Below are 57,671 nucleotides of genomic sequence, written 5' to 3' on the forward strand. Positions count from 1 at the left end.
GTGTCCGTACCCGCCGTGCCCGAACTGGACGCCATGTGGGAGCGGATCGTCGGCGACATGCCTGTCTCCTCCAGGGCCTGGTTGCGTCGCACCAAACCCATCGCCATGCACAGCAACACCATGATGCTGGCGGTCTCCGACGAGACCACCCGCGAACGCATCGAGACCAAGCTGCGCACCGAGATCGAAACGAAACTCAGCGCGGTAACGAAAACCAGGACCTACCTGGCCTTCGTGATCGATCCATCGCTGCACGTTGAGACCCCGGACCTGGAGATTGCCCCACCTCTTCCCCTCATTGACGAGAAGGTCCGACACCATCGTTCCGCGAATCCCAACTCCGATCTGAAACTGAACCCGCGCTACACCTTCGAATCCTTCGTCGCGGGTTCCTCGAACCGATTCGCGCACGCCGCTGCGGCTGCCGTGGCGGAACAACCCGGCAAGTCGTACAACCCGCTGATGATCTACGGCCCCTCCGGACTGGGAAAAACCCACCTCCTGCACGCCATCGGGCACTATGTGCGCAGCTACTACGAGAACCTGCGGGTGCGCTACGTCTCCACCGAGGAACTCACCAACGACTTCATCAACGCCATCTCTGACAACCGGACCGCTGAGTTCCGACGCGCCTACCGCGATGTGGACGTGCTGCTGGTCGACGACATCCAGTTCCTGGAAGCGAAAATCCAAACCCAGGAGGAGTTCTTCCACACCTTCAACACCCTCCACAACGCGCAGAAACAGATCGTGATGTCCTCCGACCGGCCCCCGAGGCTGCTGGAGGCGCTCGAACCACGACTCAGATCCAGATTCGAGTGGGGTTTGATGACCGACATCCAACCCCCCGACCTGGAAACCCGCATCGCCATCCTCCGCAAGAAGGCGGCATCACAGCGGCTGACCGCTGGCACGGAGGTTCTGGAGCACATCGCATCACACATCACCACCAACATCCGCGAGATCGAGGGCGCACTGACCCGCGTCGCCGCCCTCGCGAGCCTCAACCAGCAAGAGATCACCCTCGAACTGACCGAACGGGTGCTGCGCGACCTGATTCCGGAGGGCAACGACACCCACGTCGACGCCGACTCCATCATCGCCGCCACGTGCGCCTATTTCGGGATCTCCGCCGACGAGCTAGCAGGAGCCAGTCGCGTTGCTGCCCTAGCCCGGGCCCGTCAGATAGCCATGTACCTGTGCAGGGAACTCACCGACCTGTCGCTGCCGAAAATCGGATCCCGCTTCGGGGGTCGCGACCACACCACCGTCATGCATTCAGTGAAGAAGATTGACACGAAGATGGGCGAGGACCGCCAACTCTTCGACCAGGTGACCGAGCTCACCAACCGCATCAAACAGAGCTGAGACCACGACATACCAAGCGTATCGACTCGGGTCGCTCGTCCTAACACTCCGCCTCAACCGCATCCACAGAAAGAGCGCTGCCCTGTGGAAAGTTATCCACAGGTCTGTGGATTATACGGTGGACATCGCGGTGAACAGGTCACCGACGGCGAACAATCCACAAATCCTCCCCGTGTAATTCTGGGTTCATCCACAGCTCATACACACCCTCAAACCCAGTCTGACAAGGGATTTTAGGTGTTTTCCACAGGTTCCACAGGCGTTACTATGAATACTAAGATGTAATTACAGAAAATTTCTTCAAAGTCACAGCGGTGGAAACGTGGAAACCTCCGTCAGAAGCCTGCGTCCAAACGGCTGACGCGGAATCACCAGGTTTCGGGGGCCTCAAACCCACGTCAAACAGGCCGGCTACCGGTATGCTGACGGAATACCACACCATGGTGGCTGCTGGTACGACTACCTAAAGGGGACGATGTGAAGATTCGAGTGGAGCGCGACGCACTGGCCGATGCCGTTGCCTGGGTGGCTCGCAGCCTGCCGAATCGTCCCACAGCTCCTATCCTCGCGGGTCTGTTGATGAACGCATCCGGTGATGAAGTGACCCTCTCCAGCTTCGACTCCACCACGTCCGCTCAGGTGACGATGCCAGCCGAGGTCACCGACGAGGGAACGGTGCTGGTGTCGGGACGGCTGCTGAACGAGATCGCACGTTCCCTACCGAACAAGCCCGTCGAGATGGTCGCCGATCACACCCAGGTCGAGCTGACGTGCGGATCTGCGCGGTTCAGTCTTCAGACCCTTCCCGTCGACGAATACCCCACCCTGCCTGAGATGCCCACTCAGACCGGTCTCGTTGACGCATCCGTCTTCGAGAAGTCTGTCAGTCAGGTTGTGATCGCAGCGGGCCGCGACGAACTGCTCAACGTCTTCACGGGTGTACGCGTGGAAATCAACGGTGACCGACTCTCCTTGCTCGCCACCGACCGCTACCGGATGGCGCTCAAGGAACTCACCTGGCAGCCGTCCTCACCCGACATCGAAGGTGCGGTGCTGGTGCCGGGCCGGGTGCTGGCGGATACGGCCAAGTCGCTGACCTCCGGTAAGACCGTCACTGTGTCGTTGTCCACCACCGAATCCGAGGGTGAAGGTCTGGTCGGATTCATCGGTGAAGGCGCGAAAGGTCGCCGCGAAGCCACCACCCGCCTGCTGAACCAGGCCTTCCCGAAGGTGCGGCATCTGATGGATGTCGTCGGTACCGTCACCGTGCGGGTTCCCACCGCCGACTTGTTGGCCGCAGTGAAACGCGTTTCCCTCGTCGCGGAACGCAACACCCCGTTGCGCATGCTCATCGAAGACGAGCACATCGCCCTCGAGGCAGCCACCGGCGACCAGGCCCACGCCTCCGAGGCCATCGAGGCTCAGGTCGACGTGGTTGGCGAGGAGAAATCCATCGAGGCAGCGGGGTTCAATCCGCACTACCTGCTCGACGCCCTCGGCGCCCTCGATGCGCCCTACGCGCACTTCTCTTTCACCGCGCCCGGTAAGCCCTGCCTCATCACGGGCCTGGCGACGATCGACGGCGACCAGCTGTTTGACTACCGTCACGTCATCATGCTCATGCGTCTGCCCAGCTGAACGGGTCGATTCGGTCGACGAACATCATCGACCGGTGGTGGCGTTAGATACAGATCTGTATTAAGTTGAGGGTAGTCACACGAAAGGAAAGATCCATGACCTCCATTGGAGGCCTTCTGGCCATCCTCGGCTTCGGGTCGCTGATACTCCCTGCATTCGGACTGCAGTTCAAGTTGCTGTCCGCGGTAGAGGGAGCGCAGCCCTGGTTCGGCATCATCCTGGGTGTTATCGGGCTTGCCCTCCTGGCAGTTGGTTTCATGCAAAACAGCAAGCAGCAGGAGCAGCAGCCGCAACCACAGCAGGTGCAGTGAAACTGAAACACTGATAGATCTGATGGGAGGGAACCGCCGGTTCCCTCCCATTTCCATGCCCGGGGAATAGGATCGGAGCCGATGTTCGTCACCCACTTGTCGGTCACCGACTTCCGCAACTACGCCGCCGCCGAGCTGGACCTCGTCGCAGGCGTCAACGTTTTTGTCGGATCGAACGGGCAGGGAAAGACGAACCTGGTCGAGGCCGTCGAGTACCTCTCGACGATGTCTTCTCACCGCGTCTCTGCGACCACACCCCTGATCCGTGCGGGTGCGGAGTCTGCCATCCTGAGGGGTCGGGTGCAGGCCTCCCGCGACGATGAACGCCTCATCACCCTAGAACTCGAGGTTGCTAACGGTCGCAGCAACATCGCCCGCCTGAACCGTGCTCCCCTGCCGCGGCCCCGCGACCTCGTCGGCGCGCTGCGTACCGTCGTCTTCTCACCCATGGACCTGGCCATCGTACGCGGTGACCCATCGGACCGGCGGGCCTGGCTGGACACCCTGGTCACCACCCGTTGGCCGCGCATGGCTGGTGTGCGAGCGGATCTGGACAAGATCCTCCGGCAGCGCAACTCGTTGTTGAAGGCGATGTCTGGAAAATCGCTGCGACAATCCACACCCGAGGAGGACGTGACCCTGCAGGCGTGGAACGACGCCCTCGCGCGGATCGGTGCTGAGCTGCTGCACGCGCGTCTCGACACATTGGCTGACGTTCTCCCGCACGCCGCTGGGGCCTACGAGACCATAGCCCCAGTGAATAACCGGATATCAGCGCTGTACAAGACTTCCTTGGATCTGGCGGGCATTCCTGTCGATGCGGTCCGCGAGACCCTCGAGGCGCGGCTGCTCGATGCTATGACGGAATGTCGCCGCGAGGAGGTCGCGCGCGGCGTGACCCTCGTCGGTCCGCAACGCGACGACATCACCTTGTCCATCGGCGATCTGCCGGCGAAAGGGTACGCCTCCCACGGTGAGTCGTGGTCGCTGGCGCTGGCCCTGAAACTGGGAGGATTCGCCCTGGTGCGTTCCGACGGTATCGAACCCGTCCTGGTGCTCGATGACGTGTTCTCGGAGCTGGATGCGATCCGCCGTGAACGCCTCGCGGGGGCGGTCGCCGACGCCGAGCAGGTGCTCATCACGGCTGCTGTTGGCGCTGATGTCCCCGATTTCCCGTCCGCGCGACGCTTTCGGGTGCAGGGCGGGGCGGTCGAACCCGTCGAGGAACTGGAGGTCGCTGATGACTGAAACATCCTTCGACGACGACCTTCCCGACGAGGAACCCCACGACCCGACTGGGTTGGAATTGGCGACCGAGATCGCCCACCAGACGGCCCGCACCTCCCCGCTGCTGCCCGAGGTCGCGCCACCGCCCCCGAAGGTCTCAAAACGCCGTCACAGGTTCGGGGAACAGCGTTCCGGCGCCCATCCCGACGACCGCGACCCGCAGCTGATCGGTAGCGTCCTCGAGTCCGTCGCGAAACGCCGGGGCTGGCAACGCCAGATCTCCCTCGCGACCGTGCTGCGTGACTGGTCCGGGCTCGTCGGCGCCATGAACGCCGAACACTCCTCCCCCATCGAGTTCAACGACGGTGTTCTCACCATCCAGTGCGACTCCACCGCCTGGGCCTCGGCCATGAGGTACAGCGCCGGGCCTTTGATTGCCAAACTGAATCAGGCTCTCGGGGAACGTTCGGTCCTACGCATTGAGGTGCTAGGCCCCCACGCGCCGAACTGGAAGCGGGGTCGCCGCTCGATCCAGGGACGCGGTCCCCGGGACACCTACGGGTGAAGATCGTTTCACGTGAAACCATCGGCTTTGACGGTCAGTCGCCGACCACCCCGTTCTGGTAGGCGAGGATGACCAGTTGGGATCGATCCCGGACATCCAGGCGACTGACCAGGCGAGAGACATAACTTTTCACCGTCGCAGAGGTGAATTTCATCTCCTCAGCGATTTCATCGTTGCTCAGGCCTTGGGCGATCAACCGGAGCAGGGACAGGTCCTTCTCCGAGAGCTCTCGGATCTGCTTGGAAGGGCGGTGTCCACGCTCGTAGCGCGAGAGGACGCGAGTGATGAGCTTGGGCGACAGTATGGCCTCACCCAGGTGGACTTGTTGGATGGCGTGCATGATCTCGCCGCGGGTGCTGGTCTTGAGCAGGAACCCCACCACTCCTGCGCGCAGGGCCTCATGGAAGGTGGCGTCATCCTCCAACGAGGTCAGCGCGATGATGCGACTCTTCACACCGATTTCATTGAGCTCATTGGTGGCCTTGATGCCATCCATGATGGGCATGCTGATGTCCATCAGGATCACGTCGGGGTTCAACCGTTTGGCGAGGGAAACACCGTTGAGCCCATTCGTTGCAGTGCCTACCACCGTGATACCGGGCATGGTCTCAACGATCCGCTGGATCTGCGCCCGTACCTTCTCATGGTCCTCGACGATCAGGACTCGGATCTTGGCGTCGCTCATGTTGTCAGTCTAACCAGCTTCAGGGGGATCCATTTTCTCAGTCACCAGAAGTTGACCTCCGCGTGCGAAGCGTCTTCCAGGGGTATTGAATAAGGTCAGGTCGAGTCGCCAGGAAGCGAGAGAAACGACTCTCAGTGCAATAAGTTCCACAGATCCCTCGATTCAACCATCATTATATTTCGGCGCTGAACGCCGTAGTCAAATATAAAATGCTCGAGAAAGTAGACCTCAATGAAGTGTCGAGGCTCGAGAAAGTAGACCTCAATGAAGTGTCGAGTCATTGTTTTGGCAATCGCTACTGTCTCTTTGTTTTTCTCCCAGGGTGCCATTCATGCCGAGGCTAGTGTCGTGCCGGCGAATTCTTCTATGTTGCCAATGCAGACCGAAATTCATGACACCTTGATGCTTATTCATAGGGGTGTTTTGGCTTTCCCTAACTGACGCTTTATCCGAGGGGGATGTGGGGGCGGCTTGCCCGATCTGAGACAATTCAAAGTGTTCTACTACAAAGACTCTCAGATGAAAGACAAGCCGCTGCCGTGAATACTACCACGATCCTTGAGCGTGATCAGATCCTTGACCTGTGTGAACTGATCCACACATCCCATTCCGGAAACCTATCCGGCAGCAGGATCCCGTGCCCTAGGCTTGTTCCGCTGTATCCAAATCACTGTGTTAACACTCAGACACAACCTCACCCAAGAGTTACTGGCCGACATCCACACAGTTTCCCAAGCCACCATCTCGAGGGTGATTACGGTTTACACTCCCTTGATCGCCGAGGCCCTCCAAGCCTGGGTGCCCGGCACGGGGGACCTCGACCCTGACCGCCAGTACATCATCGACGGTACTCTGGCGCCCTGCTGGTCGTGGCACGACCGTCCCGAACTGTACTCAGGCAAACACCACACCACAGGAGTGAACCTGCAAGTGGCCTGCACCCTGACCGGACAGCTCGCCTGGATCTCCCCACCCCTGCCAGGTAGTGTGCATGATGCAAAGGCCATCACAGAATCCGGATTCCTCACAACCCTCAATGGTCAAAGTCATATCGGGGACAAGGGCTACATTGGATTGGGAATGATCACCCCCGCGAAGAAACCCGCCCATGGTGAACTCACCGACAGCGACAGGAGAAACAACACGACCATCAACCGTGTCCGCTACCTCATCGAACGTGTTATCGCGAACCTCAAAACCTGGCGTGTTCTACACACCGATTACCGTCGCCCTTACAACACCTTCGAAACCACAATACAAGCCGTCACCGGACTCATCTTCGCCTACACCCCATGAATAAGCCTCCTTGTTGTGTGCAGTCTTTCCTCCCCTCTGTTCCAAGTGAACTTGTTGATTTGTCGGCAGTGAAGATCTAGAAGTGATTCCATGGTTGCGGTGCCGCTGATTTTGGCTCTTTGTTTTTGAGGGTGTTGTAGGTGGGGTTTATCGGCGCTTTTAGGTGTTTGTTGTCAGGTGGTTTTTAAGGCGTCCGGCGTGGATGAGGCTGCGGATGGTGTAGTGCGTGAAGTTGCGGAATCCAAGGCGATGCCGTGTAGGTGTTCCAGGCGTGCTCGTCAACGCCGACGACTTCCATGTCGTCGAAGCGGTGGGAGTCTTCGAGCAGCGCAGACTGTGCATGGGTCAGGACCGCGTTGTTGGCGATGTGCCAGGAGCTCCCAGGGCGGCTGCTAGCCGGGAGATCGACATGGACCAAGACCCAGGGCCCGCAGCCCCAACTCGACTGCCGAGTGGGTCAGAAGCGCCCGCAGCCGAGCCATGGCCGAGGTGTCCTGCTTCCACAGGCATCGGCACGTGGGTCAGGCCCCGGACCACCGTCCCACGAGCCTGCCTTTGGGCGCCGCACGCCTCTCGCAGAAAGGATCTTCGAAGCCAGCAGACACGCGGCACTCGATCACCGTGCGCTCCACTGTGAGGAGCTGCCTCACCGCGGTCAGTCCTAGGGCACCCAAACCCAAGAAGGTCTTCAGGTCAGGGCAGGAAAAAGTAGTCGCAGGCACCTTGAAGTCTCCCAGCTGGGGTGTGTAGCAACTTCCATCATCGGGGGACCTCGACCCCATACCCGGCACAACAACGCACCCCAACCCTGCCAAACAGATCAACAGACTCCGGCTACTACACCCTCAAACGCGAAGAGCCATGACTTCGAGGATCGGTTTCACAGAATGGGCGTCCCGATAAAAGGGCTAGTCAGAGTGAACCTAGTCCTCGACTGTTGTCCTTGGGTCAACGAGAAGTTAATATGGATCATGCTGCCACGTCGCGCCTCGAGTAGTTTCATAGCGCACCAAAGTATCGAGCCCATCATAGGCATTGTTCTGTTTATGCTCGCGATTGAAACTGCTTTGATAACAGGAACGCCGGTGGCTTGGGTCGTGTGGTTGGTAATGCTCACGGCAATCGTTCTGCTTCCTTTTCTTCCGCTGATTTCCTTATGTTTGATGGTAATCTATTTCCCGGCATGGGTGCTCGTTGGTGGCAGTGGTCCAGTGATGGTGGTGGGTGGGGCTCTGCTCGTCTATAACTGGTTTGCCCATCACCGCTCTTGGCGTTTTGTGATAGCCATTGTATATCCGGTTACAGTATTGATTTGTTGGGTGTATCTCGAATCATCGGAGGGATTGCTGTCGAACATCTTTTTCTGTTCTGGTTTGAGCGGGGTGGCGGTTGCTGCCGGGATTGGTGCGCACAGGCACTTTGCCCGCGAGAAAGAACTTCGTCTCGAAGGGGAGCAGGCCCTGCGTCGGATGCGCCTGTTGGCAGCCAGCGAGTTGCATGACAACGTCGCGCAGACCCAGACCCTCGTTGTGATGAGGTTGCGGGAACTGCTGGATGATCCCCTCCTTCCCCAAGGAATCGCATCGCAGGTCTCTGACCTGATCGAGATGTCAAATGACGCCACGAAGGAGCTTCGCTCCGCCATGGCGGCTCTTCGGGATGTGGACAAGGAGTTCGGGACGATCGGTCAGTCAGATGAGGGGAAGTCCCTGACCGAGCAGTGGATCCAGTTGGAGAGCGTCCTCAAGGAAGGTGGTTTCGACCCGGAGTGTAGATTTGAAGTGGGCGACATCAATTTTTCGGGTGAGCTGGAGCATGCGGCTTGCCGGATTCTCGGTGAGCTGGTCACCAACATCGTCTGGCACGGGGAACCGGGCCCGTGTCGCGTCGAGTTGTTCACATCCAGGGGTGATTTGGTGATGCGAGCGCGCAATACCATCACCAGCAGTTCTGCCCCCCGTAAGGAAGGTGGTGGACAGGGACTACGGGGAGTTGAGGAGCGAGTGGCGCGACTCGGTGGAAAGTGCTCCTTCAAATCCGCGAACTCACAGTGGTGCGCCCAGGTGAGGCTTCCGATCGCCTCTTGAGGCCTCAGGACCTCCCTGCATGGTTAAAAGCATGGTGGGTTGGGTTTTTGAGAAGGGAGGAGCTGTGCTAAGGAATTGTTCTGGGAAAGCGTGGTGGTTCTGACACACGATCAGAACCACCACGTCCAGGGTTTACTCACCGGGCCTCGCCCACTGGTTTCAGGAACAATACGTAACCGATCAGGGTGATCATGGCAACCGTCAGGATTCCTGCGCCACGAGCGACCCAGATGTCAACGTTATGGTTTGTCACGATGTCTTGAATGAACTTTCCACCCAAGAACGCCACGGCAATGAGTACAATCCAGCGAAGCATGTTTGTTTCCTTTCGTTTTAAGTTTCGCTCTGTTTTGGTATCGACGATAGATGTCGGACGGGTTGAATACAACTGATCGTCACCGAAGGTTGATGTGCAATGCCGAGGAGCACTAGAACATGACACTTTGATTCATTGGAAGATTGGTCATCACGCGGTTGCAGTCGCCAAGGCCTTGGTCCGGGGAGTCGTGACCGCCTCGGGATCGACCGATGCGAGGGTCATGACACACTTGCCGAACCGACCTGGATCGAAGAAGCTGCCGATGAGGAAAGCGATTGCCTCCCGGGGCTTGAAGACCGAATCGATGACCGGTCCGATCCGGGTCTCGCGGAACGCCCTGACCGCCTCGGCCAGATCACTGCTCTCACCGAGACAGTTTCCCTTCACGGACAAGTTCTTCAGCACCGCCATGGTCAAGGCGCGGCGTAGAGACACTCCGCTTTCCTCCGGTGTGCTGTCGGACAACAGGGGATGCTGATCCCGCAGGCCACAGGTCACGTACGTCCCACCGTTTGCCAACAACAAGGTGGCCGCTTCGAGGTTTATGTCGAAGAACGGATCGAAGACGTGAGTGAACTTCGAGTGGTCCGTCTGGGCAGGGAATGTTCCTGGCCTCAGGACACCTGTTGTGGCCCTGGGAAGCGCCTGGAGCTGCTCTGAACTCCACTCGGAACTGGACAGACAGTGGGGCCGAAACCCGTGACCTATGAGTTGCTGCGCGATGAACAGCGATGTGGCTGATCGGGCGCTGAGAATGACAGGATTTCCGCCAGACTTCAAGATTCCAGAGCGCCGAATCATGCCTGCTGCTGTCTGGGCTCCCAGGGCGAAGGCGGCAGCCTGCTGATCGCTCATCTCGGGAGGTACGGCCGTTAACTTAGCAGCATGGATTTTCAGCCATCCAAGTGACGCGAAATTTGTTGCCACGCCGGGCATTAATCCCGGCGCTGGAGCTTTGGGATAGGCAAAATCGCCCATGACACGATCCCCAACCCTGAATGCCTTCACATGTGACCCCACCGCAACGACCTCTGCGCAGAAGTCCGACCCGAAGGGTAGATAAGATTTTCCCAGACGGTCCATCTGCAGGTAGTTGTCCATCAGGATGCCTTTGTCCCGGAAATTGCATGCGAATGCTCTCACTCGCAGAAGAACATGTTCTCGATTCGCAGGGGATTTTCTATCAAATTCAGGCTGAGCGAAATCCAGCTGTCCGAGATAAAGTCGTTTTCCTCCCGCGTCCACATGTCCCAAGATTTCGATTCCCTTACGGTGCAACTGGTCTGGGGCCACCACTACAAGGCTTTTCATTTCTCCTCCTTCACGGATCGGGTCAGGCTGATCGGGGCCCAGGCTGGATCTCCGCTTTCATGGGCTCTAAGAAGCACGGCTGAATGGGCGACACCGCCCCAGCCGAGCAAGTATCCAACCAAGTGGTCCTTGTTCGGTTCGCCGACGTGGAACCCGTGTCGACGTGCATGTTCCAGGCTTTGCTTCCAATAGTCATGGGCCACATCCACGAACCAAGAGTCTTTCATGCATCGAGCAGCGTGCAGGAGTGCCTGGAGGATGCCACCTGCACCGTGACACACTGCAAGGTCGATGGGGCCTTCCGGCATTGACAGAACCGACTCGGCAATTTGTCGAACCGGGAGGATCTCTCGGAATTCTTCTGGCAGGTCGGTCGCCAGCAGAAGGGTTCCAGCTCGGCCGTTGCACCATCCCGATCCTGCCCAGCCGTCGGGAAACAACAGTTGCCTGGCCTCATGGGCAGCTCGCTGACACGCAACCCTGTCCCCGAGTCGCCGTGCCAGGCGCACCGCGGCCCAGAGTACTCCGAGGCGGCCATGGGCGAGTCCTCCGTTGGGCACAGTGTTGGTGGTCAAAATCTCCTGGGTTCCGGCATGCATCTGATGCAGGAGCGTGTCGGGAGTCTCCGGGAAAGTGGCAAGCGCGACGGCCAAACCGAGTTCACCAACGAAGAGATCTTTGGCGCCGTATCGCCAGAAGTTTTCCGAGACGTACTTCTCCGTCACGGGAAGGCGACGTCCCGTATGTCCCAGAACAAACTCGATGGAGGGAATACCGCTGATGATCGACGGAGGAGTCTGTTCCAGACCCGTCCGGTAAGCATCCTGGAGAGAGAGCAGGCCGCGACGAACCGAGTCGCTGAAGCCTGAGGGAATCAGATTCCGCAACGGATCCGAGCTTGCTTCGAGCTGCTCGAACAAAAACACGAGTCCACCCGAATCGTGGAGAGAAATCAACCCAGTCGAATGGTAAGAGATGGGGGCATCGCCATACGTTCCGTTGAGCCAACCGATCTCCGGAATGCCGGACTCGGAATGAACTGCTAGTGTGATCAACAGCTCAACCAGGGCGCCTGGATTTTCCGCAGTCATGCGTTCCACGACCTGCTTGAACATGGGAGCTGGGTGACTGAAATTCTTTTTTCCACAGTTCTCTGAATCGTGTGCACGAATGTATGAAAATCCTTCGGCAATGATTCGTTCGTCCTGTCGGAGTCGCTCCTCGCTCATGCGACGCAATGAGTCGATCGCGTTCTGTGTGGGGGAGACGGCGAAGACAGGGCCGGTCTCATGATCATCCATTTTGAGTGAGGTTCCGTTGGCGTCGCTGTAAGCAAACGGTATGTCACCTGCCAACAGTGCTGCTTTTTCTTTCAGGAGAATCTGGTTACCATCATGCTCGTTCATGGTGGGAGGAATTCTTATGTGCCCGAGCACCCGGTTGATTGACTCGGTGCTAGCCAAATTTTCTGCGAACAATGCGGCGCTCAGGAAATGGGCATAGTGTGCTGTGGGCCGGAGGATCTTCCTGACCGGAAAATCCGCATTGGCAAGACGTGCGATGATTTCATCACGGACCTCGATGACACGTCGATAACCCTCTTGGTAACCCGCAACGAAATCTCCTTGGTAGGGGACGGGATCGACTGCCTCGCCCGTGGCCAGCCGAAGTGGCGCCTGTTCGCGGGTCACCTGCAGCACTGAGCGGGCGATGTCCACGGCATCGCTGGCTGGGTTCCTGAGGGTGAAGACCTTTTCCGTGGTGGTCTGCGGCAGGGAAGTGTTGATGGCTCCGATGAGGAGACTCTTTGGGGTGGTGGGTAGCTTCGCCGGGATCACCGAGGTCGTGCAGATGGAACGGGCGACAGTGTCCTCGAGAGAGTGCGCAAGGCTGCCGTCTGTTTTCTGCCAGTTTCCGTGCATACCGGTCTCGAGGTCAATGAACCAAGGGTGTGATCCGGAGAAGAGGACGTTCTCATCGTGAATGTCGGTGGCGCCCAGGCCGGTAAGCACGGCGCTGCAAAGACCGAGTTTTCGATATGCCGTGGCGAGCTCCGTTTTCTTGATCCCGGTGACGGTGATCTGTTCTTGCCAGCCGTGGTTGCCGCGGTCAAGGCAGGGGGTCGGCAAAGTCGGTTTAGGTGGTTGTTTGGGTGAGTAGCTTGATGGCGCGTTTTGGTTGTCGTGATAGGGACCTGGTGGTTGAGGCGATGGCGGCTTGGACGCCGTAGGCCAGTCGGATGAGGCTGATGGCCAGGTTGCGCAGGGCGGCCATGATCTCGGGGCCGTTAGCGGTGCGCAGCTGGTGGTGGTCCTCGTCGAAGACCATGTCTCTGACCCAGTGGAGCCGGTTCTCGATTCCCCAGTGCCCTTGGATCCAGGCGGTGACGGTCTCGGGCTGGGCATCAGTCATGGGTAGAGAGCAGACCAGGTAGACCACCTCCACAGTCGTCGTCTTGGCGCTACCGCTGCTGTTCTTGCCTGTGTTCCTGCGATTCTTGGTGGTTCGGGTGCGCCGGACCTGGATCACCTGAGCCGCCCCGGGGAAGTCCACCCAGGCGGGAGCCTCGACCGCTTTGACGGTACGCCGCACCCGCCGCCCACGCGAAGTGTCAACGCTTGAGATTGACGGAACGTTCTTCCAGGGCAGCTTCTTGAGCGTCCTACGTACACCGGGCTGGTTGTTCTTGACAGTGAGAAGATAGTGACCACCCTGATCGTGGATCCAGTGAGCGGTGTCTACCTGGGTGTGCATGGCGTCGGCGGTGACCACCGCCCCGTCCAGGTCCAACGGTTCGAGAAGCTCCCTGAGCGCCGGGATCTCGTTGGTCTTGTCCGCCACCCGCGCCTGGGTCAGGACCGTGCCGGTGGCGTGATCCAGGGCTGAGAGGAGATGAGGCGCCGGGTCCTTGCTGGTACGGGCCCCACGCATGGTCTTGCCGTCCACCGCGATCACCCTTCGACCGGCGACGGTGCCGGTACGTGTACAGAACCAGGACCTCAAATGGGTGTTGAGGTCTGCGGGGTCCAGGTCCTGGAGCACCCTGCGGATGGTGGACTCCGACGGCAGGGCCTGGCCCGCCTCCAGGTCGGTGGCGGTCAGATCGGTGGTGTGCTCCCATATCGCCGTCAGGCTGCGACACCCGGCCATCACTCCGGTCACGGCCAGTGACAGCACCGTGAACAGGCTGTGGCGTACTCCCCGCCGATCACGCGGGTCGTCCACGTTCTTAAGAACCTCGACCAGGGGCTGGCGTGACAGAACGGTCGTGGTGGAAGATGACATCAGCGCGGGCTCCCAGGACGAAAGGGATGACTAGACACCACTCATCGTCCCTACGGGGCCCGCGCCCCACCTCAACGACACGCCACCCCTGTCAACGCTCAGCCGCCCTCACCCACCCACTTTGCCGACCCCCTGGCGGTCAAGGGTGAGCGGTACAGGGGCTTTGTGACCTAGCAGGGGAAACCGGACTATTTCGGTGAAGATGTCTCGGATCATGACGTCGAGCGCGAGGGATCGTGGTTTGTAGATCACTCGAGGCACACCGTCAAATTCAAGAGCCAGCACAACCTTCGACCCGTTATGTGGGTCGGAGTCGAGAGGAATGATGCTGGTCAGTGTGGTGTGATTGGCGATGAGGCTAGAGCTCATGAGATCTCGAACATCGGCGCTGAAGTGCCGGGCAACCTCCAGCAAGAAGCTCAGAGTGTTACGGACGCACGTCGAGATCATCTGTTTCCAGAGGCCGTAGCGCTCGAACCATGTAGTGATCACCTGCTCGTCGAGGGTTTCGCGGAAGGCATCAAAAGCTTCGGAGGAGTTTGGATCAACAGGCAGACCGATCGATCGCCGGTATGCGTGGAACTCGTACACGAAAAGGCGGTGGCTCTGGTGCCACGTATGGCGATGAATCAAAGCCCGAAGCGCTGTTCTGAAGGCATCGTGGTGAATGTTGACCGAATCCTGTTCATCGAGAGCAGCGTGGATTGCTGTCAAGGTTTCGTTGATTTCGGTTGAGAATAGGGAGCAAACTGCGCGAGTCACCTTCTCAGATGCTTTATACATTATGATACTCCTTCACATTAAGCAGGGAGGGCGGAGATGGGCCAGTTTGCTGCTCGTCGTGGCAGGGGCATAGGGACCTCTCCCTCCAACTCCGCGTGGAAAAGCTCCGAATAGGGACCGGGAACACTGACCAGTTCATTGTGGGTACCGATTTGGATGACTTTCCCATCCTTGAGAACGGCAATCCGATCGGCGTTGAGAACTGTTGCGAAACGATGAGCAATCACGATCTTGGTGCAGTCGAGTGCTTCTAGTTGTTCGTAAACCTGACGCTGGCTGACGTTGTCCAAGGAGGACGTGGCTTCATCCATGATGAGTAGCTTGGGGTTCTGAAGCAGCACTCGGGCGACTTGGATTCGCTGACGCTGCCCACCGGAAAGGTTGGCTCCAAGTTGGGATACTACCGTGTGATATCCCATGGGGAACTCGTCGATGAAATCGAGGAAGCTGAGTTTCCGGCAGAACTCGATGATCTCGTCCTCAGAGCGGTCGCACCCGAGTTGCAGATTCTCGAGAATCGAGCGATTGTGAAGATGGGATTCCTGAGGAATGTAGCTGATCGATGATCGAAGATGATCGAGGTCGTATGCGCTAAGGTCAAGACCATCAAACTGGATGGTGCCCGATGTGGGTTCGAAAAGACTGGCCATCACTTTTCCCAAGGTGGTCTTGCCTGATCCTGATTTGCCGACGAGCGCCAGTGTCTCGCCGGGCTGTACCCCAAGAGTGACGCCAGTCACAGCCGGCTCAACCTCGGAGGAGTACTTGAACTCGACGTTGACCATGGTGATCTGGCCACCGCTCAGCGCGTGACGAGTTGAGCCCGGTTGTTCCGTTGGATATTCGAAGATGTCCTCCGCGAGTTGTACGTAGCGTTCGGCAACCTGAACTTGATTCCAGGTCGAGAAGACCGATCGCGCATAGGAGAACAACAGCGATGCCACCGACTGGACAGCCACCGCATCCCCTACCGTCAGGTGACCTCGCATGGCCAGATCGACGCTGACCACGAGCAGAACGATCGGTGCAAAGACTTGGGTGGCAGCCAGGAGGGAACCGATGAGTCCGTCCTGCAACCGGATGCGCCGGACCATGGCGTCGAGCAGGCGTTTGAAACTTCCCTGCCAGTCCTTGAGGTATGTCCCCACGTATCCCCCGAGCTTCACGCTGTTGATCGAGACTACAGCGTCTAACTGAATGCTCTGGGCGGAGGTTCCCTCGTGCAACTCAGCATCGGTGACCGCGCTGATTCTGGGCTGGCTCCAGCCAAGGAAAAAGAACACCATCAGCAAGAGGGCTGAAGCGACAATTCCCAATAGTGGAGAGAGGAAATAGATGTATGCGAGCACGGCGATCGCGCTCAACATCTCAAGAGCCCCTTGAATAAGTGTAGATCCCAAGAGATCCTGGATGCGGTTGAGGGAATTGAGACGGTAGACAATCTCCCCGGGGGCCCGAACGTTGAAGTACCGGGTCGGGAGGCTGAGCAGCCGTTCAAATGCCTTGCTTGACAGGTGCCAGGCGAAACGGCACACCAGCTGAGCAGCGACCACGGTCCGCAGGTAAGAGACCCCGGCCATGATCAGGGCTCCGATTCCCAGGGCTATCAGCACCCAGGCGAGTGTGATTTGCCCTTGGAAGCCGTGATCTATGAGGTACTTCGTGGCCCAAGGGGCTGCCAGCGTGAGGAGAACCAGTACGACGCTCGTGAATCCAACTTTGGCGTAGACCCCTCCGATGCTCTCAGGCCACAGGTACTCTTTCGTCCAGCGCTTGCTCCAAGAGTGCTTGGACGGGACAAACTCGTTTGTTGGACGAGCGGTGACGATGTAGCCCGAGAAATCTTTGTCGAGATCTGCACGCGAAATGGTGAGTCGACCAACGGATGGGTCCATGAGAACAGCAGAGTTTCGCTCAACGGATTCGATGCAGACAAAATGACTACCCTTCCAGAAGGCAATGACGGGCATGTTGATACCTTCAAGGGCCTTGGTGTTCGAGACCCGGTAAACATTTGCATCCATGCCAAAGAAAATCAGCAGTCGTTTCAGCTGTTGGATTCCGAGTCCATCGCGGCCGGGTTCCTTGACCTGTCTCAGCTCCGTGAGGCTCATGTTCAGCCCATGCGCTGCCAATAGAGTGCGGACGCAGCAGAGACCGCATTCAGCCTGTGCCACTTGGAGAGTGGGTTCAAGCTTGAGGTGTCTGGAAAAAAGTCTCATGGCTGGTCTCCGAATCGGAGGCTGCTCGGCGAGGGGACGAGTCCTGGCTCGAGCCGGTGACTGAGCTGCAGTGCGGCACCTGCCCTACCGGACATGAGCCCGGGGCTCAGGGCATAGCGACCTTGTTCGGTTCTGAAGTACTCGGCGATCTGGCTAGGAGAGCACCACGTCTCCTCCAGGCCGCTTCTCAGGGGCGTTGCCTCGGGAAAAACTGGTTCCAGATCTCGCAGGACTTGGGCGCTGCCCAGTGCTCCGTGGCAGAGGACCGGTGGGGCACCTATCTCGACAATCTCAAGCTGGTGGATGAGATCCACCACTCGCTCGCGTTCAATGAGCCCCGCCTCGTGAGCTTGACCGAAGGCGACCAGCAGCCCTGCGATCCCATTGCACCAGGAATCGGATTGTTTGTCAGCGAAGTCCCGGTACAGCTGCGTGGGGCCGTTGCCCGTTCGGTACTCGGACTCAATCAGCTGCACGAGCTCGCCGACGAGGTTCCGGCTGGAGGTATTGCCGTGAATGGCGTCGATCGAACTGAAAAACCAGATGATTTGCCCGATACCATGGGCCAAGCCAGATGGCAGGTTCGGACCTTCCGAGAGGATCCGGCTGCGAGCAGCTGCGACCCACCTCTCCACGATGTCGGGAGTTACGGGCAGTTTTCCGGTGCTGCGCAACCTCATGACCAGTGAAGCACTGTCCCCGCTGATCATGTCGAACGAAGTCGGCAGCAGGTGAAGCATCTTCTCTGGTAGAAGTTCCCAGGAACTCTTGGCCTGTCGGATCCACTCCTGGTTCCCGGCAACCCTGCCGCTGGCGTGCATCGCCCACAGAAGCCCAGAGACACCCGAGAAAGCACCGGTTCCCGAGGCCAGGACGCTGCGGAGTTCGTATGTGGCATCCCCAAAGATTTCAGCAGCCCGATCGAACACGGACTTGGCGCAGGCCGCGGCTTTGCGATCTCCCAAGATCTCTCCGGCTATCGCCAGGGCCATCGCCGGTCCCACTCGACCTGCATAGAGGTCGTAGCCCAGAACGCCTGGGGACCACTGTCCACTTCCGAACCGAGCAACAGGGCCTATCCATGTTCGTGGGAGATGATCGTATCTGTCATCCTTGATGCGCTCGGACAGTGTATTCACCAACTCGCGCAGGGACGCGGCGACCGCATCGCGGCTTGAATCACGACAGACCGTCTGCGACCGCTCTGCCCCATCGTCGCTCGTGAGAGCGAAACGGTTGTTCGCATGGGGGTCAGTCAGTTTTGCTACGAAAGCGAGCCGAATCAGGCGCGCCTGGAAAGCCATGTCTTCTTCGCCAAGCCGAGTCATCTTCTCCAGGAAGGCTTGACGTGGGCTTGTGGCCAACGTTGCGATCTTCTGATTCCGGTGGTAAACACCGTTGTGCTCGAACTGGGTGTTGAAGTAAGGTACATCGCCCTGCCAGAGCTGCTCACACTCAGCTTCGACGATCGCAGGGTCACTGGAGACGCTGAGGATGACTGCTCTCGAGAGCAAACCTTTGGCAACAGTCAAGCTACGCGAGGCCTCGGGGCCAGTGAGAGTGCGCAGCAGTTGGATGTATTTGACTGTCGGGTTGTGGATGTAGCGCAGTTCAGCTCCCTCGAAGGATGTGAGAACCAATGCGATGAAATCGTCTCGGTGTTCTATGATCCTGCGGTAGGTATCGAGAAATCCGGTCTCTACCTGCTTGCAGGCTTGATTAACGAAGGCCCGGGCAGCTGCGTCGTCCACCGGGCTTGGTGGTTCCTGGGCGGGCTCCCAGACGACCCGGATTTCGGAGGAGAAGGGATTGAGGACTTTGTAGTCACGGAATGGACTGCTTCCGTATTGCTCGCCTGAGCCGGCAAACCCAACATCAATGCTTCCCGTGTTTTTCTGCGACGAGATGATCATGGGTAGGACGCCAGTCCCGTAAACTGAGCGGTGCAGGGCGTTGTAGGCGCTGGAGGAGGACTCAGTCTTCCCCACCCTTACACGGGTCGGATGGAAGAGGGATTCCAGGTCGATGCAGACCGCCCCTCTATCGGTCCACATGATGTTGGTGTAGTGCATGTCGATGGCGTCCAGCATGTACATGAGACAAGCCAGTCGTCCGACCTGATGAAGGTCCGGTTCTTGGCTGACCTGCGTCAGGTATGCGGTGAACCCACACTTTCCCAGGTCCAAGACCCGGAGGCTGGGAAGATCCTGTCCAAGTATTCTGCTCAGCCCGCAAACGAGCTGGGCGAATCCGGCCTCTCCGGAGACTGCACGGGGCTTGAAAACGACTTTGCTTCTGTCCTCGAACTCAATCAGTGCCACTGCCCTGCCATTGTTGTGAGTGTCTCCCGTGGAATCGATCGCTCTAATTCGTGCATCGAGAGGGATTCCGAAGATCTTTGCCAACTCCGCCCGGTGTTCGGTAACGATTGTGACAACTTCGATGATGGCGCGAGCCCGGTGACGCAGGAGCTCTGTCGTCCGACTCCAAATGATCGGATACTGGTTGGAGAAATCAACGAATTCATTCGTGAGGGTGAACTGCTCGTAGTCGATGTACTGTTCTCTCGGGTCTTCGCGGCGTCCCGGATGTCGCTTGACATCTTCTGCGAAGCTTCTCACCATATTCTGTGCTGCCAGCTGTGCAAGCTCGTCACAGCTGGAAGCACAGAAGTTTAGTGGACTTTCAAGGAAGGGTTCCAGAGACGGATCCCAGGTTTCCTTCCACAGTTCGGTTGCGATCGCCTTGCACAGAAGGTGGAATGGGTACTCCTCCCTCGTGAGGGAGACTTCGTGACATGTGAGTGGAACTGGAGTGAAAAATGAATATTCATTCATGCACTCAAGAAGCGGGGTGACATGTTTCTCAAAGTCATCTTTCGTCAGTTCGGGATACATCCCCTTCTCGAAGGTGATCATTGTCTACCACCTAAGTCAGCACTGCCTAGTGCAGGCGGTAGTGGGGCAGGTGTTGCTGGAGATGTATGCCGTGACTATTGAGAGAATGGCGGGAGTACCGCCACCATCGACGTCTTCCTCCGAGAGGGAAATCATGTCCGACTCGAGGTACTGACCGAGCTCCAGATTTTCTTCCTTCATTTTCTTTCCTTAGGGGTTAGGTTTATTCATTCTGGGAATGAGAGGGTGAGGCTCACTAGCACCATTTAATGCACTCCTTAGTGATGGTGCACCAATCCCCATTGTTTCCCCAGCGATCACTGAGAGAGAACGTATTGGTCGTGCATGCCCCAAAAACATCGGTGTCGAATTCCTGTTCAGCGACTTCTTGCATCCAGGTGACGTCCTGGAAATCGTTCGTGTTCTGCATTTTTCACCTCCTCCGCTGCGATAGCTAGAACTTTATGTAGAGGTCTTGGGTGAGCACAACCATCCGTCTCCCTAAGTTGATGAAATGGACTTCAGGTATCCAGTAAATTTGATCGATGAGCATGGTCAGAGCAATGTTTACTGGTGCTTGACCCACGTGATGGTTGGTTGGTCTAACCCTTCCGAATGGAGTGTCATGCCTGTCGCTGTGGCACAGGCGAACCGGACTGCATCAACTTTGGGGGATGCAGACAATGCAATTCCTGTATGACGTGCCATAGTGGTTGGAAGTGTTTACTGGATTGGGAGCAGACATGAAGAAGGTCATCGTCGCTGACAACGTGACTCGCACCTACGGTAAGTTCACGGCCGTGAACGGGGTGTCGTTTCATGTCGCACAAGGTGAGCTGGTCGCGTTGCTGGGATCGAACGGTGCCGGCAAGACCTCGTTGCTGGAGGTGCTCCAGGGGAGTACGCGTTCCAATGGTGGTTGCGTCCAGGTCTTCGGGCTCGATCCCATCGCGGATCGAGCCGTCATTCGTCAACGCTCGGGCATCATGCTTCAGGAAGCGGGATTCGCCAAGGACCTCACCGTGCGGGAGACCCTGGTCATGTGGGCCGGAACCCTGACAGCTCCCCGTCCCGTGGAGGAGTCCCTGGCTATGTGCAGCCTTGAGAATCGCGCCAACATCCGGGTGGGAAGCCTCTCCGGAGGGGAACGTCGCCGCCTGGACCTGGCGATGGCCACCCTTGGGCGTCCTGAATTGCTGTTCATGGATGAGCCCACCACCGGGCTCGATCCTGCGGTTCGCCAGCACACATGGGAATTGGTCAGGCGCATGCTCAATGAGGGATCGACCGTGTTGCTCACCACCCATTACATGGAGGAGGCCGAGGAACTCGCGGACCGCATCCTCATCATGGACAAGGGACGCATCCTGACCGAGGGCTCGGTCGCTGACATCGTGTCTCGGCATCCCTGTGAAATCACCTTCACGGACGTCGAGGTCAGCGATGTCGAGTTCGAAAGGCTGTCGCACGTGGTGTGTCCGGTCAGCCATGATCGGGGAATCACCCGCGTGCTGAGCACCGACCTCCACGACACGCTTCGTGAGCTGCTGGCTCTGGCTGACAGTCGCAACATTCACCTGGATGGACTCAATGCCCGGGCGGCGTCCTTGGAATCAGCCTTCCTTCGCATCACATCGAGGAGCCATTCATGATCGCAACATTTTTCCGTCGCACATGGGCCATTTCCAAGGCCGAGACGAGCCTCTATATGCGGAATCGCTCCATTGCGCTCACCGCGCTCCTGTTCACTCCCGTACTGGTGCTTGTCAACAGCCCCGTGATCCTGCGGGAGGAGGGCAATGTCTCCATACCCACAATGGTCCTTCAGCTGGTGGTGAACACGAGTCTGCTGCTGGTCGTGTATTTCAACTTGACGGCCATTTTCGTGGCACGTCGAGAGGACGGTGTCTTCCAGCGTATGGACACCGGAGAAGCAACCCGGTGGGAAACCGTGGTGGCCACCACCGTGCCCAGCGCTGCTGTGTTGTTGCTCCAAGTGCTCTGTGGGCTGCTTCTGGCCGGTCTGATTGCGAGGGCATGGCCTGTCGCGAATCCTCTGCTCCTGATGCTGGCCCTGCTGTTGTCCCTCGCCCTGTTTGCGGCGTGTGCCGCGTTCACGTCGTCGTTCTGCCGAACCGTCGAATCGGCTCAATACGGGGCGCTGCCCGGGTTTTTGTTCTTCTACCTTCTCTCGGGCCTCATTATTCCGCTTCAGTTGTTTCCTGAACCGGTACCGACCATATCCAGGTGGAGCCCATTGATCGCCGTCAATCATCTCTTGACCCTCAGCTCGGGGACGGACCCGCTGACCAACCAGAGCACCACTTTCCTCCAGTCGTGGATCCACGCCGGGCAGCCTCTGGCCGCATTGACGGTGTGGCTGGTGTTGTTTGCTTACCTGGCGCGGCGTCACATGCGCTTCAACCGTCGCTGAGCACCGGGTCGAGAGCGGAAAGGACGGACTGCCACGATGATTGTGGACTCGTCGGTGCTGATCGCCTTGATCCTGCAGGAACCGGGGCACCAGAAGGTCGGTCGTGTCCTGAGAGTTGAGGACACACTCCACATGTCCACCGCCACATGGGTTGCGTTGGGGGTGGTTGCTGATCGTCGGCTGTCCGAGGTGAATCAGCACAGACTTGATGCCATGATTGACGGTCTGGGCATCGTTCTTGTTCCTCTCTCCGTGGGCCCAGGCCCGGCGTGCGCGGCAGGCGCACCAGCGTTACGGTCCCGGTTCTGGGTCGGCAGCGCGATTGAACATGGGCGACTGTTTCTCCTACGCTCTGGCCATCGAACTCGACGAGCCATTGTTGTTCGTCGGCGATGGCTTCACCCACACCGATGTGCAACGGGCGAACCTCGACGATTGAGCCGACGTCGGTGTGAAGCGCCACTTCTCGTGAATCACGCGGGCTTGCGCACGCCCTTGATGACAGCGATCACCAGGCCGACGACCGCCAGACTCAGGTAGCCGTACCAGAGCGGATCGAGCGAGGACGCCAGCGACGTGGTCAGGTGGTTCGCGATTCGGTTCTCCAGGGCCCAGATCAGCTGGTTGCCCAGGTTCGGGACGGTGATCATCCCGCTCACGCTGCGTGTCGCTACGACGGCGAGTACCCCGAGCAGGGAGAACACCGTCAGCAGCACCCAGCGACCAATCCTCGTTCCGAGCAACAATCCCCCGACCAGCAACAACCCGGCAGCCACGTGGAACAGCCACCAGTACGAGGCCAGGGCCAGGATCTGGCTGGCCTGGTCGGCCTGCTGCGCCGGGATGTCGGCCACCTTGGCCTGGACTCCGGTCGGCACCTCGATCCTGTCCATGATCCCGGAGACGTTGGAACCAGCGGTTGAGCGGATGGTCTGCCACACCCTGGAGATGAGTGGATCGAGATTGATCGTGACTGACGGTGGGGTCTTGGTTCTGCCCGAACCGTAGTCCGTGAGGTCCTTGAGCAGAGTCTCGCGGGTGTCGTTCAGCGTCGATTCCCATGCCGACTGGACCTCGGTGTTCGACATGGCGGCATTGACCCCGGCGTCGATGGTGTTCTTCAGGGTCGCGCGAAGACCCGGAATCTTGTCCACCGAGTCCGGGAATCGCTGCTCGATCGAGCTGCGGATCATGTCGGTGGCGGTTCCCCTGACGGTCTCGTCCCTGGCGATCTCCTGAACCAGGCGCCGAGTCGAATCCGGCGAACCGGCGGTGCGGTCGGCCCATTGCAGAACCGAACCGACAAGCACACACAAGGTGGCGATCAGCAGCAGGACGGCTGCGAAGAAATTGCGGATCATCGGTGCTCCTCAGGTCGACGGGGCGCACACCAATGCTAGGTCCTGTTCCGGAGGTGATGTCCGGATGCGGCACATCGGATCGGGTGCTCGGTGCGCATGATCCCGGCAAACGCCTCACGAGCTCTGGACGCCCCTGGGGCTGTATCCCGAGTCGTGCTCACCCCTGGCGGAAGGTCAGAGAGTGGATTCTGGCCGGATGGCAGGGTGTTTAGGGGATGCGGCGTACCAATTTCGAGGTAGAATTTCCAAGGTTGTACACGCCGTCGGTTCACCCGGCGGCTGTTTCATGGAATGGGAGCACCGCGTGACACAAGAGCAGGCCAGCGAGTTGGAACCCCGGGACGCGGTGGCACAATCCGGCAGCACGCACACCGACGCGGCCTACGACGCGGAACAGATCTCGGTGCTGGAGGGCCTGGAGGCTGTTCGCAAACGTCCTGGCATGTACATCGGGTCCACCGGTGAACGTGGCCTGCACCACCTGGTCTACGAGATCGTGGACAACGCCGTCGACGAGTCCCTGGCCGGCTACTGCGACCAGATCGACATCGCCCTGCTTGACAACGGTGGCGTGCGCGTCGCCGACAACGGTCGTGGCATTCCCGTCAAGGAACACCCCGTCGAGAAGATCCCGACGGTGACCCTGGTACTCACCGTCCTCCACGCCGGCGGCAAGTTCGGCGACGGCGGCTACAAGGTTTCCGGCGGTCTGCATGGTGTCGGTTCATCGGTGGTCAACGCGCTGTCGCAGGAATTCACCGTCGAGGTCTCCCGCGACGGTCACCGCTACGTGCAGACCTTCGACCTGGGTGTGCCCCGCTACGACCTCAAGGAACTGGGGGAAACCGAGGACACCGGCACCACCGTCACCTTCTACCCCAGCCCGGAGATCTTCGAGACCACCGTCTTCAACTACGAGACCCTCGCCACGCGGTTCCGCGAGATGGCATTCCTCAACAAGGGGCTCAGGATCACCCTCACCGACCTGCGCACCGTCAACCGGGAGGGCGAGGATGCCGAGGAGGAGCAGCGCCACGACTCGTTCCGTTTCGAGCACGGCCTGATCGACTACGTGCGCTACCTGTCGCAGTCGAAGGATCCCATCCACCCCAGCGTCATCGACGTTGAATCCCACGACGAAGCCCAGGGCATGAGCCTGGAGATCGCGATGCAGTGGAACGCCTCCTACGCCAGCTCGGTGCACACCTTCGCCAACACCATCAACACCCACGAGGGCGGCACCCACGAGGAGGGGTTCCGCGCGGCCCTGACCAACACCGTCAACCGCTGGGGCGAGACCTGGGGTCTGGTGAAGAAGAAGGAAGACCGGGTTTCCGGCGACGACATCCGCGAGGGCCTGACCGCCATCATCTCCATCAAGCTCGCCGAGCCCCAGTTCGAGGGCCAGACCAAGACCAAGCTCGGCAACACCGAGGCCAAGTCATTCGTGCAGAAGGTCCTCAACGACCGGTTGGGAGACTGGTTCGAACGCAACCCCGCCGAGGGCAAGGACATCATCCGCAAGTCGCAGGCGGCCGCGCTCGCCCGGATCGCCGCCCGCAAGGCCCGCGACATGGCCCGCAACCGCAAGGGTCTCCTCGGCGGCGGTGGCCTGCCCGGCAAGCTCGTCGACTGCCAGTCCCGCAATCCCGGCGATTGCGAGGTCTTCATCGTCGAGGGTGACTCCGCGGGCGGTTCGGCACGCGGCGGGCGCGACCCGAAGACGCAGGCCATCCTCCCGATCCGCGGCAAGATTCTCAATGTCGAGAAGGCTCGCCTGGACAAGATCCTGGCCAACAAGGAGGTCGAGGCTATCATCAACGCCCTCGGCACCGGCATCCAGGAGGACTTCGACCTCGACAAGCTGCGCTACCACAAGATCGTGCTGATGGCCGATGCGGACGTCGACGGCGCCCACATCCGCACCCTCCTGCTGACGCTGCTGTTCCGGTTCATGCGTCCCCTCATCGACGCCGGCCACGTCTACCTGGCCCAGCCTCCGCTGTTCCGGCTGCGCTGGACCAACGCCCCTCACGAACTGGCCTACAACGATGAGGAACGCGACGCGATGCGCGACGCCGGGCTGGCCGCGGGCAAGAAACTGCCTAACGTCAACCCGATCCAGCGCTACAAGGGGCTCGGTGAGATGAACGCGGAAGATCTGTGGGAGACCACCATGGACCCGGCCAAGCGCATCCTGCTGCAGGTCAACCTGCAGGACGCGGCCATGGCCGACCAGATGTTCTCCGTCCTGATGGGTGAGGACGTCGAGCAGCGGCGCAGCTTCATCCAGCACAACGCCCGCGACGTTCGGTTCCTGGACGTCTGATCCCCGCGACCGGAAGGCAAGGAGTTGGTTACCCGTGGCTGACGAGACCGAGCGCCCCGAGGGCGTCGACGAACAGCTCGAGGCCGAGGCGCAGGGCCTCGAACAGAAGATGCAGGGGCACACCACCCCCGTCGATCTCCAGGTAGAGATCCAGAAGTCCTATCTCGACTACGCCATGTCCGTGATCGTGGGGCGCGCCCTCCCGGACGTGCGCGACGGTCTCAAACCCGTGCACCGCCGCGTCCTGTACGCGATGTGGGACGGCGGATACCGGCCCGACCGGGGCTGGAACAAGTGTTCCCGCGTGGTCGGCGACGTCATGGGCCTCTACCACCCCCACGGCGACAGTGCCATCTACGACGCCCTGGTGCGCCTGGCGCAGCCGTGGGCGATGCGGCATCCCCTCGTCGCAGGGCAGGGCAACTTCGGTTCCCAAGGCAACGACAAGGCAGCCGCCATGCGCTACACCGAGTGCAAGATGGCGCCGCTGGCTGTCGAGATGGTCCGCGACATCGAACAAGACACCGTCGACTTCAAACCCAACTACGACAACCGCGACTCCGAGCCGACGGTGCTTCCGGCGCGGTTCCCGAACCTCCTCGTGAACGGATCCACGGGCATCGCGGTGGGCATGGCCACCAACATCCCCACCCACAACCTGCGCGAGGTCAACGACGCCGTCCAGTGGGCACTGACCCACCCCGACGCCACCAGGGAGGAACTCCTCGAGGCCGCGATGGCCCGCATCCAGGGTCCCGATTTCCCCGGCGGCGGTTTGATCGTCGGGCGGCGCGGCATCGAGGACGCCTACCGCACGGGACGTGGATCGGTGATCATGCGGGCCGTCATGGAGCTGGAGGAGGACTCCTCCGGACGCCAGCGCATCGCGATCACGCAGCTGCCCTACATGTGCAACCCCGACAACCTGGCGACCAAGATCGCGGAACTGGTGAACTCGGGGCGCCTCACCGGCATCTCGGACATCCGCGACGACACCTCCGCCCGCACCGGCCTGCGGCTGGTGATCGTGCTGAAACGCGATGCCCAGCCGCGGGTCGTGATGAACAACCTGTACAAGCACACCGCGCTGCAGGACACCTTCGGCTGCAACATGCTGGCGCTCGTCGACGACGTGCCCCGCACCCTGCGGCTCGACCAGTTCATCGCGCAGTGGATCAAACATCAGATCGAGGTCATTCGCCGCCGCACCGCCTTCCAGCTCGCCGACGCCGAGAAACGCGCCCACCTGGATCGCGGCCTGGTCAAGGCCCTCAACATGCTCGACGAGGTCATCGCGCTGATCCGGGCCTCCCGCACCGCCGAGGAGGCCTCGCAGGGCCTCCAGAAGCTCCTCGACATCGACGAACTCCAGGCCCGTTTCATCCTCGACCAGCAGCTGCGGCGACTCGCGTCGATGGAGATCCAGCGGATCATCGACCGGCTGGCCGAGATCGAACGGCTCATCGCCGACCTCAAGGACATCCTCGCCTCCGAGGCCCGGCAGCGTGCCATCATCGGCGCCGAACTGCAGGAGATCACCGACAAGTACGGCGACGAACGGCGCACCCGCATCGTCGCGGCCGACGGCGACTTCTCCGAAGAGGATTTCATCGCCGACGAGGACGTCGTGGTCACCATCACCCACGGCGGCTACGCCAAACGCACCCGCGCCGACCAGTACCGGGTGCAGAAACGCGGCGGTAGGGGGGTCCGTGGCGCCACCCTGCGAGCTGATGACGAGGTGGCGCACCTGTTCAAGGCCACCAACCACGAGTGGCTGCTGTTCTTCACCAACCTGGGTCGGGTGTACCGGGCGAAGGTGTGGCAACTTCCCGAGGCCGGTCGGGACGCGAAGGGCGGGCACGTCGCCGGGCTGCTCAGTTTCCTGCCGGATGAGCACATCGCGCAAGTGTTGACGCTGCGGTCCTACGACGACGCCCCCTACCTGTTGCTGGCCACCCGCAGGGGTTTCGTCAAGAAGACCGCGCTCAGCTCCTACGACTCGCCACGACAGGCGGGCCTGATCGCCATCAATTTCCGCGAGGAGGGCGACGAGCTGATCGGGGCGTCGCTGTGCTCCTCCATCGACGATGTGCTGCTGATCTCCCGGAAGGGCCAGGCCATTCGCTTCCAGGCTTCCGACGACCAGCTGCGCCCCATGGGTCGCGTGACCTCCGGGGTGACCGGGATGCGGTTCCGGGACGGCGACGAGCTGCTGTCCATGGCGGTGCTGGGCGGTGACGACGATCTCGATGGCCGGTTCGTGTTCACCGTCACCGACGGGGGTTTCGCGAAGCGCACCGCTGTCGGCGAGTACCGTCAGCAGGGCCGCGGTGGCCTCGGCATCAAGGCCATGCGTCTGTCCGACGACCGCGGATCTCTGGTCGGTGGATTGATCGTGGGTGATGGCGATGAGGTGATCTCGATCAAACAATCGGGCCAGGTCGTCCGTTCGGCTGTCGCCGATGTTCCCGTCAAAGGACGCGACACCATGGGGGTCAAATTCGTCGGTGTCAAGGGCGACGACGCCGTCGCGGCGATCGCCCTATACCCCGAGGCCGCGGCTGAGCTGCCTGATACGAGTGCGGAAACGACTGGGGAACCGGGTACGGTGAACCAGACAGCAGTCGAGATGGCCGAGGAGGCCGAGGAGGTAAGCGGCGATGAGTGACAAGTCTCCCCATTGGCCCGGAGCGGATGGGAAGCCGGGCGTGAGTTTCGGCCCCAAGTCACTGCCGGAGAACGAGGACGAGAAAACCGACGATGGCCCGGATGAGGCCAAGAAGGCCGAGAAGGCCACGAAGAAGTCCGCGACCCCGCGTCTCGATGCTGCCATCTCCCGCGAAAAAGCGACTGAGAAGACAGCGCAGAGCCCCACTGTGAAGGATCGTCCGAGTCAGGAGCTCGCAATTCCTGGCCAGAGCGTCAAACAGGTGAGCAAAGCCGGTGGAAAAGCAGGACAGGGCGGCAAGAACCAAGCTGGACCCAAGGGCGCCCCCCAGGCGCTTCCGGAAGCGGGACAGGCTGGCAAACCTGCCCAGAGGACCCCTCGGCCAATGCCGCACCAGGCCAGGGCTGCCCTACCCGGCTCCCAAACTGGGAGATCAGCATCGCAGGGCGGCGTGGGTGCGAGTGCGGGTGCTGCTGCCGCATCGGCCAAGGCCGCTCCCTGGTCCGCCGCCCCCGCGGCTGCCGCATCGAGTAACTCGACCACCAGGGACAAGTCACACAAACCCGAGGGAAGGCTGTCGAAGGTCGGCGAGGCGCGTCGTACCCGCAAGGCCAGGCTGCGCATCTCCCGCGTAGATCCCTGGTCGGTGATGAAGACCACGTTCCTGTTCTCCATCGCCTTCGGGATCATGCTCGTGGTCATCGTCGCCGTCCTGTGGGGTGTCGTGGCAGGTTCCGGCGCGCTCCAGTCCATCAACTCGACCATGACTCAGCTGATCGGTGACTCCGGTACCAAGTTCAACATCGAGGACTACATCAACGCCGGACGGGTCATCGGGCTCTCCGCGGTCCTGGCGGCGTTGAACGTCGTCCTCATCACTGCTGTCTCGACGTTGTTCGCCTTCCTGTACAACCTGGCGGCGGCCGTCATCGGTGGTCTTGAGGTCACTCTCGCGGAGGACTGAAAACCAACTTGTCAGGTCAACGACGGGTGTTGTAAAGTTCAGCGTCGTTGACAACGGGCCTATAGCTCAGGCGGTTAGAGCGCATCCCTGATAAGGATGAGGTCGCTGGTTCAAGTCCAGCTAGGCCCACACCGTGCCGGAACCCCCGGGTGGTGGAAGTCATGGGTATCTTGTAGGTCTTCCGAGCAAATCGTCGCCGAAGCTGTCGCGATAGCCTGAATTTGGTCCAACATTCCATGAGCCGTGCCTTTGTTACCCTTTTTTAAGAGCGCTTCACGGCGAAGCGACCAAGGACATTCGACCTGAAGGAATCCCATGCACTGCAAGGAATGTGACGGATACATCTCATCGAGCAGTAGGTTTTGCTCCGAGTGCGGGAGCACTACGCCCGGGGGATCAAATGACAATAACAGCAACCTTTACCCGACCCAGCAAGCAGGGACCGACTCGATGTGCGTGGGTAGCGCCATCGCAGGGGTTATCGCCTTATTGTTTCCGTTGTTTGGTATCACTGGTGTCATCGCGATCGTGTGCGGGGCCAAAGGCAGGTCGAACACAGATGAAACTGGCATGGGCGGTCGCGGTCTCGCGACCCTCGGCATGGTTCTGGGAACTTTGTCAATTGTGTTCGTGGTGATCGTATTCGCCGGCGCGAGCATGAGCTTGAGGAGATGAGGGACGTTTCCGCTCGACCTGAGGTGTGAGCGGATCGTGCGTCACAGGGGACGTCACGCGGAAGAATCGATATCGATTCTCGTTACAGTGGAGATTAAGAGTCACACCATGTTACGCTCTGCCTGCGAGCTGGTGGGGAGTGATCCCACTCACCACGGAACCCGGTGAGACTCCGGGACTGACGCGCAGCGGTGAAGGTGACGAGGCCGGCAACATGCCACTGGGAGAAATCCTGGGAAGGTGTCGGCGGAGGATGATCCTGAGTCCGAAGACAGCCAGTTCGCGACGTCGACGGGCTTCGCGGTTAGGCTTCGGAGCGGCGATGTCCCGGGTGCGCCCAGCGCGTCTCGCGGAATCATCGTGATGGAGCAGTCGTGGCAGCACCGTCGGACAACCTGGGCACCACCAACGCCGCTACCCGACGAAAGGCTGCACCCGACATGCTCACACGCCCCGCCACGTGGCTGGCCGCGGCTCTGACCGCCGTCACCCTGCTGTTCAGCGCCTGTGGTCTTCCCTCGAACCAGGCATCGACGGAGGGCAAAACCCTGAAGCTCATCACCGTCCTCGCCGCCGAGAGCACCGACGCCCATCAGAACCAGACCGCCTTCATCTTCAGCTCCGGAACGGTCGAGACCCTCGTGGGTGTCGATCCCCAGACCCTGCAGATCCGCCCCTGGCTGGCCGAGAAGTGGGAAAGCGCCGATGCCCAGAACTGGACCTTCACCCTCCGCAAGGGGGTCAAGTTCCACAACGGCACCGAGATGACCGCCGAGAAGGTCAAGGCCAGCCTTGAAAACTCGATAAAGGTCAACCCCGGCATCAAGAAGGCGCTGCGGATCCAGTCCATTGAGGCGACGGATCAGTACACGTTGAAGATCGTCACTGAAACCGTCTACCCGGCCCTGCCGTCCAGCCTGGTGCACTACAACGCAGTGATCGTCGACATCTCCGCCGCGGACTCCAATTTCCCCATCGGGACGGGCGCGTTCAAGTTCGAGAGCTTCGACATCAACGGTGAGGCCGTGCTGGTGCGCAACGACGACTACTACGACGGCAAGGCGAAGCTCGACCGCGTCGTCATGACCGCCAACAAAGATGCCAACGGTCGCAGGTCGGCCCTCCAGGCCGGAGATGCCGACGTCATCTATCGCCCCTCTTTGGACTCCCTGAGCACTCTCCAGGGCGACTCCACGCTTCAGGTCGACAGCAGGCCCGGCACCCGCGTCTACCACATGCTCTACAACTACTCCGGTTCCAATGCCGCGCTCTGGGGCAACGAGGAGTTCCGCAAGGGCATCGACGCGCTGATGGATCGTGAATCCATCGTCAAGGATGTCATGGGTGGTCAGGCCGAGGTGGCTTACGACGTCTTCCCTGGTGACTACCCGATCTCCCCGAATGTGGCGGCCCATCCGTTCAGCACCGAGGAGGCCCTCAAGCACTTCGAGGCGGCCGGCCTCCAGGTCAGCGACGGCAAGGTGACCCGGGACGGTCAGCCGCTCACCCTCAAGCTCGTCACCTACGAAGCCCGCCCCGAACTGCCGAAGATCGCGCAGGTCGTCCAGGATCAGGCCCGCAAGGTCGGCATCGACATGCAGATCACTAAGGCCGACAACATCGACGAATACCTCCCGCAGAACGACTGGGACCTCACAACCTACTCGCTGCTGACCATCACCCGTGGCGATGGGTCCTTCTTCCTCAACAGCTCGTTCGGTGAGGGGGCGGCCCAGAACCACGGCAAACTCAACGATCCCGAGCTGCTGGCCAAGCTGGAGAAGTACAACACCGAGGTCGACACCACCGCTCGCACCACGCTGGCTAAGGAGATCGCCCAGTACATCGACACCAAGTACTACAACTCCTACATCACTGCTCCCTACGAGACCAGCGCCAGCAAGAAGACCGTGACCGGCTGGGTGACCCCCGGCAATGAGTTCGAGTTCCAGATGATCACCAAGGACCTGGACATCTCCTGAGCCATGAAGAAATGGTTGATCAGACTGGTCGAGGTCGCGGTCTTCGTCCTGCTGCTGACGGTGGTCAGTTTCCTGGTGGTGAAGCTGGCGCCCGGCGACGAGACCCGCTCGCTGCTGCGGATGGACACCATCGAAGTCACCCAAAGTGACATCGAAGCCCTCCGGAAGGAACGCGGCCTGGACGCCCCCATCTGGGAGCAGTACTCCGCCTACCTGATGAACCTGCTGAGGCTGAACTTCGGCACCTCCTCGATGACCGGGAAACCGGTCATCGAGGGGATCGCCAACGCCTTCCCCAGCACGCTCATCCTGGCCGGGTGGTCCCTGGTGGCCGCCTTCATCATCGCCGGTCTGTTGGGCACCCTGGCGGCCCGCCACGTCGGGAAATGGCCGGACCGCCTGGCCCAGGGAATCACCCTGATCTCTTCCTCCATGCCCACATTCTGGCTGGGTCTGCTGTTGCTGAACGTGTTTGCGATCGGCCTCAAGCTGCTGCCCTCCCAGGCGACGCGACCCGGCGGCCTGGTGATGCCCATCGTCTGCATGACCATCGCCATCGTGCCGCCCTACGTGAAGGTGTTTCGCAACAGCCTCGTCGAGGCGCAGGAGGCAGATTTCGTCCGCGCATCGCGGTCGCGCGGGCTGCCCGAGTCGACGGTCTTCGGCAAGCATGTGCTGCGGGCCAGTCTCATTCCCCTGGTCACCATCATGGGCATGAGTTTCGGGAGTCTCCTCGGGGGCACTGTGGTGGTGGAGAAGATTTTTGCCATCCCGGGCATCGGCATGCTGGTGCTCGACTCCCTGACCAAACGTGACTACCCCACGATCCAGGCCTTCATCCTGCTGATCGGCATCGTGGTCTTCCTCATCAACGGGCTGGTGGACCTGTCCTACCGCTGGCTGGATCCCGCCATCGCGCTCAAGGGGAAGAAGGCATGAGCACTGGAAAACGAATCGTCATGATCGCGGTCGCGGTGTTCCTGGGACTGCTGATCATCGGCCCCTGGATCGCGCCGCAGGATCCCAACCTCACCGCGACAGCCGACAAGCTCCAAGGACCGAGCACCGCCCACTGGCTCGGGACCGACGACCTGGGCCGCGACGTGTTCTCTCGCATCCTGACCGGCGGTCTCACCACGGTGGGACTCAGCGCGATGGCGCTGGGGCTCTCCATCCTGATCGGGGTTCCGCTGGGTCTGCTGTCCGGCTACCTGGGCGGACGGACCGACTGGGCCCTGATGCGGGTCGTCGACATTTTCCTGGCGTTGCCGGAGTACATCGTCGCCATGATTATCGCCGGCTTGATGGGTCAGGGATTCGGGAACCTGCTGCTGGCCATCCTCATCATCAAGTGGGTGGGCTACACCCGTCTGGCCAGGAGCGTCGTCATGCAGGAGAAGGCGAAGGACTACCTGATGGTCTCCATCATCAGCGGGGCCTCCACCTTCTCGATCATGCGCCGTCACCTGCTGCCGCACATCGTCGGCCCGGTCATGGCTCTGGCGACGGTTGACATCGGCAAGGTGATCCTGCTCGTGGCATCGCTGTCCTACCTGGGGTTGGGTGTGCAGCTTCCCTCCGCCGAGTGGGGTGCCATGCTCAACGAGGCCCAGATGTTCTTCACCCAGGCCCCACACCTCATGGTGGCGCCCGGCCTGGCGATCTTCCTGGTGGTGTGCGCCGCGAACTGGCTCGGCGACCAGTTGCAGAGCCTCTACGCCATCTCCGGGGAACGGAAGGAGGAGACCGGTGTCGCTGCTTAGGATCGACGACCTGCGCGTCACGACCCGCACCAGGGAGCTGGTGCACGGCATCGACCTGCGCATCGAAACCGGTGAGTGGCTGGCCGTCGTCGGGGAGAGCGGGTCGGGCAAGTCCCTGACGGCCTTCTCCATCGCCGACCTGCTGCCGCGCGGGCTGAGACGTCACGCCAAGGCCATGCGCTTTAGCGACAAGGACCTGCTGAGCCTCTCGAAAGAGGAGATGCGACAGCTGCGCGGCAACGACATCGCCTATGTCTTCCAGGACTATCAGGCGGCGTTCTCGCCGTACTACCGGATCGGGCGGCAGCTCGACGAGGTGATGCGCAGCCACACCGACTGGGATGCGAAGCGTCGGGGGAAACGGGCCGCTGAGGTCCTCGAACAATTACAGCTCCCTGCCGAACTGCTGAAGCGCTACCCGTTCCAGGTCAGCGGCGGGCAGCTGCAGCGTGCCGCCCTCGCGGCTGCGATCCTGCTGAAACCCAAGCTGATCATCGCCGACGAACCCACCACGGCCCTCGACGCGGTCAACGCGTCGCTGGTGCTCGACCAGATCGCGGAGATCCAGAAACAGGAGGGCTGCGCGGTGCTGTTCATCACCCACAACCTGCGGGTGCTGAGCCGGTTCGCCGACCGGATGGTCATCATGCAGGATGGCGAAATCAAGGAACGGGGAGCCACGAAGGAGATCTTCGAATCCCCGAAGGAGCAGATCACCCGCAACCTGATCGCCGCCATCCCACCGCTGCGCAACATCCCGTCCCGGCTCCCCGTCTTCGCGGAAGGAGCCAGCTCATGAGCGAATCGGTCGAGGAGATCCGCGAGTCCGCAGGAAAGACCGGAACCCCCGTCCTGGAGGTCGAGGACCTGCACAAGACCTATCCCGGCGGCACCCACGCCGTCAAAGGGGTGTCATTCACGATCAACAAGGGCGAATGCCTCGGGGTCGTCGGGGAGAGCGGATCGGGCAAATCGACGCTAGCCAAATGCCTGCTGACCCTGGAACCGGCCTCCGCAGGTCGGGCGATGCTGGAGGGAGAACCGCTCCTCCAGCGTCGCGGCAAGGAGCTGCGTGACATCCGTCGCCGCCTCCAGGTGGTGTTCCAGAACCCGGCGAGCTCGTTCAACTCGCGACTGACGATGTACGACTCCCTCATGGAGCCACTGCGCACCCGGGGATTCGTCTCACCGAGTTTCGTGCAGCCGGGGACGCAACGGAAGGTCGCCGAACAGCTCGTCGACCTGGTGCGTCTGCCCGTCTCCTGCCTGGATCGCAAACCGCACGAACTCAGCGGGGGCGAGAAACAGCGGGTGGCAATCGCACGTGCCATCAGCGTGGAGCCGACTCTCCTGATCTTCGACGAACCCACGGCTAGCCTCGACGTCTCCATTCAGGCCCGGGTGCTGAACCTGCTGCAGGAGCTGAAGGAGGAACTCGGCCTGTCGTCGATGTTCATCTCCCACGACCTCAGCGCGGTGCAGTTCATGAGCGAACGTTCCATCGTGCTGCGCGGCGGGAAGATCGTCGACCGGTTCGGTCGCGATGAACTCTTCGAGGACGAACGCGATCAGTACACTAAGGACCTCATCAAGCTCTTCGAGGGCTGAGACGATCACGGCTGGTTGGGGTGGCCTTGTTCCTTTGTCGCGGCCAGGCCCAAACGGCTGTGGCGAATTCTTGTCCAACAGAAAGGACATGGGATGGGATCTTCGACAGGTGGACGACGTGACGACATCGATCCAGAACATCTGACCGCGCTGCAGGAAGGACGTGCTTCGGCGGGCACCCTCGCTGAAGCACTCGCCATCGACCATGGCGTTCTGCTGGCCAATGTCCTGCCGGAGGCCGGAGAAAAACTTCGTTCAGCCGTCGCGGATGCGCAGTCGCTGGGAATCCTCAAGCGTATGCAACGGATCGGGGCGGCGATTCGAGATTCTTACCCGGTCTTGGAACAGCTGGCTGACCTGGCCACACATCGATCGGACACTGTTCGTGGATGGGCCTGTTTCGCTGTGGCCAGTGATTCGGAGATCGGACCCGAGACACTACTGGAACGCATTCAACCCTTCGCTGACGATCCCCATTTCGCCGTCCGGGAATGGGCCTGGATGGCCGCTCGTCCCACGCTGGTAACTGATCTGAGCGCGAGCATCGCATTGCTCGTACCGTGGACCGCGTCAACGTCGGAACGGATCAGACGTTTCGCCAGCGAGGTTCTCCGTCCCCGCGGTGTGTGGGCCACACACATCAAAGAGCTGAAATCCGACCCAAAGCAGGGTTGTCCGATTCTGCATCCACTCCGGGCAGATCCGTCACGCTACGTCCAGGACTCGGTGGCCAATTGGATCAATGATGCTGCAAAAACCCGACCCGAATGGGCACGGGAACTCTGCTCATCCTGGTTGGCTGATGATCCGGCTCCCGAAACAGAGCGAATCGTGAAACGAGCCCTGAGGTCACTCACCACAACCGGTTGAGCCGGGCAGCCCGCTGACGCTCGCAACCCGGCTCAACCAGCTTCAAGGCACGGCACTTACGCGCTGATTCATCTGATGCGCTGAGTCCGGAATCTCCGCCTGTCCATCGTTACTGCGACCACCGCCAGGTAGATGATCCCGTAGAAGAACGCTAGCCCAGATGAGGTGGAGACGTCGAGGACGTAGGCGGTCCAGAATCCCACCACCGAATAGATGACGGCGACGCCGATGGTGATGATGTACATGCTGTGGATGCTGTGGGACAGCAGCTGCGCAATGGCTGCAGGGACGATCATCAGCGCCATCACCAGCACCGCGCCCGCCGCGTTGAAGGCGGCGGTGATTGTCACCGAGACCACCAGCATGGTCAGATGACCCAGACGCTTGACCGGGATGCCCATGGTCTGGGCCAGTTCCGGGTCGAAGGCGATCAGTTTGAGCCGGGTGTGCAGCACCGTCAGGTACGCGACGTTCAGGACCAGTACCCCCGCCATCACCCACAAGTACTGTGGGCCAAGCATGGTGCCGCCGATCTTCAACGGCAGGAAGGCGGCCAGGTTGAGGTCGCCGACAAGCACCGCCGATTCCGTGATCTGAACCCCGTTGAACCGGGTGCTGAGCAGCAGTACACCGATGCTGAACAGGGCCGGGAACACCAGTCCCTGGGGGCCATCTCCAGAGACCAGGCCCGTCGATTCGAGCAGTTCCGCCCCTAGCACCACGACGGTACCCATCACGGCTGCCCCGACGATGGACCACGGCGACTGGATGGTTCCGGTGGCCACGGCTGCGATGACGATGCCCGGCAGCACGGCGTGGCTGATGGCATCGGTCAGCATCGACTGCTTCCGCAACACCAGCCAGATCCCGGGCAGGGCGCAGGTGACGGCGGTGACGATGGTGAGGATCATCACCCACAACGCGAAGGTCATGCCGCAACCTCCTTACTGTGGAGGCGCCTCGCCCGGATCGTGAGCAGGAGGCTGCGTTTGGGGGCGAACAGGATCGAGATGAGGGCGATGACCGTGACCACCAGCACAATCACGGGTCCAGTGGGCACGCGACCGATGGAAACCGCCAGCCACGATCCAACGAGGGCGCTGAAGGCTCCGATCAGCCCCGATAGCAGCAGCATGCTGCCGACGCGTGTGGTCCATTGCCTGGCCGCGATCGGCGGGGCAATGGCCAGCGCCACCATGAGCACCAGCCCGACGGCCTTGAGCCCGATCACAATCGACAGCACCACCACCGCGTTCAACAGCAGCGACAGCAGCCGTGACGAGAATCCCAGTGTCGTCGCGTACTCCGGGTCGAAGCAGCTCAGCTTCAGCTCCTTGAACGCCAAGGCCGCCACCAGGAAGGTGGCGAGGGAAACGACGATGCTGGAGACGATGTCCTCGCTCGTCAGGTGGGAAGCGTTACCGAACAGGTACTCGGCTAGCCCGCCCTTGTTGGGGTAGGACCCGGCGAGGATGACCCGGTGCAGCACCATGCCTCCCCCGAAGAACAGCGCCAGCACGATCGCCATTGCCGCGTCCACCTTCGTCACTGAAACCTTGGGCAGCCAGTCGACCAGCTGCACCGCGACTAGGGAAACCACCGCGGAGCCGAGGATCAGCACCCAGTTGCTGCGACCGTCGATCCCAAAGGAGGCGGCGATGATGAAGGCCAGCATCACTCCCCCGATGGAGGAATGGGAGACGACATCCGCCAGAAGGGTGCGTTTCCGCAGGTATGCGAAGGTGCCGATGGCCCCGGTGGTGAACCCGATGATGACGGTGCCGAGCAGCATCATCCGGTAGGTGTGGTTCGTCAGCAGCTCGGCGGGGTTCATGTCGTCGCCAACCCGTAGGCCTGTTTCACCATCTCGTCGGTGAATACATCCTTCGTGGGGCCGAAACCCATCACGGTCCGGTTCAGCAGGCAGGTCCAGTCGCACAGCGTCGGAACGGTGGCCAGGTCGTGGTGGACGATGACGACGGTACGTCCCTCGTCGCGCAGCCCGTGCAGCACACGCGTGATGGTTTCCTGGCTGGCGGCGTCCACCCCGGCGAAGGGCTCATCGAGGAGCAGCAGGTCGGATTGCTGGGCCAGCAGCCGCGCCAGGAAGGTGCGTTGGCGCTCACCTCCGGAGAGCTGACTGATGGGCCGATGCGCCAGGTGAGGGATACCGACCCGCTTCAGTGCGGCGGTCGCCACGTCGCGCTCTTTCGTCCCGGGCCGACGGAACCATCCCAGGCCACCGTAGGTGCCCATGAGGACGACGTCGCTAACCGTGGTCGGGAAGTCCCAGTCGACGCTGCTGGCCTGCCGCATGTAGCCGACGCGGCGGCGCACCTTCTGCAACGGCTGTCCGAAGCAGGCGACGGTTCCCTTCGCGGGTTTCAGCAGCCCGACCACGGCCTTCAGCAGCGTCGACTTCCCTGCCCCGTTGGGCCCGATGACGCCCAGTACCACTCCCTGCGGGAGGTCGAGGGTGACCTCCCGCAGAACCAGCGAGTCGCGGTAGGCGAAACTCAGCCCGGATACGTTCAGGGCAGCGGTCATCGGCTCAATGCCTCGACGATGGTGGTGACGTTGTGCTTCAACACCCCGAGGTAGGAGTCGACGCCGGCCTCGCTGCCGAGGGAGTCGGCGTAGAGCTCCTGATCGGAAACCTCAACCTGCCAGCCCTTGGCGGCGACGGCCTCCTTGACGGACTGGATCGCCTGGGGGTTCTTGAGGTTGTCCTGGAAGATCACGGGCAGCTTGTGTGTCGCGATCAGATCGGCCAGCTCGGCGATGTCATCGGCGGACATGTCGGCCTCCGAGGTGACGAAGTCGGTGGCGTGGATTTCGATGCCGTAGGCACGCCCGAAGTAGTTGAAGGCGTCATGGCCCGTCACCAGCACCCGGCGCTCCTCGGGGATCTTCGCGGTCTCCTGCTTGGCCCAGGTGTCGGTTTCCTCAATCTGTTTCTTGTAGGCCTCTGCGTTCTTGTCGTAGTCGGCAGACTTGTCCGGGTTGATGCTCTTGAGGTGGTCGGCCATCAGGGTCACGACCTGCTGCCAGATCGTGGTGCTGTTCCAGATGTGCGGGTCGTGGAGGTCGTTGCCCTGCTCGTCCTTCTCCGGCCAGGGCAGCAGCTCGTTCTGGTCGATCTTGTCGCCGACGGCGATGTGTTTGGTACCCAGGGATTCGAGCTGGGTCAGCATCTTGGCTTCCAAGTGCACGCCGGAAGAGAAAACTGCGTCGGCGGACTGCATCTTCTCGATGTCCTGGGTGGTGGGTTCGTAGGTGTGGGGGTCGCCACCGGGCATGACCATCGTCGTGATCTCGGCGTCGGGATCGAGCACCTTGGCCGCGTCGGCCAGGTAACCGGTGGTTGCGAAGATCGTGAGCTTCTTCCCGCTGCCTGTGTTTCCGCCACCTGCGCTCTCTGACGCGGAGCTCTTGGAATTGTTGGAGCATCCTGCGACGAGGGCGACGGCGGGGACCGCAGAGAGCGCAGCGATGAGGGAGCGGCGGGTGAACGTGGTGGGTCGCATGGGTTTCCTTCTATACAGCAGTAAATCAGTTTGATTCAATATAGAACTTTGAGAAACCTAACATGGGACGGATTTTCAGTACTACTTGGGGGTACCTTCGTTCCCAGGTCCATGCCGCCGGCTTTCACGAACGAATCGATCTACCCCTCCTCCCCGGCGAGAATCAGATAGATGCGGCGGCGCACATCAGTGAGTTCCTTGGCCGCCTGCTGGCGTTGGGCTTCGGTTCCGGTGCGACCGACCTGACGCACAGCCTCGCCGAGCGAGTGCATGAGTTCTCGCAGTCGGGGGCCGTCCTCGGTCGCCAAGGGGTTGGGCCACTCGGCCTGGTGCTCCTGGACATGGAGCCGGCCTGCTTCCGTCAGGGAGACCTCTTTGCGGCCACCGCTGGTGTCGATGTGGACGAGGCCCTCGTCCTCGAGCTGGCTGAGCGTTGGGTAGATGGCGCCCGGGCTGGGTGACCACGCACCGTCGGTGCGCTCGGCGATGGTCTGCATCAGCTGATAGCCGTGCATCGATTCCTCGGCGAGCAGCAGGAGGACAGCGATTCGGACGGCGCCGCGGCGACGTGACTGGCGGTCGTGGCGGTGTCCACGATCATGCCCCTCGGGGCCTCCACGGGGGTGCCCACCGAACGGGCCGCGACGCCTGCCTCGTGGGCCATCCGTCGGGCCGGGCCCTTCCCGGAAGTCGTCGTGGTGGTGCTCGCGGTCTGGGTGATGCGGGAGACCGTGCGGGGTGTGATTGTGCTTGTTCATGACAGCATCCTTTCGTAGTAGATAACTCTACGATATATCGTGATCTTTCGAAACTCAAATCGTGAACGCCTTACCGCCCGCCACGCGCGGTAGCGGGGCACAAGCCGTGTGGCGCGGCTGTTCTGGTAGTTCTAGAGCTCCGTCGGGTGGTCATCGAGACCCTCGGTTGGGTCGCGAGTGCTCCCGCCAACACGACCAGCCCAGGGGTCGGAACCGGGGATTATTCACCCGGAATGGACCCCGGGTGGTTCGCCTCGATGATGGTTGCCATCGTTCAAGTGACTATGTACTCGCTCATGCTCAACAGGATCCTGTTGCCTTTGGTGCCATGGTTGTGGGAGGTAGTATCTCTGCGGCACCAGGTGGACTGAGGCGAGTTCATGGACATGATCCGGTCTCGGAATCGGCTTGGTGAACCTTCGATGGAGGAATGGCGCTGATGTACGCGATGCAGTATCGAATCACCTTGCCTGCCGACTACGACATGAGAATCATCCGTGAGAGGGTTCGCGTGAACGGTCATCTCATGGACGGATTCGTTGGACTCGAGTTCAAGGCCTACCTCATCCTTGATAGGACGAAGGGGGCGTTTCGAAACGCCTATGCTCCCTTTTATGTGTGGCGGGACACAAATGGCATGCGCAGTTTCTGCTGGGGTGAACCCGGCTACTCATCCATCGTGCGTGACTTTGGGCGTCACCCCATTCAGGACTGGACCGTGCATGGGCTTGTCCATGGGCCGGCCACCCATGCGAGTGCACGCAGCTTGTCCATCGAAACTGTCTCGCTACCGGTCGAGGTCGCTCCCTCCGAGTGCGTCGAGGAGTTCGCGGTCGGTTTCCTCCGGAGCTCAGATGATGACACCGTTGCACGAGTCGTCGCCGTCGATGTGACCTCGTGGAACCTTATTCGAGTCGAGCTGAGCGTCAAGGAGGCAGATCAGGTGTCCATGAACCGGACAACCTACGAGGTTCTTCATGTCTCTACGGGCTGACCGAGTCAACGTCTGCCGAGCGGAACAAACAGAACATTCCCTCATGTCTTCGTCGACGTTCGGGCATGGCCTATGCGGTTTGCTCCTGGTCCTGCCAGGATAGGGCTAGTTGCCTCATGTGTTTTCTTCGGTTCAGCCGGTGTTGGGTTGGGGCGTGTGGCGGGCTCGGCTTCTGGCTTGGGCGAGAGCTTCCTGCTAGCATCCGGTCGATCGTGGCCGCTGAGATCTGGACGAGCAGCTCGGTCTGGGTAGCGGTCACGGTGATCTCACTCTCAGTTCGCAGCAACGGCACCAACACGGGCATGAAGAGGGGCCAGGGTCTTGGCAGCCCGATCAGCACTGCGATACGCCAATGCCTTCTTTTTCTTTGTCTACAGCCCGCCGCTGGCTCATCGTCAGCTCATGCCCGATCATGCCTAGCCGGGGACTCCCACATGAGGCAGTGAACCCGTCCAGGCGAAGGTTTTAGATGAGTCAACTCGTAGGGTTGCGCATGCCTTAGGGAGTGTGTAGTGTTGTCTCTCGCCCCGAAAGCGCTGGGAAGCGACAGGCTGGGGCACTCCCCCGTCGACGAGCCCCGTGGCGAGTGTGTGGTCGCATGGATCCCACTCAAGGCCGCAGGGTTGGACGATGCGCCGAAAGACCAGGTCGGGACATCCGATTTGCAAAACCGGACGCGAGGGAGTAGCTTGGAGAAGCTGCCCTTCGGGGCAGTGACACCAGAAACGGTATAACTGAATGCAGGAACACGGAGTTTGACATTCGGTGGAAATGCAGTAAAGTTATCCGGGTTGCCAAACTTAATGGCTTCCGAAGTTTGAGAACTCAACAGCGTGCTTTAAGTCAATGCCATTTTTTGGGGATGGATCAGGGATTTTTTGTTCTTGGTTTGTTTCTTGTTTTTTCCTTTGATTGATGGCTCCTGTGGCATGCATGTTTGTGTGTGTTGTGGGGGTTTGTCGGTGATTGGGTTCTGTGTTGAATTTTTGGATGTGCCTGTGTCTGCATTGTTGTGTGGGTGTGGGTGTGTTTGATTTTTTCGATGGAGAGTTTGATCCTGGCTCAGGACGAACGCTGGCGGTGTGCTTAACACATGCAAGTCGAACGGTAAGGCCCTTTCGGGGGTACACGAGTGGCGAACGGGTGAGTAACACGTGAGTAACCTGCCCTCATCTCTGGGATAACAGTCGGAAACGGTTGCTAATACTGGATATGAGCTTGCAAGGCATCTTGTGGGTTGGAAAGATTTTTTGGTTGGGGATGGACTCGCGGCCTATCAGCTTGTTGGTGAGGTAGTGGCTCACCAAGGCTTCGACGGGTAGCCGGCCTGAGAGGGCGACCGGCCACATTGGGACTGAGATACGGCCCAAACTCCTACGGGAGGCAGCAGTGGGGAATATTGCACAATGGACGGAAGTCTGATGCAGCAACGCCGCGTGCGGGATGACGGCCTTCGGGTTGTAAACCGCTTTCAATTGTGACGAAGCTTTTTGTGACGGTAGCAGTAGAAGAAGCACCGGCTAACTACGTGCCAGCAGCCGCGGTGATACGTAGGGTGCGAGCGTTGTCCGGATTTATTGGGCGTAAAGAGCTTGTAGGTGGTTTGTCGCGTCGGGAGTGAAAACTCAGGGCTTAACTCTGAGCTTGCTTTCGATACGGGCTGACTTGAGGGAGGTAGGGGAGAATGGAATTCCTGGTGGAGCGGTGGAATGCGCAGATATCAGGAGGAACACCGGTGGCGAAGGCGGTTCTCTGGACCTTTCCTGACGCTGAGAAGCGAAAGCGTGGGGAGCGAACAGGCTTAGATACCCTGGTAGTCCACGCTGTAAACGGTGGGTACTAGGTGTGGGGGACATTCCACGTTCTCCGTGCCGTAGCTAACGCATTAAGTACCCCGCCTGGGGAGTACGGCCGCAAGGCTAAAACTCAAAGGAATTGACGGGGCCCCGCACAAGCGGCGGAGCATGCGGATTAATTCGATGCAACGCGAAGAACCTTACCTGGGTTTGACATATGCCGGAAGCGTTCAGAGATGGGCGTGCTTTTTTGGTCGGTTTACAGGTGGTGCATGGCTGTCGTCAGCTCGTGTCGTGAGATGTTGGGTTAAGTCCCGCAACGAGCGCAACCCTCGTCCAATGTTGCCAGCGGGTTATGCCGGGGACTCATTGGAGACCGCCGGGGTCAACTCGGAGGAAGGTGGGGATGACGTCAAGTCATCATGCCCCTTATGTCCAGGGCTTCACGCATGCTACAATGGCCGGTACAGTGAGCTGCGAGCCTGTGAGGGTGAGCGAATCTCTAAAAGCCGGTCTCAGTTCGGATTGGGGTCTGCAACTCGACCCCATGAAGTCGGAGTCGCTAGTAATCGCAGATCAGCAACGCTGCGGTGAATACGTTCCCGGGGCTTGTACACACCGCCCGTCAAGTCATGAAAGTCGGTAACACCCGAAGCCGGTGGCCTAACCCGTTTGGGAGGGAGCTGTCGAAGGTGGGACTGGTGATTAGGACTAAGTCGTAACAAGGTAGCCGTACCGGAAGGTGCGGCTGGATCACCTCCTTTCTAAGGAGCCAATTTTTTGTGTGTGGCTGGTTTGTTCCTGGATGTTTTTCTGGGGGCTGGTCATGTTTTTGGTTTCTGGGTGGAACGTTGGCTTGTACCATGTTTGTGGTGGCGCGCTGTTGGGTTTTGAGAGGTCGGTGGTCTTTGTGTGGCTGCGGTTTCTCTGTGGCTCCTAGGGGTCTCCCGGTTGTGTCGGGGGGTTTTTGGGGGTGTGTGTTTTGAGAACTTTATAGTGGACGCGAGCATCTTTGTAGATTTTGTTGTTGTTTTTTGGCAAGCTACTAAGTGCGATCGGTGGATGCCTTGGCACCAAGAGCCGATGAAGGACGTTGTAACCTGCGATAAGCCCAGGGGAGTTGGTAAACGAGCTGTGATCCTGGGATGTCCGAATGGGGAAACCTTGAATTTCCGGAGTTGTGTCCGGTGACCTCTGTCTGAATGTATAGGGCAGTTGGAGGGAACGCGGGGAAGTGAAACATCTCAGTACCCGTAGGAAGAGAAAACAATAGTGATTCCGTGAGTAGTGGCGAGCGAAAGCGGAGGAGGCTAAACCCGTGCCGTGTGATAGCTGACAGGTGTTGCGGTATGGGGGTTGTGGGGTGCGATGTGGTCTGGCTGTTGACGGGCCGGCGAGTTATAAATGATGGATGAAGTTGAACTGGTTGGAAAGCTGGAGCGTAGAGGGTGATACTCCCGTAGGCGTATGTCTGTCACTCGTTGTCGTTTTTCCCAAGTAGCACGGAACTCGTGGAATTTCGTGTGAATCTGGCAGGACCATCTGCTAAGCCTAAATACTCCTTGGTGACCGATAGTGTATTAGTACCGTGAGGGAATGGTGAAAAGTACCCCGGGAGGGGAGTGAAATAGTACCTGAAACCGATCGCATACAATCCGTCGGAGCTTAAAATTTTTTGTTTTGGGTGACGGCGTGCCTTTTGAAGAATGAGCCTGCGAGTTAGTGGTGCGTGGCGAGGTTAACCTGTGTGGGGTAGCCGTAGTGAAAGCGAGTCCTAATAGGGCGTTGTAGTCGCGTGCTCTAGACCCGAAGCGGGGTGATCTATCCATGGCCAGGGTGAAGCGAAGGTAAGACTTCGTGGAGGCCCGAACTCACTTGGGTTGAAAACCGAGGAGATGAGCTGTGGATAGGGGTGAAAGGCCAATCAAACTCCGTGATAGCTGGTTCTCCCCGAAATGCATTTAGGTGCAGCGTTGCGTGTTTCTTGCCGGAGGTAGAGCACTGGATGGTCTAGGGGGCCCACAAGCTTACCGAAATCAGCCAAACTCCGAATGCCGGTAAGTGAGAGCGTGGCAGTGAGACTGTGGGGGATAAGCTTCATAGTCGAGAGGGAAACAGCCCAGATCATCAGCTAAGGCCCCTAAGCGGTAACTAAGTGGAAAAGGATGTGGAGTTGCGTTGACAACCAGGAGGTTGGCTTGGAAGCAGCCATCCTTGAAAGAGTGCGTAATAGCTCACTGGTCAAGTGATTCTGCGCCGACAATTTAGCGGGGCTCAAGTTATCCGCCGAAGCTGTGGCATTCACATGTGTGACCGGAAGGTTGTGTGGATGGGTAGGGGAGCGTCGTGTGCGTGTTGAAGCGGTGGGGTGACCTGATCGTGGAGTGCATACGAGTGAGAATGCAGGCATGAGTAGCGAATGACGGGTGAGAAACCCGTCCGCCGATTATCCAAGGGTTCCAGGGTCAAGTTAATCTGCCCTGGGTTAGTCGGGACCTAAGGCGAGGCCGACAGGCGTAGTCGATGGACAACGGGTTGATATTCCCGTACCGGCGAAACAACGCCCGTGCTGAGGCGCGCGATGCTAAGCATGCGAGACTGTCTGTTGCCTTTCGGGGTGGCGGGTGGTTGAGTCTGTGACCCGAGTGTGTAGTAGGCAAGCTGCGGAGGGACGCAGGAAGGTAGCTCATCCTCACGCGTTGGTTGTTCTGAGGCTAAGTGTGTAGGGTGGGATGTAGGTAAATCCGCATTCCGTGATGCCTGAGACATGATGGGCCCGTACCTTTTGGTTCGGGTTGAGTGATCCTATGCTGCCTAGAAAAGCTTCGTTAGCGAGTTGTTAGCCGCCCGTACCCTAAACCGACACAGGTGGATAGGTAGAGTATACCGAGGCGATCGGGATAATCGTGGTGAAGGAACTCGGCAAAATACCCCCGTAACTTCGGGATAAGGGGGACCTGCGACGTGTTAGAACTTGCTTCGAGAGCGTCAAGGGTCGCAGAGACCAGGCCCAAGCGACTGTTTACTAAAAACACAGGTCCGTGCCAACTCGTAAGAGGACGTATACGGACTGACTCCTGCCCGGTGCTGGAAGGTTAAGGGGAACTGTCAGCCATTTTGTGTGGTGAAGCGGTGAACTTAAGCCCCAGTAAACGGCGGTGGTAACTATAACCATCCTAAGGTAGCGAAATTCCTTGTCGGGTAAGTTCCGACCTGCACGAATGGAGTAACGATTTGGGCGCTGTCTCCACCACGAACCCGGTGAAATTGCATTACGAGTAAAGATGCTCGTTACGCGCAGCAGGACGGAAAGACCCCGGGACCTTTACTATAGTTTGGTATTGGTGATCGGTGTGACTTGTGTAGGATAGGTGGGAGACTGTGAAGCCGGGACGCTAGTTTCGGTGGAGTCGTCGTTGAAATACCACTCTGGTCACTCTGGTTATCTAACCTAGGACCGTTATCCGGTTCAGGGACAGTGCCTGATGGGTAGTTTGACTGGGGCGGTCGCCTCCTAAAAGGTAACGGAGGCGCCCAAAGGTTCCCTCAGCCTGGTTGGCAATCAGGTAGCGAGTGTAAGTGCACAAGGGAGCTTGACTGCGAGACTGACGGGTCGAGCAGGGACGAAAGTCGGGACTAGTGATCTTCTGGTAGCGAATGGAAGCGCCAGGACTCAACGGATAAAAGGTACCCCGGGGATAACAGGCTGATCTTGCCCGAGCGTCCATAGCGACGGCATGGTTTGGCACCTCGATGTCGGCTCGTCGCATCCTGGGGCTGGAGTCGGTCCCAAGGGTTGGGCTGTTCGCCCATTAAAGCGGCACGCGAGCTGGGTTTAGAACGTCGTGAGACAGTTCGGTCCCTATCCGCTGCGCGCGTAGGAGTCTTGAGAAGGGCTGTCCTTAGTACGAGAGGACCGGGACGGACCAACCTCTGGTGTGCCAGTTGTTCCGCCAGGAGCACGGCTGGTTGGCTACGTTGGGAAGTGATAACCGCTGAAAGCATCTAAGCGGGAAGCACGCTTCAAGATGAGGACTCCCACACCATCAAGGTGGTAAGGCCCCCTGCAGACCACAGGGTCGATAGGTCGGACGTGGAAGCACAGTAATGTGTGAAGCTGACCGATACTAATAGGCCGAGGGCTTGCCACAACAACAACACCTACTCGCGTCCACTATGAGGTATCCCAAAACACACACAACACCACAACAAACAAAAACATATTCTTTTGTGTCACGGACTTGTTCCGGTGGCCATAGCGAGAGGGAAACACCCGGTCCCATCCCGAACCCGGAAGTTAAGCCTCCCAGCGCTGATGGTACTGCACACGCGAGTGTGTGGGAGAGTAAGACGCCGCCGGACACACAAACCCACAACTGCCCCCACACCCCAAACACGTGTGGGAGCACAACCACACCCCCACACGTGGTGAAAGTTGGGTTCCCCGGGGCCGCTTTGGGAGAATCGGACCATGGGTTTTGAAGGAAAATCCCCAAAGGATGGTGCCAGGGGAGAGAAGCGTGGTGAACGTCGCAGTTCTCGTGACCAGCAAGGCACAGCCAAATTCGGGAGCCGCGCTGGGGAGACCCGGCGAGGCGGAGGGGGGAACAAGAACAAACGACAGGGAAGCCGGGAACAAGCACCGTGGCACCAGGACGGTCATAGTGGCGACCGTGCTTTTCGTCGTGAGGAGCGGCAGGGAGAGAGCGACTCTCGAGGCACTCGAAAACGTGGGCGCTTCGAGCAAGGCGGAGAGCGCAAAACGCGAGTTTTCCATGACGCCCGAAATGGGCAGCCGAATCGCCGCGAACCGCGAAGCAGAGGCGCTCGTGAAGATGAGGAGCGCCGCGTACCAAAACCGGGGACGGCTCCAGCGCAGAACGAGCCACCCACACCCGAGAACTTTGACGAGTCCCTGTTGCCTGCCAGCGTGCGTGCTGAGCTGAAAGGTCTGCCGAAGGACCTGGCGCAGACGGTGGGGGCTCACATCCTTGCAGCTGGCGAGTTGCTGGACGTCGATCCTGAACTGGCCCATCGGCATGCAGAAGCTGCGAGGAGGCGGGCGGGAAGACTGTCGGTGGTCCGGGAAGCAGCAGCTGAGACGGCTTACATGGCCGGGCACTACGACATCGCGCTGAGAGAGTTCAGAGCCATCAGGCGGATGAATGGGGGAGATGAACTCCTGCCGGTTCTCGCGGACTGCGAGCGTGCCCTGGGAAGGCATCGTGACGCACTCGATCTGCTCGCCACCTTGGACCAGGGAACGAAGAAACTGGGGCTTCGTATCGAGTGCATTCTCGTAGAAGCAGGAATTCGTAACGACCTCGGACAGCATGGAGAGGCGCTGAGAGTTCTGAAAGCAGCGATATCCCGCCAAGTCGGCCCGAAATTCGGACAGGCTCGTCTGCGATATGCCTACGCTGACCTGCTGGAGCGCGCAGGACGGGGCGATGCTGCACGGGAATGGTTCGAGTCGGCAGCTCGACTTGATCCTGAGGGACGGCTCGACGTCGCAGAGCGAATTGCGACTCTCGACGGCGTCACCCTGCCCGAGGACTTCGAACTGGTTTCTGCAACGGGGGAAGACCTCGAGACAGGCGACGAGAAGACCGAGGTGGTTGACATGGAAGATGCAATCGAAACCCAGGTGATCGACCTGCTCTCCCCTGAGGAAGAAATTGCGGAGATTCTCGAGGAGATCGACGGGAGCCGGGAGTGACGCCACTCGTCTCGAGCTATGACGCTGCCCTGTTCGATCTCGACGGGGTGATTTATCTCGGCCCGAATGCCATCGACGGGGTGGCTGGGTCGTTGACCCAGCTGCGTGAAAGGGGAATCCGGCTCGGTTTCGTCACCAACAACGCGGCACGTACTCCGACCGCTGTTGCCGAGCACCTGCGCCAGCTCGGGATCCGTGCCGAGGATTCGGATGTGGTCAATTCGACTCAGGCCATGGTGCGTATGCTCCGCAAGGAACTTCCCACGAAGGCAAAAGTGCTGGTAGTTGGCACTGATGCGCTTGCCGCCCAGCTGGCTGACGGCGGCTTTGTGCCGGTCTCAACCCTGGAAGAGAACCCGGTGGCCGTTGTGCAGGGCTACCATCCACAGCTTCCCTGGGCCCTCCTGGAACTTGGTGCTATCGCCATCCAAAAGGGGGCAGCATGGTATGCCACCAACCCGGACCAGACTCGCCCTACCGAGCGTGGAATCTTGCCGGGCTGTGGCGCACAGGTTGATCTGATAGCGGATTGCGTCGGGTTTCGTCCCTCCATGGCGGGCAAGCCGTTCCGGCCTCTTCTCGATGAAACCGTGTTGCGTCTTGCAGCAAAGCGTCCCGTCTTCGTCGGTGACCGTATCGACACGGACATCATTGGCGCAGGAAATGTCGGCATGGATTCGCTGTTCGTGTTCACGGGAGCGCACGGTAAGTATGATCTCGCAGCTGCCGATCCCATCGGTCGTCCAACGCACATCGGCTACGACATCTCTGCTCTGCTGGCGCCGGCCCGTGAGGTGGAGACCATCGGGAATGGATTTCGTTGCAGGGACGCAGAAGCGTGGATCATCGACGGAAGGGTCGTCACGGATATCGTTCCGGAGAAACTTGAAGGGCAACTCGATCTGTTGTGGTGTGTGTTGAACGCTGTCTGGCGATTTAATGCCGAAGGCAACGATGTGTTGGCGCGATTGGATCTACTGCGGTGACGGGTATCACCCCTCGCGACGTCGTTCCTGGTGACGTACGACGTCTCCAGACCATAGCCGACACCATGGTCGGGGTAGAAGGTGTGGAGAAACTACCGGTTGACGAGGCAATATCCCGGCTGGAAGCGGCTCACCGAGCGCTTGCCGAGGCGCTGAAACCCGAAACGGAGCCGCAGCCCGGAGGTGGGGCAGATCAGTGAGGTTGGACCAGGAACTCGTCATCCGAGGGCTGGCGCGTTCCCGCACCCAGGCGGCCCGGCTCGTGGCGGAAGGTCGTGTCAAGGTCTCCGGCGCTATCGCGCGGAAACCTGCGATGAGTGTGGACACTGAGACCGATATATCGGCTGATACCGAGAAGTGGGTTTCTCGTGCCGCCCACAAACTTCTGGGGGCGATCGAGGAGTCCGGAACCTCCATGGACGGGCGCGTACTTGATGCGGGGGCATCGACCGGGGGATTCACGCAGGTGGCATTGGCGCAGGGAGCGAAGCTGGTCTACGCAGTCGACGTTGGACACCATCAGCTCGCCGATCCGATCCGCTCAGATCCGCGGGTCCGGGTCCGGGAGGGCCTGAACCTGCGTGACCTCACCCTGGCCGATCTGGATGAGGAGTGTGTCGACGTCGTGGTCGGGGACGTCTCTTTCATCTCGCTCACGCTTCTGCTGCCATCGCTCCTCGGGGTTCTGCATCCCACGGGGGTTGCGCTTCTGCTGGTGAAGCCACAGTTCGAGGTGGGAAGAGATCGTCTCGGAGCGGGCGGGGTGGTCCGTGACTCCAGATTGCGTGAGGAAACCGTGGATGCCGTTGTGGAGGGTGCCGAAGATCTCGGGTGGGTTTGCGACTGGCGTGGCCCCAGCCGATTGCCCGGTGCTGGCGGCAATCAGGAGTTCTTCATTCGATTGTGCTCGGCTCGCGGCGCTTATTACCCTTGATGACCGTGGAAACCCGAACCGTCGCCGTGCTGCTGCACCCGGAACGTCCTGAAGCTCTGGATGCGGCAACGGCTTTCATGAGCCAGATGCCCGGCTTCAGGTTCCTGAGTTTCTCCGATGACGTGGAACGCCTGAAAAACCTTGTACCCGGAGCGGATCTTGAGCCCATTGACAAGAAACCGGCGGAACTGGCGGTCGTCTTCGGGGGTGATGGCACCCTTCTGCGAGCCGCAGAGTGGGCACAGCCTCTGGACGTCCCGTTGCTGGGGGTCAACCTCGGGCACGTCGGTTTCCTGGCGGAGCTGGAAACCTCGGACCTCACATCGTTGCCTCGGGCGGTGATCGGGGGACGCTACGAAACAGAGCAGCGTCTGGTGCTACGAGTCGAAGTGACCAACGCGTCCGGGACGATTCTGTGGTCCTCTTTCGCGGTCAATGAGGTATCGCTGGAGAAGTTGATGCGGGAGAAGATGCTGAACGTCCTCGTGCACGTCGACGCTCACCCGCTCTCCCGATGGGGATGTGATGGGGTGCTGGTGGCCACACCCACCGGATCCACCGCCTACGCGTTTTCCGGTGGTGGGCCCGTCGTGTGGCCCGAGGTGCAGGCGATGCTGCTGGTTCCCTTGTCTGCTCACGCTCTGTTCAACAGGCCCATGGTGCTCGCTCCCGACTCGCATGTCTCCCTCGAGTTGGGGGGGCCTGTGCCGCAGGGCATCATCTGGTGTGATGGCAGGCGCAGCTTCGAGGTGGGATCCGGACATCGGGTGGCGATCAAGGCCAGCGGACATCCGCTGCGTTTGGCTCGACTCTCTGAGCAGCCCTTCACCACGAGACTGATGCGGAAGTTCAAGCTGCCGATCGACGGCTGGCGGCGTCCACCCCGGAGGTGAACATGTTGACAGAGCTTCGTTTGAATTCGCTCGGAGTGGTGGCGGAGGCCGTCCTGCCGTTGGGTCCCGGGCTCACCGCGTTGACGGGAGAGACGGGCGCAGGAAAGACGATGATCGTCGCGGGACTCGGCCTGCTGCTGGGGGCCAGGGCCGATGCGTCGCTGGTCAGGAATGGGCAGGACAGGGCGCTCGTGCAGGGACGTTGGGAGGTCGGCGAGCTCATGGCCGAGGCGGTTGAGGCCCTCGGAGGGGACCTCGACGATGGGGTTGAGCTCGCCACCCTCCGGCAGGTCTCCTCCCAGGGACGCTCTCGCGCCACGGTTGGTGGGGCTCAGGTTCCCGTGTCCACCCTGGCTGGTTTGCTGGCTGAACTGGCGACGATCCACGGCCAGTCCGAACAGGTGCGGCTCTCCAGCCCGGAAAGGCAACGGGAGCTGCTCGATGCCTTCGCGGCACCGGCAGCGCTGGAGGACTACCGCCGCGACTTCGCGGAGCACCGCCGGATCACCGAAGAGCTTGCGAGGCTCGAAGCCGAGGCGATGAACCGGGCTCGGGAAATCGATGTGCTGAGGTTCGGGTTGGAAGAGATCGCGGCCGTTAACCCCCAGGAGGGGGAGGACGAGGCCCTGGCGGCAGAAGCGGTGCGTCTGGCTGATGCGGATGACCTCAAGGCCTTGGCGATGACAGCACGGGGTGCGTTGAGTGGGTCGGAGGAGGATCTCGACGCCCCCAGCGTGCTCGGGCTGGTCGGAGTGGCGCGCAAGGCCCTCGAAACGCTCTCCGAACGTGACCCGGGTGCCACTGAGCTGGCGCGACGGATCACCGAGACGAATTACCTGCTGACTGACCTCGCCCAGGACGTCGCGGGCTATACCGCCGACCTTGTCACCGACCCACTCAGGCAGGAGGCTGTTGCCGATCGCCGAGGCCAGCTCGCGACCCTGACCCGTAAGTACGGCAATGATGTCGCGGAGGTACTTGAGTGGGCGGAGCGGGCAACCGGGCAGCTGGCCGAGCTCGACGGAGCCGATGACCGGATCGAGGAACTGCGAAAGCGGGCCGCTGTCCTTGACGAGGCCCTCGACTCGGCGGCAGCCAGGATTTCTCGGGCTCGCAAGGAGGCCGCGGGAAGGTTGGCGAAGCTTGCATCCGCCGAGCTGACGGCCTTGGCGATGCCGCATGCCAGGCTGGAGTTCGCAGTCACAAAGGCCCTGCGTGGCCCTCACGGTGCAGATCGGATCGAGCTGGTCTTCACCGCCAATCCCGGTTCCGTCCCTGGGCCGCTGGGAAAGATCGCATCTGGCGGGGAACTTTCCCGCGTCCGGTTGGCACTCGAGGTGGTGCTCGCTGGACAGTCCCCAGGGCACACCTTCGTTTTCGACGAAGTGGACGCCGGGGTCGGTGGAGCCGTTGGCCTGGAGATCGGAAGAAGGCTGAAACGGCTGGCAGCGAACGGCCAAGTGATCGTGGTTACCCACCTGGCGCAGGTGGCGGCGTTCGCAGATCAACATTTCTTGATTGCCAAATCCAGTGATGGGCAGGTCACGACCTCGGACGTCACCCCTCTCGGCGAGGAGGAGCGCGCTGCCGAGCTGGCACGCATGATGAGCGGCAGCGGGGAATCTGACGCAGGTTTGAGACACGCGAAGGAACTGCTCAGAATCGCGCGGACCGGCTAAGAGCAGGACCGGGCGCCGCCGTCGCATCAAAGCGGCCCACAGGAACACGCCTGTTCGTGAACCCCTAGAATTGTCAGACATGAGCCGTGCCCTGATTGTGGTCGATGTCCAGCGCGATTTCTGCGAGGGAGGGGCGCTCGCTGTGTCTGGAGGAGCTGCGGTTGCCGGGGACATCAACCGGATGTTGTCGGGCGACCATGGCTACGACATGGTGGTGGCGACCCGGGATCATCATGTTGATCCGGGCGAGCACTTCAGCGACTCCCCGGATTTCAAGGACTCCTGGCCTCCGCACTGCGTTGCGGGTACCTCAGGTGCGCAACAGCATCCCGGGTTGACCTTCGCGGAGTGGGACGCCGTGTTCCTGAAAGGCCGCGATGCGGCTGCTTACTCGGGTTTCGAGGGAACCGATGAGAGGACCGGTGAACTGTTGGGGGACTACCTGAGGAAACACGGCGTCACCGAGGTGGATGTCTGCGGGATAGCTGCCGACTACTGCGTCGATGCCACGGCGCGTGACGCTGCCGCCGCTGGTTTCGGAACGACCGTTCTGACCGATCTGACGGTTGCTGTCCACCGTGATTCTTTGACGAAACTGAAGGCCGACTGGGCGGACACAGGTGTGTTGATGCGCGCGGCCGTGGAGTGATGAGGTCCATGAAACTTCATGGATGACGTGAGAAACAGAGCCAGGTTGAAAGTGAAAGTTTCTCTGGGGAAGAGGCCGTGCGAGCCAACCATGGAGGACAGAGGGTGCGTGGGGAACAGGACGTGTTGATCCCGCGGTGATCCTGACGACTGCTCCTCGGGCATGTGCTTTTCCGCGGCTACGTGTGTCTGCTTCCGCGACATGCGCGAACTGGTTCTGGTGGATTCGAAAGAGCCTCATACGGTGAAGTCTCGGGACTATCCAGGTGGGCTTGTGATGGTATACCGTAAGTTTCGTGCGTGGCATCGGGCTGCGCGAAACAGAGGGGAAGATAAATGAAGAAGCGTGTCCTTGCCGGGACAGCTGCCCTTGCACTAGGGCTGACTGGTGTCATCGGTGTCAACCAGGCCTCCGCGGATGAAGGTGCTGCGCCTTCGCTGACCGTTCGTGCCGTCAACACTGCGCAGGGTGACGCCTCGGCGTATCTCATGGCAAAGTGCCCCGAGCACACTGCAAAGGCGATTATCAAGGTCGGTGACCGGAAGACCGAGACCATCAACTTGAAGAACGCGCCGTCCGAGTTCGGGTACATGATAAGCAGCAACCAGGGACAGGCCCCGACGTCGCTGACCTGCTTCGACTACCAGGAGAAGTCCACCAACACCACCGTCACCATTGACCTGACCAAGGCTGTCGGCCCACAGGTTACGGTCACCGGCGATGGCGTGGCGCGCAAGGCCGCTCCTGGAGGAAACATCACGGTCGGCGCCACCGGTTTCACAGCTGGCCAGGAACTCGACTTCACGCTTTACTCCAAGCCTTACCCGCTCGGCAAGGCCACCGTTTCTGCGGGCGGCTCCGCTCAGTTGAGCGCTGTCGTCAGCAGCGATGTGATCCCCGGAAGCAGCCACTACGTCGTTGTCAAGAGCGACAAGGACGAGATTGGTCTGGCCAACGTCGCGATCGTGAACAAGGACGATCTGAAGAAGGGCCAGCCCGAAGACAACGGTGGTAAGCAGAAGGGCAAGCCCGGTCTGCCTCGTACCGGTGCCGCAGCCTGATTCGACCAAGGACCGCCCCGTGCCTGAAGGCCCGGGGCGGTTTGCCGTTCCCGGGTGGCTCTGGAAACCCGGGGTGCTGATTCTTGCGGTCGTGGTCGGTTTGGTGACCGCTGGGGTGTTGTTGAACGCCCGCGCGAACCGCTTGGACCTAAGGCTGCATGCCTCGCTAAACGACGGACGCACTCTCCTTGTGGTCGGGATCGATGACCGCTCCTTGGCGCCAGAAGGCACCACTGACTTCGGCGAGCTTGACGATGAACACGGTTCCCGGGCCGACCTGATCCTGGCCCTCAGACGAAGCGGGGGAGAGACCCACGCTGCAAGCATTCCCCGAGATCTCGTGGTCGAGGTCGCTCCCAACGAGTACGACCGTCTGGCCACCAGCTGGCTGCGCGGCCCGCAGGCTTTCGTGGACGGCCTGTGCCGCAGTCTTGCCATGCCTGTGGATCACTTGGCCGTGGTGAACCTCCGCGGATTCGTTACCCTCGTCGATGCAGTCGGGGGAGTGGAGGTCACCCTGGAACATCCGCTGCGGGACGACCACGCACACATAGATCTCCCAACAGGTACCCAGCTGCTCGACGGACGCGCGGCGCTCGGTTTCGTGCGCAGTCGGCAGGGGGAGATTCTCGTTGACGGTGCTTGGGTCGCAGATCCCGAGGGTGCAGCAGGGCGGCAGCGGCGTGGCGGCGAGGTGTTTCGAGCCGTCCTGAGGAGGCTTCCGCGCAACCCTGTGACCCTCTACTCGCTGGCTTGGAGGACGCTGCCGGAAACCTCCCTCAGCGGCGGCACCTCCCTGCTGGACGTGGCCGGATTCCGGGACCTTCAGGGTGATTTCACCGGAATTCCTGTTGAGGGCGGCAGGGATGCTGATGACTGGGTGGCCACGGCCAATGACCAGACTCGAGCCGCCCTGGCCAGGACCGGGCTGGCCGGGGGATGTAGCGTCTGAGTGGCGCAGGATGGATGACGCCGCACAAGGGTGGCAACTAGGAGGAAAGCGGATGAGCTGGGATCGACCCGTCGCCTGGGAGGTCAGGAAACGAACCGAGCTGGGGAAGGGACACGTCTCCACCTTCGTCGATGAGACGATAGCCACTCCTTCCGGGGAGGTCATCGCACGCCAATACTTGACTCATCCCGGCGCGGTGGCGGTGGTCTGCTGGGACGAGAAACGCGATGCTATAGCGGTGGTGCGCCAGTACCGACACCCCGTGAGGTATGAACTGGTGGAGATCCCGGCCGGGCTTCTCGACATGGATGGCGAGGAGCACGTGACGGCGGCGCAGCGGGAACTCGCGGAGGAGGCCGAACTGGCCGCCGGGCGCTGGAACGTGTTGGTGGACATCACCACCACCCCAGGAGCCTGTGAGGAATCGCTGCGGATCTACCTGGCCCGCAACCCACGCAACGCTTCCCGCCCGGACGGTTTCGTCCTGGAGGGTGAGGAGGCGCACATGCGATCCGAATGGGTGCCGCGCGAGGACCTGGTGGCGGCAGTGCTGGCGGGGCAGTGCCAATCTCCGACGCTGGTGGCGGGAACCTTGGCCCTCGAAACCGCCAGGCTGTCCGGTCGCATCGACCAGCTGCGTCCCGCTGATGCTCCTTGGCCGATCAGAGCCGGTCGCTGAGTGAGCGCCGCCGAGGACGCGCTGGAGCAATATCTGGCACATGTACGTGTGGAACGGGGACTGCGAGCGAACACTGTCGCCGCCTATCGCCGCGACCTGGAACGCTACCTTGCTTTCTTGGCGGCCCGGGGTGTGACCGACCTGGGGGAGGTGAGCCCCATCGAGATCAGTGAATACGTTCGTGAACTGGCTGGAGGACTCAAGGGGGCTTCAGTGGCGCGGGCACTCGTCAGCGTGCGTAACCTCCACGCCTTCGCCCACGAGGAGAAAATGACCTCCGAGAATCCGGCCTCCGAGATTCAGGTACCCAAGCTGGGTAAGCGACTCCCCAAGGCGCTCAGTGTAGCCGAGGTCGAGAGGCTGCTCGTTACCCCTGACAGGAAGGATCCCATC

49 protein-coding genes, 1 tRNA gene, 3 rRNA genes, 2 pseudogenes and 1 riboswitch (1 of these 56 running past the window's edge) are annotated in these 57,671 nt (G+C 60.5%); of the genes and pseudogenes, 38 read left to right on the plus strand and 17 right to left on the minus strand.

Annotated features, from left to right (window positions below):
- Positions 1-33 precede the first annotated feature (33 nt).
- From dnaA to V7R84_RS00025, 5 genes are all read left to right on the plus strand, one after another.
- Complete coding sequence (dnaA, locus tag V7R84_RS00005) at positions 34-1,368, plus strand: chromosomal replication initiator protein DnaA (RefSeq protein ID WP_338573932.1); 1,335 nt, start codon at positions 34-36, stop codon at positions 1,366-1,368.
- A gap of 477 nt (positions 1,369-1,845) precedes the next feature.
- On the plus strand, positions 1,846-3,006 hold the full coding sequence (dnaN, locus tag V7R84_RS00010; RefSeq protein ID WP_338570727.1) for a DNA polymerase III subunit beta: 1,161 nt from the start codon (positions 1,846-1,848) through the stop codon (positions 3,004-3,006).
- A 95-nt stretch (positions 3,007-3,101) separates the two neighbouring features.
- Positions 3,102-3,317, plus strand: coding sequence for a hypothetical protein (locus tag V7R84_RS00015; RefSeq protein WP_338570730.1), 216 nt, complete (start codon positions 3,102-3,104; stop codon positions 3,315-3,317).
- A gap of 81 nt (positions 3,318-3,398) precedes the next feature.
- A complete protein-coding gene (recF, locus tag V7R84_RS00020) occupies positions 3,399-4,565 on the plus strand; it encodes a DNA replication/repair protein RecF (RefSeq protein WP_338570732.1) in 1,167 nt (388 codons plus the stop codon).
- A complete protein-coding gene (locus tag V7R84_RS00025; protein WP_338570734.1) occupies positions 4,558-5,109 on the plus strand; it encodes a DUF721 domain-containing protein in 552 nt (183 codons plus the stop codon). The genes recF and V7R84_RS00025 overlap by 8 nt, the downstream gene beginning before the upstream one ends.
- Positions 5,110-5,143: 34 nt before the next feature.
- On the opposite strand, the gene V7R84_RS00030 is transcribed toward V7R84_RS00025, so the two are convergent.
- Entirely contained in the window at positions 5,144-5,794 is a 651-nt protein-coding gene (locus V7R84_RS00030) for a response regulator transcription factor (RefSeq protein WP_338570736.1), read from the minus strand.
- Between the two features lie 672 nt (positions 5,795-6,466).
- Between V7R84_RS00030 and V7R84_RS00035 the strand changes: the two genes are divergently transcribed.
- Both V7R84_RS00035 and V7R84_RS00040 read left to right on the plus strand, forming a co-directional pair.
- Positions 6,467-7,090 (plus strand): transposase family protein, encoded by a 624-nt coding sequence (locus tag V7R84_RS00035; protein ID WP_338570738.1) that lies wholly within the window; start codon positions 6,467-6,469, stop codon positions 7,088-7,090.
- Between the two features lie 887 nt (positions 7,091-7,977).
- Positions 7,978-9,177, plus strand: a complete 1,200-nt coding sequence (locus tag V7R84_RS00040) for a sensor histidine kinase (protein ID WP_338570741.1) — start codon at positions 7,978-7,980, stop codon at positions 9,175-9,177.
- A 136-nt stretch (positions 9,178-9,313) separates the two neighbouring features.
- Here the strand turns inward: V7R84_RS00040 and V7R84_RS00045 are convergent, their stop codons facing one another.
- The 10 genes and pseudogenes from V7R84_RS00045 to V7R84_RS15360 form a co-directional block, all read right to left on the minus strand.
- Positions 9,314-9,493 carry a hypothetical protein gene (locus tag V7R84_RS00045; protein WP_338570744.1) on the minus strand — a complete coding sequence of 60 codons (180 nt, stop codon included), beginning with the start codon at positions 9,491-9,493 and terminating at the stop codon, positions 9,314-9,316.
- 150 nt (positions 9,494-9,643) lie between these two features.
- The gene (locus tag V7R84_RS00050) at positions 9,644-10,351 is read right to left on the minus strand and encodes a hypothetical protein (RefSeq protein WP_338570746.1); all 708 of its coding nucleotides are present in this window, start codon (positions 10,349-10,351) and stop codon (positions 9,644-9,646) included.
- A gap of 129 nt (positions 10,352-10,480) precedes the next feature.
- Positions 10,481-10,807, minus strand: a pseudogene (locus V7R84_RS15355) (alcohol dehydrogenase catalytic domain-containing protein); the annotation flags it as partial.
- Positions 10,804-12,936 carry a DUF4135 domain-containing protein gene (locus V7R84_RS00055; RefSeq protein WP_338570748.1) on the minus strand — a complete coding sequence of 711 codons (2,133 nt, stop codon included), beginning with the start codon at positions 12,934-12,936 and terminating at the stop codon, positions 10,804-10,806. The gene V7R84_RS00055 and the pseudogene V7R84_RS15355, both read right to left, overlap by 4 nt.
- Positions 12,937-12,943: 7 nt before the next feature.
- Positions 12,944-14,092 carry an ISAs1 family transposase gene (locus tag V7R84_RS00060; protein ID WP_338567917.1) on the minus strand — a complete coding sequence of 383 codons (1,149 nt, stop codon included), beginning with the start codon at positions 14,090-14,092 and terminating at the stop codon, positions 12,944-12,946.
- Between the two features lie 108 nt (positions 14,093-14,200).
- On the minus strand, positions 14,201-14,683 hold the full coding sequence (locus V7R84_RS00065) for a DUF4135 domain-containing protein (protein ID WP_338570751.1): 483 nt from the start codon (positions 14,681-14,683) through the stop codon (positions 14,201-14,203).
- A 209-nt stretch (positions 14,684-14,892) separates the two neighbouring features.
- Positions 14,893-17,097, minus strand: a complete 2,205-nt coding sequence (locus tag V7R84_RS00070; protein WP_338570754.1) for a peptidase domain-containing ABC transporter — start codon at positions 17,095-17,097, stop codon at positions 14,893-14,895.
- Positions 17,094-20,015 carry a type 2 lanthipeptide synthetase LanM gene (gene lanM, locus V7R84_RS00075; RefSeq protein ID WP_338570756.1) on the minus strand — a complete coding sequence of 974 codons (2,922 nt, stop codon included), beginning with the start codon at positions 20,013-20,015 and terminating at the stop codon, positions 17,094-17,096. Before lanM ends, V7R84_RS00070 begins: the two co-directional genes overlap by 4 nt.
- 15 nt (positions 20,016-20,030) lie before the next feature.
- The gene (locus V7R84_RS00080) at positions 20,031-20,195 is read right to left on the minus strand and encodes a class II lanthipeptide, LchA2/BrtA2 family (RefSeq protein ID WP_338570758.1); all 165 of its coding nucleotides are present in this window, start codon (positions 20,193-20,195) and stop codon (positions 20,031-20,033) included.
- Positions 20,196-20,250: 55 nt separating this feature from the next.
- The gene (locus V7R84_RS15360; protein WP_412728066.1) at positions 20,251-20,424 is read right to left on the minus strand and encodes a plantaricin C family lantibiotic; all 174 of its coding nucleotides are present in this window, start codon (positions 20,422-20,424) and stop codon (positions 20,251-20,253) included.
- A gap of 313 nt (positions 20,425-20,737) precedes the next feature.
- On the opposite strand from V7R84_RS15360, the gene V7R84_RS00085 reads away from it, so the two are divergent.
- The 4 genes and pseudogenes from V7R84_RS00085 (at position 20,738) to V7R84_RS00095 (ending at position 22,867) form a co-directional block, all read left to right on the plus strand.
- Positions 20,738-21,646, plus strand: coding sequence for an ABC transporter ATP-binding protein (locus V7R84_RS00085; protein WP_338570761.1), 909 nt, complete (start codon positions 20,738-20,740; stop codon positions 21,644-21,646).
- Positions 21,643-22,428 carry an ABC transporter permease gene (locus V7R84_RS00090; protein ID WP_338570763.1) on the plus strand — a complete coding sequence of 262 codons (786 nt, stop codon included), beginning with the start codon at positions 21,643-21,645 and terminating at the stop codon, positions 22,426-22,428. Before V7R84_RS00085 ends, V7R84_RS00090 begins: the two co-directional genes overlap by 4 nt.
- Before the next feature lie 36 nt (positions 22,429-22,464).
- Positions 22,465-22,614 (plus strand): annotated as a pseudogene (locus V7R84_RS15365) (PIN domain-containing protein); the annotation flags it as partial.
- Positions 22,615-22,645: 31 nt separating this feature from the next.
- Positions 22,646-22,867 carry a type II toxin-antitoxin system VapC family toxin gene (locus tag V7R84_RS00095; protein WP_338570766.1) on the plus strand — a complete coding sequence of 74 codons (222 nt, stop codon included), beginning with the start codon at positions 22,646-22,648 and terminating at the stop codon, positions 22,865-22,867.
- A gap of 34 nt (positions 22,868-22,901) precedes the next feature.
- Here V7R84_RS00095 and V7R84_RS00100 read toward each other — a convergent pair whose 3' ends face one another.
- Positions 22,902-23,789 (minus strand): hypothetical protein, encoded by an 888-nt coding sequence (locus tag V7R84_RS00100; RefSeq protein WP_338570769.1) that lies wholly within the window; start codon positions 23,787-23,789, stop codon positions 22,902-22,904.
- A gap of 304 nt (positions 23,790-24,093) precedes the next feature.
- On the opposite strand from V7R84_RS00100, the gene gyrB reads away from it, so the two are divergent.
- The 11 genes from gyrB to V7R84_RS00150 all read left to right on the plus strand — a co-directional run bounded on the left by gyrB (position 24,094) and on the right by V7R84_RS00150 (position 36,651).
- The gene (gene gyrB / locus V7R84_RS00105) at positions 24,094-26,118 is read left to right on the plus strand and encodes a DNA topoisomerase (ATP-hydrolyzing) subunit B (protein WP_412728067.1); all 2,025 of its coding nucleotides are present in this window, start codon (positions 24,094-24,096) and stop codon (positions 26,116-26,118) included.
- 109 nt (positions 26,119-26,227) lie between these two features.
- A complete protein-coding gene (gyrA, locus tag V7R84_RS00110; protein ID WP_412728125.1) occupies positions 26,228-28,789 on the plus strand; it encodes a DNA gyrase subunit A in 2,562 nt (853 codons plus the stop codon).
- Entirely contained in the window at positions 28,782-29,753 is a 972-nt protein-coding gene (locus V7R84_RS00115; RefSeq protein ID WP_338570774.1) for a DUF3566 domain-containing protein, read from the plus strand. The genes gyrA and V7R84_RS00115 overlap by 8 nt, the downstream gene beginning before the upstream one ends.
- A gap of 55 nt (positions 29,754-29,808) precedes the next feature.
- Positions 29,809-29,882, plus strand: a tRNA-Ile gene (locus tag V7R84_RS00120).
- Positions 29,883-30,203: 321 nt separating this feature from the next.
- Positions 30,204-30,428 (plus strand): DUF4190 domain-containing protein, encoded by a 225-nt coding sequence (locus V7R84_RS15370; RefSeq protein WP_412728068.1) that lies wholly within the window; start codon positions 30,204-30,206, stop codon positions 30,426-30,428.
- Positions 30,429-30,541: 113 nt separating this feature from the next.
- A riboswitch (cobalamin riboswitch) is annotated at positions 30,542-30,723 on the plus strand.
- A 79-nt stretch (positions 30,724-30,802) separates the two neighbouring features.
- Entirely contained in the window at positions 30,803-32,410 is a 1,608-nt protein-coding gene (locus V7R84_RS00125; protein ID WP_338570776.1) for an ABC transporter substrate-binding protein, read from the plus strand.
- 3 nt (positions 32,411-32,413) lie between these two features.
- Positions 32,414-33,349, plus strand: coding sequence for an ABC transporter permease (locus V7R84_RS00130; RefSeq protein WP_338570777.1), 936 nt, complete (start codon positions 32,414-32,416; stop codon positions 33,347-33,349).
- Positions 33,346-34,173 carry a nickel transporter permease gene (gene nikC, locus V7R84_RS00135; RefSeq protein ID WP_338570780.1) on the plus strand — a complete coding sequence of 276 codons (828 nt, stop codon included), beginning with the start codon at positions 33,346-33,348 and terminating at the stop codon, positions 34,171-34,173. Before V7R84_RS00130 ends, nikC begins: the two co-directional genes overlap by 4 nt.
- Positions 34,160-34,972, plus strand: coding sequence for an ABC transporter ATP-binding protein (locus V7R84_RS00140; protein WP_338570782.1), 813 nt, complete (start codon positions 34,160-34,162; stop codon positions 34,970-34,972). Before nikC ends, V7R84_RS00140 begins: the two co-directional genes overlap by 14 nt.
- The gene (locus V7R84_RS00145; protein WP_338570783.1) at positions 34,969-35,781 is read left to right on the plus strand and encodes a dipeptide/oligopeptide/nickel ABC transporter ATP-binding protein; all 813 of its coding nucleotides are present in this window, start codon (positions 34,969-34,971) and stop codon (positions 35,779-35,781) included. Before V7R84_RS00140 ends, V7R84_RS00145 begins: the two co-directional genes overlap by 4 nt.
- 93 nt (positions 35,782-35,874) lie before the next feature.
- Positions 35,875-36,651 (plus strand): HEAT repeat domain-containing protein, encoded by a 777-nt coding sequence (locus V7R84_RS00150; protein WP_338570786.1) that lies wholly within the window; start codon positions 35,875-35,877, stop codon positions 36,649-36,651.
- Between the two features lie 68 nt (positions 36,652-36,719).
- Here V7R84_RS00150 and V7R84_RS00155 read toward each other — a convergent pair whose 3' ends face one another.
- The 5 genes from V7R84_RS00155 to V7R84_RS00175 form a co-directional block, all read right to left on the minus strand.
- Positions 36,720-37,583: a metal ABC transporter permease gene (locus V7R84_RS00155; protein ID WP_338570788.1), complete on the minus strand. Its 864-nt coding sequence runs from the start codon at positions 37,581-37,583 to the stop codon at positions 36,720-36,722.
- Positions 37,580-38,485, minus strand: a complete 906-nt coding sequence (locus tag V7R84_RS00160) for a metal ABC transporter permease (RefSeq protein WP_338570791.1) — start codon at positions 38,483-38,485, stop codon at positions 37,580-37,582. The genes V7R84_RS00155 and V7R84_RS00160 overlap by 4 nt, the downstream gene beginning before the upstream one ends.
- Positions 38,482-39,198, minus strand: a complete 717-nt coding sequence (locus V7R84_RS00165) for a metal ABC transporter ATP-binding protein (protein WP_338570793.1) — start codon at positions 39,196-39,198, stop codon at positions 38,482-38,484. The genes V7R84_RS00160 and V7R84_RS00165 overlap by 4 nt, the downstream gene beginning before the upstream one ends.
- The gene (locus tag V7R84_RS00170; RefSeq protein ID WP_338570794.1) at positions 39,195-40,178 is read right to left on the minus strand and encodes a metal ABC transporter solute-binding protein, Zn/Mn family; all 984 of its coding nucleotides are present in this window, start codon (positions 40,176-40,178) and stop codon (positions 39,195-39,197) included. The genes V7R84_RS00165 and V7R84_RS00170 overlap by 4 nt, the downstream gene beginning before the upstream one ends.
- 140 nt (positions 40,179-40,318) lie before the next feature.
- Entirely contained in the window at positions 40,319-40,936 is a 618-nt protein-coding gene (locus V7R84_RS00175) for a PadR family transcriptional regulator (RefSeq protein ID WP_338570796.1), read from the minus strand.
- 439 nt (positions 40,937-41,375) lie between these two features.
- On the opposite strand from V7R84_RS00175, the gene V7R84_RS00180 reads away from it, so the two are divergent.
- From V7R84_RS00180 to V7R84_RS00255, 16 genes are all read left to right on the plus strand, one after another.
- A complete protein-coding gene (locus tag V7R84_RS00180) occupies positions 41,376-41,930 on the plus strand; it encodes a DUF4865 family protein (protein WP_338570798.1) in 555 nt (184 codons plus the stop codon).
- Between the two features lie 1,039 nt (positions 41,931-42,969).
- Positions 42,970-44,490 (plus strand): 16S ribosomal RNA (locus V7R84_RS00185).
- Between the two features lie 271 nt (positions 44,491-44,761).
- Positions 44,762-47,877: ribosomal RNA gene (locus V7R84_RS00190) — 23S ribosomal RNA — on the plus strand.
- A gap of 94 nt (positions 47,878-47,971) precedes the next feature.
- A 5S ribosomal RNA gene (gene rrf / locus V7R84_RS00195) occupies positions 47,972-48,088 on the plus strand.
- The 16S, 23S and 5S rRNA genes sit together here, the layout of an rRNA operon.
- Positions 48,089-48,246: 158 nt before the next feature.
- Positions 48,247-48,672, plus strand: coding sequence for a hypothetical protein (locus V7R84_RS00200; RefSeq protein ID WP_338570799.1), 426 nt, complete (start codon positions 48,247-48,249; stop codon positions 48,670-48,672).
- Positions 48,657-49,445, plus strand: a complete 789-nt coding sequence (locus tag V7R84_RS00205) for a tetratricopeptide repeat protein (RefSeq protein WP_338570802.1) — start codon at positions 48,657-48,659, stop codon at positions 49,443-49,445. Before V7R84_RS00200 ends, V7R84_RS00205 begins: the two co-directional genes overlap by 16 nt.
- Positions 49,442-50,431 (plus strand): HAD-IIA family hydrolase, encoded by a 990-nt coding sequence (locus V7R84_RS00210; protein WP_338570804.1) that lies wholly within the window; start codon positions 49,442-49,444, stop codon positions 50,429-50,431. The genes V7R84_RS00205 and V7R84_RS00210 overlap by 4 nt, the downstream gene beginning before the upstream one ends.
- Positions 50,428-50,631, plus strand: a complete 204-nt coding sequence (locus V7R84_RS00215; protein WP_338570805.1) for a hypothetical protein — start codon at positions 50,428-50,430, stop codon at positions 50,629-50,631. The genes V7R84_RS00210 and V7R84_RS00215 overlap by 4 nt, the downstream gene beginning before the upstream one ends.
- Positions 50,628-51,365 (plus strand): TlyA family RNA methyltransferase, encoded by a 738-nt coding sequence (locus V7R84_RS00220; RefSeq protein ID WP_338570807.1) that lies wholly within the window; start codon positions 50,628-50,630, stop codon positions 51,363-51,365. Before V7R84_RS00215 ends, V7R84_RS00220 begins: the two co-directional genes overlap by 4 nt.
- Complete coding sequence (locus tag V7R84_RS00225) at positions 51,365-52,258, plus strand: NAD kinase (RefSeq protein WP_338570810.1); 894 nt, start codon at positions 51,365-51,367, stop codon at positions 52,256-52,258. Before V7R84_RS00220 ends, V7R84_RS00225 begins: the two co-directional genes overlap by 1 nt.
- A 2-nt stretch (positions 52,259-52,260) precedes the next feature.
- Entirely contained in the window at positions 52,261-53,937 is a 1,677-nt protein-coding gene (gene recN / locus V7R84_RS00230; RefSeq protein WP_338570813.1) for a DNA repair protein RecN, read from the plus strand.
- Positions 53,938-54,016: 79 nt separating this feature from the next.
- Entirely contained in the window at positions 54,017-54,586 is a 570-nt protein-coding gene (locus V7R84_RS00235; protein WP_338570815.1) for an isochorismatase family protein, read from the plus strand.
- 335 nt (positions 54,587-54,921) lie between these two features.
- Positions 54,922-55,647, plus strand: a complete 726-nt coding sequence (locus V7R84_RS00240; RefSeq protein WP_338570816.1) for a hypothetical protein — start codon at positions 54,922-54,924, stop codon at positions 55,645-55,647.
- Between the two features lie 19 nt (positions 55,648-55,666).
- Positions 55,667-56,599, plus strand: a complete 933-nt coding sequence (locus tag V7R84_RS00245; RefSeq protein WP_338570818.1) for an LCP family protein — start codon at positions 55,667-55,669, stop codon at positions 56,597-56,599.
- Positions 56,600-56,651: 52 nt separating this feature from the next.
- Complete coding sequence (locus tag V7R84_RS00250; protein ID WP_338570821.1) at positions 56,652-57,278, plus strand: NUDIX hydrolase; 627 nt, start codon at positions 56,652-56,654, stop codon at positions 57,276-57,278.
- Positions 57,279-57,671, plus strand: partial view of a site-specific tyrosine recombinase XerD gene (locus tag V7R84_RS00255; protein ID WP_338570824.1) — the 5' end (the start) only. It continues 519 nt past the right edge of the window; only the first 393 of its 912 coding nucleotides appear in the window; its start codon is at positions 57,279-57,281; its stop codon lies beyond the right edge, outside the window.

It is taken from the genome of Arachnia propionica, assembly GCF_037055325.1.
Taxonomy (GTDB): Bacteria; Actinomycetota; Actinomycetes; order Propionibacteriales; family Propionibacteriaceae; genus Arachnia.

Excerpts from the sequence above, each read along its gene's own strand:
- dnaA (WP_338573932.1), top strand. The coding sequence starts at position 34 with ATGTGGGAGCGGATCGTCGGCGACATGCCTGTCTCCTCCAGGGCCTGG.
- V7R84_RS00015 (WP_338570730.1), top strand. The coding sequence starts at position 3,102 with ATGACCTCCATTGGAGGCCTTCTGGCCATCCTCGGCTTCGGGTCGCTG.
- recF (WP_338570732.1), top strand. The coding sequence starts at position 3,399 with ATGTTCGTCACCCACTTGTCGGTCACCGACTTCCGCAACTACGCCGCC.
- V7R84_RS00025 (WP_338570734.1), top strand. The coding sequence starts at position 4,558 with ATGACTGAAACATCCTTCGACGACGACCTTCCCGACGAGGAACCCCAC.
- V7R84_RS00030 (WP_338570736.1), bottom strand. The coding sequence starts at position 5,794 with ATGAGCGACGCCAAGATCCGAGTCCTGATCGTCGAGGACCATGAGAAG.
- V7R84_RS00040 (WP_338570741.1), top strand. The coding sequence starts at position 7,978 with ATGGGCGTCCCGATAAAAGGGCTAGTCAGAGTGAACCTAGTCCTCGAC.
- V7R84_RS00045 (WP_338570744.1), bottom strand. The coding sequence starts at position 9,493 with ATGCTTCGCTGGATTGTACTCATTGCCGTGGCGTTCTTGGGTGGAAAG.
- V7R84_RS00050 (WP_338570746.1), bottom strand. The coding sequence starts at position 10,351 with ATGAGCGATCAGCAGGCTGCCGCCTTCGCCCTGGGAGCCCAGACAGCA.
- V7R84_RS00060 (WP_338567917.1), bottom strand. The coding sequence starts at position 14,092 with ATGTCATCTTCCACCACGACCGTTCTGTCACGCCAGCCCCTGGTCGAG.
- V7R84_RS00070 (WP_338570754.1), bottom strand. The coding sequence starts at position 17,097 with ATGAGACTTTTTTCCAGACACCTCAAGCTTGAACCCACTCTCCAAGTG.
- lanM (WP_338570756.1), bottom strand. The coding sequence starts at position 20,015 with ATGATCACCTTCGAGAAGGGGATGTATCCCGAACTGACGAAAGATGAC.
- V7R84_RS00080 (WP_338570758.1), bottom strand. The coding sequence starts at position 20,195 with ATGAAGGAAGAAAATCTGGAGCTCGGTCAGTACCTCGAGTCGGACATG.
- V7R84_RS15360 (WP_412728066.1), bottom strand. The coding sequence starts at position 20,424 with ATGCAGAACACGAACGATTTCCAGGACGTCACCTGGATGCAAGAAGTC.
- V7R84_RS00085 (WP_338570761.1), top strand. The coding sequence starts at position 20,738 with ATGAAGAAGGTCATCGTCGCTGACAACGTGACTCGCACCTACGGTAAG.
- V7R84_RS00090 (WP_338570763.1), top strand. The coding sequence starts at position 21,643 with ATGATCGCAACATTTTTCCGTCGCACATGGGCCATTTCCAAGGCCGAG.
- V7R84_RS00100 (WP_338570769.1), bottom strand. The coding sequence starts at position 23,789 with ATGATCCGCAATTTCTTCGCAGCCGTCCTGCTGCTGATCGCCACCTTG.
- gyrA (WP_412728125.1), top strand. The coding sequence starts at position 26,228 with ATGCAGGGGCACACCACCCCCGTCGATCTCCAGGTAGAGATCCAGAAG.
- V7R84_RS00115 (WP_338570774.1), top strand. The coding sequence starts at position 28,782 with ATGAGTGACAAGTCTCCCCATTGGCCCGGAGCGGATGGGAAGCCGGGC.
- V7R84_RS15370 (WP_412728068.1), top strand. The coding sequence starts at position 30,204 with ATGTGCGTGGGTAGCGCCATCGCAGGGGTTATCGCCTTATTGTTTCCG.
- V7R84_RS00130 (WP_338570777.1), top strand. The coding sequence starts at position 32,414 with ATGAAGAAATGGTTGATCAGACTGGTCGAGGTCGCGGTCTTCGTCCTG.
- nikC (WP_338570780.1), top strand. The coding sequence starts at position 33,346 with ATGAGCACTGGAAAACGAATCGTCATGATCGCGGTCGCGGTGTTCCTG.
- V7R84_RS00145 (WP_338570783.1), top strand. The coding sequence starts at position 34,969 with ATGAGCGAATCGGTCGAGGAGATCCGCGAGTCCGCAGGAAAGACCGGA.
- V7R84_RS00150 (WP_338570786.1), top strand. The coding sequence starts at position 35,875 with ATGGGATCTTCGACAGGTGGACGACGTGACGACATCGATCCAGAACAT.
- V7R84_RS00155 (WP_338570788.1), bottom strand. The coding sequence starts at position 37,583 with ATGACCTTCGCGTTGTGGGTGATGATCCTCACCATCGTCACCGCCGTC.
- V7R84_RS00160 (WP_338570791.1), bottom strand. The coding sequence starts at position 38,485 with ATGAACCCCGCCGAGCTGCTGACGAACCACACCTACCGGATGATGCTG.
- V7R84_RS00165 (WP_338570793.1), bottom strand. The coding sequence starts at position 39,198 with ATGACCGCTGCCCTGAACGTATCCGGGCTGAGTTTCGCCTACCGCGAC.
- V7R84_RS00170 (WP_338570794.1), bottom strand. The coding sequence starts at position 40,178 with ATGCGACCCACCACGTTCACCCGCCGCTCCCTCATCGCTGCGCTCTCT.
- V7R84_RS00175 (WP_338570796.1), bottom strand. The coding sequence starts at position 40,936 with ATGAACAAGCACAATCACACCCCGCACGGTCTCCCGCATCACCCAGAC.
- V7R84_RS00180 (WP_338570798.1), top strand. The coding sequence starts at position 41,376 with ATGTACGCGATGCAGTATCGAATCACCTTGCCTGCCGACTACGACATG.
- V7R84_RS00225 (WP_338570810.1), top strand. The coding sequence starts at position 51,365 with ATGACCGTGGAAACCCGAACCGTCGCCGTGCTGCTGCACCCGGAACGT.
- recN (WP_338570813.1), top strand. The coding sequence starts at position 52,261 with ATGTTGACAGAGCTTCGTTTGAATTCGCTCGGAGTGGTGGCGGAGGCC.
- V7R84_RS00235 (WP_338570815.1), top strand. The coding sequence starts at position 54,017 with ATGAGCCGTGCCCTGATTGTGGTCGATGTCCAGCGCGATTTCTGCGAG.
- V7R84_RS00240 (WP_338570816.1), top strand. The coding sequence starts at position 54,922 with ATGAAGAAGCGTGTCCTTGCCGGGACAGCTGCCCTTGCACTAGGGCTG.
- V7R84_RS00250 (WP_338570821.1), top strand. The coding sequence starts at position 56,652 with ATGAGCTGGGATCGACCCGTCGCCTGGGAGGTCAGGAAACGAACCGAG.